The 57,671-nt window shown below is 67.1% G+C and carries 39 protein-coding genes and 1 pseudogene (1 of these 40 running past the window's edge); 18 read left to right on the top strand and 22 right to left on the bottom strand.

What is annotated here, in order from left to right; translation table 11 throughout:
* The 4 genes from ACFW01_RS11960 to ACFW01_RS11945 form a co-directional block, all read right to left on the bottom strand.
* Window positions 1-2,340 carry the 5' portion of an ATP-binding protein gene (locus tag ACFW01_RS11960; protein ID WP_384503246.1) on the bottom strand. Its footprint begins 408 nt before the window's first position, so the window shows 2,340 of its 2,748 coding nt (coding positions 1-2,340); it begins with the start codon at window positions 2,338-2,340; its stop codon lies beyond the left edge, outside the window.
* A 1,364-nt stretch (window positions 2,341-3,704) separates the two neighbouring features.
* Window positions 3,705-4,472 (bottom strand): SDR family oxidoreductase, encoded by a 768-nt coding sequence (locus ACFW01_RS11955; RefSeq protein ID WP_315902945.1) that lies wholly within the window; start codon window positions 4,470-4,472, stop codon window positions 3,705-3,707.
* Between the two features lie 788 nt (window positions 4,473-5,260).
* Window positions 5,261-5,998: a sigma factor gene (locus tag ACFW01_RS11950; RefSeq protein WP_384503244.1), complete on the bottom strand. Its 738-nt coding sequence runs from the start codon at window positions 5,996-5,998 to the stop codon at window positions 5,261-5,263.
* A 117-nt stretch (window positions 5,999-6,115) separates the two neighbouring features.
* Window positions 6,116-8,926 (bottom strand): AAA family ATPase, encoded by a 2,811-nt coding sequence (locus ACFW01_RS11945; protein ID WP_384503242.1) that lies wholly within the window; start codon window positions 8,924-8,926, stop codon window positions 6,116-6,118.
* A 1,875-nt stretch (window positions 8,927-10,801) separates the two neighbouring features.
* On the opposite strand from ACFW01_RS11945, the gene ACFW01_RS11940 reads away from it, so the two are divergent.
* Window positions 10,802-12,526, top strand: coding sequence for an FAD-binding protein (locus ACFW01_RS11940; protein WP_384503240.1), 1,725 nt, complete (start codon window positions 10,802-10,804; stop codon window positions 12,524-12,526).
* Between the two features lie 926 nt (window positions 12,527-13,452).
* Here the strand turns inward: ACFW01_RS11940 and ACFW01_RS11935 are convergent.
* The 3 genes from ACFW01_RS11935 to ACFW01_RS11925 form a co-directional block, all read right to left on the bottom strand.
* Window positions 13,453-13,884, bottom strand: a complete 432-nt coding sequence (locus tag ACFW01_RS11935) for a peptidase inhibitor family I36 protein (protein WP_384503238.1) — start codon at window positions 13,882-13,884, stop codon at window positions 13,453-13,455.
* A 1,220-nt stretch (window positions 13,885-15,104) separates the two neighbouring features.
* Window positions 15,105-15,734: a hypothetical protein gene (locus tag ACFW01_RS11930; protein ID WP_384503236.1), complete on the bottom strand. Its 630-nt coding sequence runs from the start codon at window positions 15,732-15,734 to the stop codon at window positions 15,105-15,107.
* Between the two features lie 172 nt (window positions 15,735-15,906).
* On the bottom strand, window positions 15,907-16,515 hold the full coding sequence (locus ACFW01_RS11925; protein WP_384503234.1) for a hypothetical protein: 609 nt from the start codon (window positions 16,513-16,515) through the stop codon (window positions 15,907-15,909).
* 640 nt (window positions 16,516-17,155) lie between these two features.
* Here ACFW01_RS11925 and ACFW01_RS11920 point away from each other — a divergent pair.
* The 3 genes and pseudogenes from ACFW01_RS11920 to ACFW01_RS11910 all read left to right on the top strand — a co-directional run bounded on the left by ACFW01_RS11920 (window position 17,156) and on the right by ACFW01_RS11910 (window position 19,803).
* Complete coding sequence (locus ACFW01_RS11920) at window positions 17,156-17,419, top strand: helix-turn-helix transcriptional regulator (RefSeq protein ID WP_186780227.1); 264 nt, start codon at window positions 17,156-17,158, stop codon at window positions 17,417-17,419.
* A 68-nt stretch (window positions 17,420-17,487) separates the two neighbouring features.
* Window positions 17,488-17,985 (top strand): annotated as a pseudogene (locus ACFW01_RS11915) (DUF6083 domain-containing protein); the annotation flags it as partial.
* A 339-nt stretch (window positions 17,986-18,324) separates the two neighbouring features.
* A complete protein-coding gene (locus tag ACFW01_RS11910; protein WP_384503387.1) occupies window positions 18,325-19,803 on the top strand; it encodes a UvrD-helicase domain-containing protein in 1,479 nt (492 codons plus the stop codon).
* A 49-nt stretch (window positions 19,804-19,852) separates the two neighbouring features.
* Here the strand turns inward: ACFW01_RS11910 and ACFW01_RS11905 are convergent, their stop codons facing one another.
* The gene (locus ACFW01_RS11905; RefSeq protein ID WP_384503232.1) at window positions 19,853-20,326 is read right to left on the bottom strand and encodes an ATP-binding protein; all 474 of its coding nucleotides are present in this window, start codon (window positions 20,324-20,326) and stop codon (window positions 19,853-19,855) included.
* 272 nt (window positions 20,327-20,598) lie between these two features.
* Between ACFW01_RS11905 and ACFW01_RS11900 the strand changes: the two genes are divergently transcribed.
* Both ACFW01_RS11900 and ACFW01_RS11895 read left to right on the top strand, forming a co-directional pair.
* On the top strand, window positions 20,599-20,835 hold the full coding sequence (locus ACFW01_RS11900; protein WP_384503230.1) for a DUF397 domain-containing protein: 237 nt from the start codon (window positions 20,599-20,601) through the stop codon (window positions 20,833-20,835).
* Window positions 20,836-20,923: 88 nt separating this feature from the next.
* On the top strand, window positions 20,924-21,826 hold the full coding sequence (locus ACFW01_RS11895) for a helix-turn-helix domain-containing protein (protein ID WP_384503228.1): 903 nt from the start codon (window positions 20,924-20,926) through the stop codon (window positions 21,824-21,826).
* 18 nt (window positions 21,827-21,844) lie between these two features.
* Here the strand turns inward: ACFW01_RS11895 and ACFW01_RS11890 are convergent, their stop codons facing one another.
* The 12 genes from ACFW01_RS11890 to ACFW01_RS11835 all read right to left on the bottom strand — a co-directional run bounded on the left by ACFW01_RS11890 (window position 21,845) and on the right by ACFW01_RS11835 (window position 37,228).
* Entirely contained in the window at window positions 21,845-22,714 is an 870-nt protein-coding gene (locus tag ACFW01_RS11890; RefSeq protein WP_384503226.1) for an SAM-dependent methyltransferase, read from the bottom strand.
* Window positions 22,715-22,804: 90 nt separating this feature from the next.
* Window positions 22,805-23,341, bottom strand: a complete 537-nt coding sequence (locus ACFW01_RS11885) for a hypothetical protein (protein ID WP_384503224.1) — start codon at window positions 23,339-23,341, stop codon at window positions 22,805-22,807.
* Window positions 23,342-23,371: 30 nt separating this feature from the next.
* Window positions 23,372-24,448: a helix-turn-helix domain-containing protein gene (locus ACFW01_RS11880; protein ID WP_384503222.1), complete on the bottom strand. Its 1,077-nt coding sequence runs from the start codon at window positions 24,446-24,448 to the stop codon at window positions 23,372-23,374.
* 155 nt (window positions 24,449-24,603) lie between these two features.
* Entirely contained in the window at window positions 24,604-24,777 is a 174-nt protein-coding gene (locus tag ACFW01_RS11875; protein ID WP_384503220.1) for a hypothetical protein, read from the bottom strand.
* Window positions 24,778-25,553: 776 nt separating this feature from the next.
* On the bottom strand, window positions 25,554-26,732 hold the full coding sequence (locus tag ACFW01_RS11870; protein ID WP_384503218.1) for a Wadjet anti-phage system protein JetD domain-containing protein: 1,179 nt from the start codon (window positions 26,730-26,732) through the stop codon (window positions 25,554-25,556).
* Window positions 26,729-30,163, bottom strand: a complete 3,435-nt coding sequence (locus ACFW01_RS11865; protein WP_384503216.1) for an ATP-binding protein — start codon at window positions 30,161-30,163, stop codon at window positions 26,729-26,731. Before ACFW01_RS11865 ends, ACFW01_RS11870 begins: the two co-directional genes overlap by 4 nt.
* Window positions 30,160-30,756, bottom strand: a complete 597-nt coding sequence (locus tag ACFW01_RS11860; protein ID WP_384503214.1) for a DUF4194 domain-containing protein — start codon at window positions 30,754-30,756, stop codon at window positions 30,160-30,162. Before ACFW01_RS11860 ends, ACFW01_RS11865 begins: the two co-directional genes overlap by 4 nt.
* Complete coding sequence (locus tag ACFW01_RS11855; RefSeq protein WP_384503212.1) at window positions 30,753-32,219, bottom strand: DUF3375 domain-containing protein; 1,467 nt, start codon at window positions 32,217-32,219, stop codon at window positions 30,753-30,755. The genes ACFW01_RS11860 and ACFW01_RS11855 overlap by 4 nt, the downstream gene beginning before the upstream one ends.
* Window positions 32,220-32,337: 118 nt before the next feature.
* Window positions 32,338-33,699 (bottom strand): AAA domain-containing protein, encoded by a 1,362-nt coding sequence (locus ACFW01_RS11850; protein ID WP_384503210.1) that lies wholly within the window; start codon window positions 33,697-33,699, stop codon window positions 32,338-32,340.
* Complete coding sequence (locus ACFW01_RS11845) at window positions 33,689-35,197, bottom strand: hypothetical protein (RefSeq protein ID WP_384503208.1); 1,509 nt, start codon at window positions 35,195-35,197, stop codon at window positions 33,689-33,691. The genes ACFW01_RS11850 and ACFW01_RS11845 overlap by 11 nt, the downstream gene beginning before the upstream one ends.
* Window positions 35,194-36,333 carry a hypothetical protein gene (locus ACFW01_RS11840; protein WP_384503206.1) on the bottom strand — a complete coding sequence of 380 codons (1,140 nt, stop codon included), beginning with the start codon at window positions 36,331-36,333 and terminating at the stop codon, window positions 35,194-35,196. The genes ACFW01_RS11845 and ACFW01_RS11840 overlap by 4 nt, the downstream gene beginning before the upstream one ends.
* Window positions 36,334-36,382: 49 nt before the next feature.
* Complete coding sequence (locus ACFW01_RS11835) at window positions 36,383-37,228, bottom strand: hypothetical protein (RefSeq protein ID WP_384503204.1); 846 nt, start codon at window positions 37,226-37,228, stop codon at window positions 36,383-36,385.
* Window positions 37,229-37,360: 132 nt separating this feature from the next.
* Here ACFW01_RS11835 and ACFW01_RS11830 point away from each other — a divergent pair, with 132 nt between their 5' ends.
* The 12 genes from ACFW01_RS11830 to ACFW01_RS11775 all read left to right on the top strand — a co-directional run bounded on the left by ACFW01_RS11830 (window position 37,361) and on the right by ACFW01_RS11775 (window position 53,631).
* Window positions 37,361-38,683, top strand: a complete 1,323-nt coding sequence (locus tag ACFW01_RS11830) for an exonuclease SbcCD subunit D (protein ID WP_384503202.1) — start codon at window positions 37,361-37,363, stop codon at window positions 38,681-38,683.
* 5 nt (window positions 38,684-38,688) lie between these two features.
* Window positions 38,689-41,880: an AAA family ATPase gene (locus tag ACFW01_RS11825; protein ID WP_384503200.1), complete on the top strand. Its 3,192-nt coding sequence runs from the start codon at window positions 38,689-38,691 to the stop codon at window positions 41,878-41,880.
* A 236-nt stretch (window positions 41,881-42,116) separates the two neighbouring features.
* Complete coding sequence (locus ACFW01_RS11820; protein WP_384503198.1) at window positions 42,117-42,635, top strand: hypothetical protein; 519 nt, start codon at window positions 42,117-42,119, stop codon at window positions 42,633-42,635.
* A 162-nt stretch (window positions 42,636-42,797) separates the two neighbouring features.
* Window positions 42,798-44,912, top strand: a complete 2,115-nt coding sequence (gene tap / locus ACFW01_RS11815; protein WP_384503196.1) for a telomere-associated protein Tap — start codon at window positions 42,798-42,800, stop codon at window positions 44,910-44,912.
* A 168-nt stretch (window positions 44,913-45,080) separates the two neighbouring features.
* On the top strand, window positions 45,081-45,380 hold the full coding sequence (locus tag ACFW01_RS11810) for a hypothetical protein (protein WP_384503194.1): 300 nt from the start codon (window positions 45,081-45,083) through the stop codon (window positions 45,378-45,380).
* A gap of 3 nt (window positions 45,381-45,383) precedes the next feature.
* Entirely contained in the window at window positions 45,384-45,938 is a 555-nt protein-coding gene (gene tpg / locus ACFW01_RS11805) for a telomere-protecting terminal protein Tpg (protein WP_384503192.1), read from the top strand.
* Window positions 45,939-46,476: 538 nt separating this feature from the next.
* Window positions 46,477-46,968 (top strand): hypothetical protein, encoded by a 492-nt coding sequence (locus ACFW01_RS11800; RefSeq protein ID WP_384503190.1) that lies wholly within the window; start codon window positions 46,477-46,479, stop codon window positions 46,966-46,968.
* A gap of 104 nt (window positions 46,969-47,072) precedes the next feature.
* Complete coding sequence (locus ACFW01_RS11795; protein WP_384503188.1) at window positions 47,073-48,791, top strand: pentapeptide repeat-containing protein; 1,719 nt, start codon at window positions 47,073-47,075, stop codon at window positions 48,789-48,791.
* Between the two features lie 148 nt (window positions 48,792-48,939).
* Entirely contained in the window at window positions 48,940-49,164 is a 225-nt protein-coding gene (locus ACFW01_RS11790; protein WP_384503186.1) for a hypothetical protein, read from the top strand.
* 251 nt (window positions 49,165-49,415) lie between these two features.
* Window positions 49,416-50,567, top strand: a complete 1,152-nt coding sequence (locus tag ACFW01_RS11785; protein WP_384503184.1) for a tyrosine-type recombinase/integrase — start codon at window positions 49,416-49,418, stop codon at window positions 50,565-50,567.
* Window positions 50,564-53,068 carry a tyrosine-type recombinase/integrase gene (locus ACFW01_RS11780; protein ID WP_384503182.1) on the top strand — a complete coding sequence of 835 codons (2,505 nt, stop codon included), beginning with the start codon at window positions 50,564-50,566 and terminating at the stop codon, window positions 53,066-53,068. Before ACFW01_RS11785 ends, ACFW01_RS11780 begins: the two co-directional genes overlap by 4 nt.
* A complete protein-coding gene (locus ACFW01_RS11775) occupies window positions 53,065-53,631 on the top strand; it encodes a hypothetical protein (RefSeq protein ID WP_384503180.1) in 567 nt (188 codons plus the stop codon). The genes ACFW01_RS11780 and ACFW01_RS11775 overlap by 4 nt, the downstream gene beginning before the upstream one ends.
* A gap of 62 nt (window positions 53,632-53,693) precedes the next feature.
* On the opposite strand, the gene ACFW01_RS11770 is transcribed toward ACFW01_RS11775, so the two are convergent.
* Window positions 53,694-54,680 carry a hypothetical protein gene (locus ACFW01_RS11770; protein ID WP_384503178.1) on the bottom strand — a complete coding sequence of 329 codons (987 nt, stop codon included), beginning with the start codon at window positions 54,678-54,680 and terminating at the stop codon, window positions 53,694-53,696.
* Between the two features lie 33 nt (window positions 54,681-54,713).
* Entirely contained in the window at window positions 54,714-57,101 is a 2,388-nt protein-coding gene (locus tag ACFW01_RS11765; RefSeq protein ID WP_384503176.1) for a Helicase associated domain protein, read from the bottom strand.
* Window positions 57,102-57,671 lie beyond the last annotated feature (570 nt).

Below are 57,671 nucleotides of genomic sequence, written 5' to 3'. Positions count from 1 at the left end.
CAACCGAGCCCGCGCCAGCGACCAGCTGGCTGGCATCGTCTCAAGTGCCGAGGCGTACCGCTTCTCCGCCGTGTCCTCCGGCGCCAACACCGCAGTGGTATAGGCATGAGCCACGAGCATCATTTCCGAAGGCAATCGGCTTGCCAGCTCCGGTAGTTCAGCGAGCAGATTCCGGGCGTGCTCGACGGTTCCGGCGGCAACTGCGGCGTCGGCGAGATCCGGTGCCAGCAACCAGCGGCTCACTGAGTGGTAGTGCGGGTCGGCTGGATCGAAAGCCCGCACAAGAAGTTCGTACGCCTCGGACGCGCGACCATCGAAGAGAGCGAGCAGACTGTCGACCTGCTGTGCCATCACGGTGACGAAGGGAGCACCGGGGAAGAGGTTGTGGGAGCGCAACTCGCGGACTGCGGAGTCCGCCGTTTCCCTGTCACCACGCAATGCCGCCACCAGACCTGCAGTCGCCTTCAGGCCCAGCCAGACGAGCCACTCTCCGGTCTCCTCCGCCAGGCCGAGGCCCTCGTCGGATTCCTCGCGGGCACGGTCCAACTGACCGAGATAGACGCGAGGCCAACTGCCGGCCAGAGCGCGGGCGAGCAGCCCGAGCCTGCCTTGTGACCGCCACACGGCAGCAGTCACCGACAGATACCGGGCGGCGCGACTCATGTCGCCTACGACCATGGCTCCGCTGCCGAGGAAGTGCAGGATCCGACCGTCCCGAAGGTCCGGGCTGATCTCTCCGAGCCGAGCGATCACATCGGCACCGTGTTGGTAGGGCTGGGTGTATGCCCGGACGGCCAGCACATGCGGAGCGTCCGGGTCGGGGGTCCACCGGTCCAGTTCCGCGGCGGCCTCGGCGCGCACCTGTGCGTCACCGTCCTGGAAGAAGCACCGTGCAGCGGCACGCCATAGCAGGTCCTCTGCGACGTTTTTCGCATCCGCGTCCATCGCTCCGGCCGCGGCAGCGACCATGTCCCTGATACGTCGGTGGGGCTCGTCCGCTTCGAAGCCTGCTCTGTCGGACACAACCAGGAGGCGCGCTCGCTCAACCGGTCCGAGTACGTCCATGTCAGCGCGGTTCAGGAATTCCTGTGTGGCAATCCGGTCGTTGACCCCACCGGCCAGTTCAGCCGCCCGCACCAAGATGCCTGTTCGCCGACGCGGATCACGTACGAGGTCCGCCGCCTGTCGCAGGGCAGGAATGGCCGACGCCATCTTGCCCCGTGCCAGTGCCGCGTCGGCACTGTGCTCCAGTCGCTCAGCCAGTTCGTCGTCCGGGCCAATTGCGGCTGCGGCCTGATGAACGAGCTGGCGGTCCGGCATGTCGTCCAGCACCGCCGCAAGAGCAGCGTGTGTGGTGAGCCGGTCAGCGATCGGTGCGCGGGTGTAGACCGCCGAGCGCATCAGCGGATGTCGCCACTCCGGCGTGCGACCTGCAAAAACAATCAAGCCTGCATCGATCGCCTCCTGCAGAGCATCCAGGGTGACCGGGGCGTTACACATGCGGCCAGAAACGTCCAGTAGACGATTCAAGGGAGTCGTCGGCTCGGCGGCCAACGTCAGCAACAGCGCACGGCACTCGCGGCTCGCGGAGTCGGTACGCGCCGCGAAGGCGGCCTCCAGACGTTGCGTCAGAGGCAGTTCGTCCACTGGTCCTGAGATGTGCTGCACCGCTTTGGGCAGTTCGACCAGCGCCAGCGGGTTGCCCGCAGCGCGGTCCAGAACCAGCGAGCGTAGCGGGTTCGGCAAATCTGGGGCCTCCGAGTCGAGCAATGCGACGGAGGCTTCCGCGTCAAGGGGGGACAGACAGAGATCCGGGTGAACGCCCAGACTGTACTCCTCGGGGGAGTGGACCCGGGCAGCAGTGATGAGAACTATCTGCAGGTCACCGGTTCGCCGCGCGATGAACCTGAGTACATCCCGACTGGAGGAATCGACCCATTGCAGGTCGTCGATGAGGAGGAGGAGCGGCTGCCGGTCGGCTACTTCTGCCAGGAGTTCCAGTGCGGCGAGGCCGACTTTGTAGAGGGGTGGTTCGTTCTCCGCGGCACCGAAAGCACCGTTGAGCGTCTGCTGGTGCAGTGCTGAGAGGCTCTTGGGCCCTCGCATGATTGGTTGCAGCAACATCTGCAGTGCAGCGAACGGCAACCACTGTTCGGTCTCTACCCCAGAAGCAGACAGCACCCGGAACCCACGTTGGGTGGCATCTTCCCCGACTGTGCTCAGCAGAGCCGACTTGCCGACACCAGCTGCCCCATGAACAAGCACCGCTGTTCCACATCCGACCGCCGCCTTGTCCAAAAGCGTACTCATGGTGCGTTGTTCCACGTCTCGGCCGATCACGAGACATCTCCTGATACCGGCATGTATCGCCTGACACAGTCCACCCATCGTGGCTGTTCAGCGCAGAGGCATGGGGTGCCGCTGATCATGCGAACAGGGTTCTTGGAGACGCGGAGAGGCTCCTGCGTCCTGAGGTAGTCATGGCCACCCATGCTCAACTTCTCCCGGTATCAGATCACAACGCCGGCGGAGGGAGACGAGATGGTGGGGATTCTCCTGGCCCCGCACGCTACCACAGCTGCATCAGTCAAACGACTCTCAAATGACTAGCTGTGACCAGTTGCGCCCGTATGACGGCCCCGCAGGTGAAGCGCTCCGCGTGCAAGGAAGCCCGACTTGTGAAGCCACGGAGATCAAGCGGATCAGGGTGGGGAACGCCGAGCTGCGAAGGACGCCGAGACCTGCAAGGCGGCCTCGGCGTCCTTCGCGCCGGAGCCCGTCCGGTCGCCGAAGCGCTAGTGGTGCACATCGAGGAGCGCCGGAAGGTGTCCGAATGCGATCCGATCTGCAGTAATACGACCAGCCGTCACGACATGGAGAACGACTCAGGCGCACCTACCAGGCCACCCAGAACCGCCTCCAGGTCGGCGAGCCCGTTCGGAGCGCCGATCCGCCGGCGCGCAACAGCCGCATTCACACCAACACCTTCAGCATCTACGGAACACGGAGGCTCTGGCGGCAGCTGCACTGCGTTTATCCGCTGCCCGCTGCCCGTCGCTGGCTGATGCGTGTCCTCGGTGTCCAGAGCATCCGACGGGCCTTAAGACCGCACGATCATCCACACGATGGCTACGAAGAGCCCACTGACCTGCTGGGGCGTGGACTTCACCGCGCTCCGTCGGAAGGTGCGGTGGGTCGCCGACATCACCTACATGGCGACTGGGCCCAGGTCCGCCTGCGCCGCCTTCATCGATCTAGGCTCCCGGGCCGACCGTCGGCTGGTCCGCTGCCGTCAGCAAACAGCCCCAGCTCGTCCTTCACGACCTCGACGTCGCCATGTCGAGCGGTGGCCAGGCACCCCAACGGAGCCCGGCCTCGCGCAGCCCTCGGACGCGGGCCATGCACGTTCTCGCGTCAGTCACCACCCACCTCCCTGAGGCGGGCATCGATGCCTTGATCGGCACCTCGGCGATGCACGCCCCAACGCCCTCACGCAGTTCCGGACCAGCTTCGCCAAAATGCAGCCGATCAATCCTTGCAGGCCCTGGCACGGCTTCACCGACGTCCGAATCTGCCACTGCAGACCGGTTGACTGGTTCTCTAATCAGCACCTCACCGGTACCGGAGCTGTCCCGCCCCACGAGCAGAGCGTCCACCGATTCCGGATGGCCTCGGCGCGTCCAAATCGGTCGACGCTCGTGGCATCAGATGAGTTCCAGACCTCCATCAACGGTGATGACCTGGCCGGTAGCATGCCGCCCTGCCGGCTCAGCCATCCGGAGGATCCAGTGGGCCATCTCATCAGCCGTCGCAATGCGATGGGTAGGGATGCGGTCGCGCTCGTAGGCGTACATGTCGTTGGCGGCCTCTGGGGTGAGACCGGCGTGCAGCATGACGTCGGTCCGGGTGGGACCCGGGGCAACAGAGTTCACACGGACGCCTTCGCCGGCGAGTTCCAGGGCCCAGCTTCTCGTCATCTGTTCGATAGCTGCCTTGGTGGCCGAGTAGTGGGCGCCTCCGGCCATGGGCCGATGGCCATAGGTGCTGGAAAGGTTGATGATCGTGCCGAACGTCCTGCGCAGGTGCGGCAAGGCTTCGTGGGCCAGGAGGCTCGGAGCGACAACGTTCAGTGCCAGAAGGTCGAGGATCACTTCCTTGTCCGTCTCGGCCAGAGGCATGACTGCCGTCGCGCCAGCATTGTTGACCAAGTAGTCGAGACGCCCCCATCGCTGCACAGCAGCATCGATGACGCTCGCAGGTGCCCCGTCCCCACAGACATCGATGGCCAGGACTTCAATGTTGTCGCTGGCTGCAGCTGTCTCCTTCAACGGCTCCTCTCGGCGTCCCACCCCGAGTACATGTGCGCCCGCATTGGCGAAGGCGACGGCCGTAGCCCGCCCGATACCGGACCCTGCGCCGGTCACAATCGCTACCTGCCCGGCGAAGGCGGGATTGATCGAGTTCTCGGTCACGAACACTCCTCGTTCGAAGTTCGTTGTACATAGAACACTATGTGTAGTCCGTAGGCTCGCGTCAAATGCACACGTGCATGTGTGGCGGCGAAGCACAAGGTGCACTGGTCGGGCAAGCTCGACCTTGACTACACAAGCCAGACAGGGTGGGCTGGCGACATGTGACACCTACAGGCACTCTGATGAACGCACAGCCTATGAAGACTGGCGGGGGAGACTGCGTAGTGCCAGACAGGCCAGACCGCCGTTGCGGCCACCTCAGCACTCATCGTGGCCACTTCCGCTCCCGCTGGCGGCCCCTTCGTGGCACGCAGCGTAGGGCCCTCGGCGGCGCGCGGTTGAGCCGCAGGCTGGCCGCGCGAGCGTCGGCGGCTCCGCCCCTTCCCCGCGGGTGTGCGTGCCGGTCGGGGAGGTTGCTTCCAGCCTCAGTAGAGAACCGGGGGCGGGTCGGCCTCTCCGAGTTTGTCGAAGACATAGCGAACTGATTGCCGGCGTGCGGCCTCGTGAGCTTGGTTGCATGACCATCCGCAGTGCCGTCTGTGGCCGCCTCGCCCACGGGCTGGCGCGGGTGTCATCGGACAACGTGAGCAGGTGCAGACAGGCCAGGGTCCCAAAGCCCGAAGCCGAGATCGATGGCCGTGACGAACTGGGCAGAAGGTTGCGAAGGCGCGGCAGCGAAGCGGGTTTGGCTAGGCGGAACTTTCGTTGCTGTAGGTGACCAGACGCTTCCTACGGGTGCTGGGCCCCGTGTGCTCACTGAGCCGTTCCATTCGCCGCGTGGCCTGCTCTCACGCAGCGTGCCGGGCTGATCTGAGAATCTGACGGGACAATCCAGGAGCCGGGGACGACGAGGACTGGCTCTGCCCTTGGGGGACAAGCACCCGTGTGAGACTCTCAAGATCACCTGTGTTGGCCGCGATCTGGAACGCATCGACCAGGCGGCGGTGCGCCTCAGCAGGGACTGGCCGTTGGCGACCAACTTTGACGAGGCGGGTCTGCGCACGGCGGACCAGTTGCCGCGCATTCGTGACGCTGATGCGAAGCAACTCCGCAAGATCGGCATAGCCGTAGCCGAACCCCTTCCGGAGCACGTAGGCAGCCAATCCATCCGGCGTGAGCCTCGCCATGAGCAGAGCCAGGGCTTCCTCGATCGACACCGTCTGCTCGGCGCGCAGGACGGGATCCTGGACGGTCAGATCGACGAGGTTGACCAACTGCGACTCGCTCGGGATCTCGTGGCGGTGCCGCGCGGACTGGATGACATTGAGAGCCAGACGAGTCGTCGTCGTCGTGAGGAACGCGGCCGGATTCTCAATCCGTGCGCGGTCTGCGCGTTGCCAGCGCAGCCATGTTTCCTGAACTGCGTCTTCGGCTCTCGCGACGTCGCCGAGAATCTGATGGGCGATGCGGAACAATCGTGTCCGCTGGGCCAGGAAGACGTCGAGGGCTAGGTCCAAGTGGTCCTGGGGCGACCACCGGGGCTCAGGGACTCCGGCCGTCGTCGTCTCCAGGCTGGGCGCGGACATCGGGAACTCCTCGTGGTGGACGGCGCCCGTCGAGGGCGATGGCACCACCCTCGGTCCGTGGCCGTGTTCACCGCGCCCTGGAAGTCCGTGGTGTCGTCCGTGGGGTCCCGCGCCGGTTCAGCCGGATTGCACCATGCCCACGTTCCTCGTGTCCGTGGTTGCAGCACTCGCGAGCGCACCCGGTAGCGCACGACGAGAGTTGATCCCGAGCTTCGTGTACACCTTCCGCAGGTGCCACTCCACGGTGTGAGGGCTGATGAATAGCTCCGCACCGATTTTTGGATTCGTCATGCCGCTGGCGGCGAGAACCGCAATCTGAGACTCCTGCGGGGTCAGGGCGGTCGCAAGCTCGGTTCTCCGTATCCGTACATGCTCGCCAGTGGCGAGCAGCTCCCGGCGAGCACGTTCGGCAAACGCGTTTGCTCCCATCCCTTCAAACATTTCGTGGGCCGTACGAAGGTGCTCTCGCGCCAGGGAACGGCGGCGGCCTCGGCGCAGCCACTCGCCGTACAGGAGGTGAGCACGTGCTACCTCTACGGCTACCCGGCCGCGGGTGAGCTCATCGATCGCGAGCCGGTACAGGTCGTCAGCTGCGTCATCTTCGGTGAGGAGAGCCTGACTGCGTGCCGTGACGCCCCCCGCCCATCCAGAATCGGTAGCGCGGGTGAATTCGACCAGCCGGGCGAGCGAGGCCTGGGCCTGGCCGTGCTCGCCGCAACGGGTTGCGGCCTCGATGTGTTCGACCAGCGACAGGCCGGCGAAGTTGAAGCCGTCGTGCTCAATGCCCGAGCGAGCAGCCGCAAGAGCGTCGTCGTAGCGTGCCAGTCCGTTGAACAGCACGCCTTGGATGTAACTCGTCGCACCCAGGAGGGATACCTCGCCACGTTGCGCGGCGCTGGCCCTGGCGTCCTCGATGAAGCCGGCGGCGATCTCCTCATCGCCTCGCCAGGCGGCAAGGACCAGCGTGGCGTACTTGTGCGGGGCATGGCCGGTCGCGGCCGCGATCGCGTCGGCCTCATCAATCATCCGAGCTGCACCAGCGAAGTCGCCGGTGTGGATGTGTACCCCGCTGGCGTAGATCAGTGCCGGTGGCAGCGTGCCGAGTGCTCCGATGTCGCGGGCAAGACGTACCGCACGAGTCGACAGCGTGTCCCACGCTGTCAGGTCCCAGGCATAGTGAATGATCGCTTCCAAGGCGACCGGAGCCAGGAGAAGCCAACGCATCGTAGCCTCCCGGGTGGCGAAGTTCTCGCGTGCGAAAAGCTCCAACGCGCGGCGCAGGGCTGGGCCGCCCATCTCGTAATCGCCCGCGAGGAGTGTAGCCACACCATCCAGCAAGAGGTCGGCGGCCTCGGATCCCGAAGGGGGCGCTCCTGAACTGCGGGCCGCGATCGCTGCAGCACGGGCGCCTGTCGGCCCGTGAACCCTGCCGGCGAATATGGTTGCGCTGATTGCTTCTAGGTAGGTTTCGCGCGCCAATGACGACCTGGCAGCAGCAAACTTTGCAGCGGCACCGAGCAATAGAGGCGCCGCCTCGTCGCTGCGGCTGCGGGCGAAGAGGATCCTGGCACGCAGGCGCGCCAGGCGGGCGCGATCCAGCGGACTGAGCGGACACAATTCCGCCAGCGTCGCCTGCTCCGTGGCCCGTTCCGGAGAGGCAGCCGAGAAGTGTGCTTCCGCGGCTGCGAGAGCTCGGCGCCCCCTCAGCCAAAGGTCCGGTGTCAACTCCGCTGCCCGCTGCAGTAGTACTGCCTCGGCGGCCACGCCGCCGCGCTGGCGAGCTCGGCCGGCCGCCTGCTCCAGCCCGATTGCAACCTCTTCATCGGCCTCATCGACAGCCTGCGCGGCATGCCAAGCGCGCCGGTCGGGGTCCAAGGACGGGTCCGTGGCTTCGGCAAGCGCCCGGTGCACCATTCGACGTTCTTCGGGCTCGGCCTGGTGGTAGACCGCCGAACGCACCAGAGGGTGTCGAAACCGAACGGACTCGCCGAACTCGATCAGACCGGCTGCTTTAGCGGGTGCGGCGTTGGGAGTGACCTGCAGAGAGGCTGCTGCGTGGAACAGCAGACGGGGGTCACCGACTGGTTCCGCCGCGGCGATCAGCAGCAGAGTCCGGGTCGACGCCGGCAGCGAGGCCAAACGGCTGGCGAAGTCCCGTTCGACACGGCTCGACACCGTCCCCTCGACAGTCGGGGAACCCGGATGCAGGCCGTACGCCAACTCGGCGGCGCTACGGCCGCGGGAGAACTCGAGCAACGCGAGGGGGTTGCCGTGCATCTCGGCGACGAACCGATCACGGACCCGCTTCTCCAGCCGTCCACCGACGGCAGTCATAAGAAGTTCCTCGGCCGCGCCGGCGTCGAGGCCGCCGATCAGCAGTTCCGGCAGGCCGGCGAGTGCGGCTTGCCCCTCAGGGTCCCGGACTGCGAACGCCATCGCGACCGCCTCAGCCAGTAGTCGCCGAGCCACGAACTCCAGCGTCTGCAGAGACACCCGGTCGAGCCATTGGGCGTCGTCGACCACGACGAGCACCGGTCGGGTTTCCGAGGCCCGGGTGAGCAGAGTCAGCACCGCGAGGCCGACGAGGAAGCGGTCGGGCGGCTCTCCGGCCGCCATTCCGAATGCGACGCGGAGGGCATCACGCTGGGGGGCGGGCAACGTCTCGATGTCGGCCAGAAACGGAGCGCACAACTGATGCAGACTGGCATAGGGCAGTTCCATGTCTGCTTCGATGCCCTGTGCTCTCGTCACGGTCACCCGTGACGCCTGCTGGGCCACATAGTCCAGCAGCACCGACTTTCCGATGCCTGCTTCGCCGCGGATCACGCATACACGAGACTCCCCCTTGCGCAGGCCGGCCAGCAAGTCGTCGAGCGCCGAGCACTCGAACTGTCGGCCAACCAGGATGGGAAGCGTGTTGGCGGCCATATGACATTGCTCCTAAGGTCTGTCGCCAATGGTTTCCGATCAGGGACCACGGCAGGGCTACTGCCATGAAACGTCCGATACGCAGTGGGTTTCGGCCAGCCGTCTGCTACCCCGTCCCACCTCGAGGCAGTAGACGGCTGGATAACCAGACAGACCTCAACGAGATCGTGTGGCTGGACACGTCCGATCGGGCCGGATCCTGGGTCAGACCTTGCCGCGCGGGCGAAGACCGATGCGACCGGTGAGACTGAGCGGCCGGCGCCAGGCGCCTCCACGTCACGCAGGCCCATCCGCATGCGGCCGGAGATCGAGAAACGGGCTTTGCACCGACTGGTCCAGCGGAGGCCGGACCCGCAAGGTTCACTTGGCCCGCGACCTCCTGGTGCATCCGTTCGGCTCTACTGTCGCCTGTGGGCACATTGATGCCGTCATGCGGTTCACCATTGGCTGCAAGGACCATAGCTCCCAGGCAACACGCAGTTGACTGTGCCGAGTGAACGTCCGACACAGCATGCCGGCACGGCTCAACCGAACATGTAGCCGGCGCCGGCGCGGCAGCCTGGGCCAGACTCCATCGGCCTTCGACAGGCAGGTGCACAAGCGGCACAGCATCGTCGAACGCTGCTTCGACAGCCTCCAACGACGCGGCACCGTCATCCGCTACGACAAGGCCACCGAGGTCGACCAAGCAGCCGTCATCCTCGAACCACTCCCGGTACTGGCGGTGCATGCGGCAACTCCTAGAGATCCCAGGGGCCTCCCAGGATGTGGGGACTTTCCCTAGACGATACTAAGAGGTCACAACATGTGCTGTTAAAGATGTGGTCACTTGCTCGAGTGTGAGTGGGCACACGCTCGTGATGGTGGCCGTTACTCTCGAACCCGAACCGTGCAGGCAGCACGACCCCTCCATGCTGTGATGGACATCACATTCAGGAGAGTGCTTCGAAACTGTCACAGACGGCGTCGCTGTCCGGTCAAGCACTGCCTATCGGCCGTCTGCCGTCTGCCGTCTGCCGTCTGCCGTCTGCCGTCTGCCGTCTGCCGTCTGCCGTCTGCCGTCTGCCGTCTCAGCCGTCGGGTCGGGATCTCCCTATATGTCAGTGCACTTCAGTGAATCGGAGGGACGCTTGGTGGCCGAGCGTGTTGAGCTGGCTGACGAGGCGGCTAGCCTGCCGGGCTCCGCCGATCCGTTGGACGAGGTAGTCGCCTTCGAATTCGCAGTAGCCGAAGTCAACGGGGAGTATGTGCCCGGCAGATGCCGACCTGATGTGGCTGACGCTCGTCTGGTTCCGCTTCCTGATGTGGCGGACGGTGACGGGTGCGTAGCAAGGAATGGGGGAGGCGCCCTTGCTGCGGGCCACCGCGGCGAATCAGCCCGAGTCCTTCATCCGGCTGCGAATTACTCGCACAGAATTTGCCGAGAGTCAATCTTCCAGCGGACTCGTGGGCGCGCGGAAATATCGTGGACCATGAGGTCGGACGGGGATGCTGGAGAAAATGCTCGTTCAACCGGGACCGCCAATGGCCTGTCGGCATCCGCCGCTAGTAGCGCCTCCTGGAGGATGGCAGGAGACCCAGGGGTATTCACTGCCAAGGGGAGGCCGGATCGCGCTAGAGCTATATCTACGCCGAGGACAGTTGAAGCCTCCGGCTTCGTATTGTCGGTCTCTTCGACCAGAGCGTGGCGGCGATTGTCTACCACCGCTACACAAAGGGAACCGTATGGGCGACGATACAGGCCCTAGTTTGGGTCCTCGGCTCGCTCGCTTGTCTTGCGCCGGGCGCCTGAAAAGGCGGTACCCCGAGAGCGCGACGGGGAGTCGAGTAATCCACTGACCAGAAGACCGGATGCCCTAAACCATCGGAGAGATCATGTCATTTCTTGGACACCAACTCGCCACATCCGTCCTCGTGGTGGGAGCCGGCCGGGCAGGCCTACGCGCAGCCATTGAGATCGCCGAGACAGGTATGTCGGTCATCGCGGTAGGCAGTCGAGCGAACGACCGCGCTCGAACAGCTATGGAACCGGCCGGTATCGAGGAGATGCTAGCCACCACTGAATTCGCAGGGGGTTGGCAGGAACGTGTGGCGGACCTGTTGCAGGACAATCACTTGCCAGCCGACACGAGCAGCGTTCATAGTACAGCTCGAAAAGCTCTGCAGGCAGTATATGATCTGGAGCGCTACGTAATGCGATTCGACTGTCAATGCCACAGTCGGAACAATTCGCGCTACGTCGCTGAGTCCACTTATGTCCGTAATGATGCATTCGATGGCGACTGTACTGGACGTGAGGTGCAAAGAATACTGCGAGAGCGTGCTGACAGGCTCGCTATTCCAATTTTGTCGGATGTATACATTACCCGACTATTGGTCGATGATGGGACAGTTTTCGGCGCCTACGGAATCGACCTTATCGATGGCTCCCGTTACATCATTCGCGCCGACGCTGTGATTATCGCGACAGGAGGACATACGCGTATCTGGCAACGTACGTCCTCGCGTCGTGGTGAGAACACTGGCGATTCTTTCCGCCTTGCCGTTGAAGCAGGTGCCCGGTTGCGTAGCGCCGAACTGGTCCAGTTCCATCCTTTTGGACTGATCAAGCCGGAAAATGCGGCTGGCGCGCTTGTCAGTGACACTGTACGCAGTGAAGGGGGAATTCTGCTCAATAACCTAGGTGAACGTTTCATGGCGCGCTATGATTCCGAGCGAATGGAATTCTCTAACCGAGATAACGTCTCGCTGGCGTCCTACAGCGAGATCAAGGAAGGTCGCGGCACCCAGGATGGAGGTGTCTGGCTCGACCTGTCTCACCTGCCCCGAGAGACCGTCATAACCAGGTTGCCGCGTGTGCACCAGATGCTGTTGGACCTGCAGATGCTCGATGTCACCCGCGATCCGATCGAAGTGGCACCGACTGCTCACTACTCCACGGGCGGAGTCTGGGTCCGGCCTGAGGATCACAGCACAGACGTCAATGGGCTATTTGCGATAGGAGAGGCCGCCAGCGGTCTCCACGGTGCGAATCGCTGGGAGCAAGATTCGCTGGTCGAACTACTGCGGCACAGCAAAATTGCTGGCAGGGCCGCGGCGGAGTACTCGGCCAAGCTCACGGGCCAGCAACGGTCGCTAGCAGCGATTCGCGCAGCAGAAACGGACGTGAACCGACTTCTTGCTGCTGACGGGGACCAGAACGTACGCGCTCTGCAAAGGTCAGTTCGCCGCCTGATGACAGAGCACGCGGGCATCCTGCGCAGCGAAGCAGGGCTCATTGCCGGGATCACCGCACTTGATGAGATCGAGACCCGCATGGTGGACGTCGGTGTGCACATCGACATCAGCGGATTCCAGGACCTTGCGTACGCCTTCAACCTCAGATCTACCGTTCTCGCCGCTCGAGCGACGCTTGAGTCCGCGCTAGAACGGCGGGAGACCCGAGGCTGTCATATCCGCTCAGACTACCCGGATCCCAACCCGGCCCTGGCAGTCAACTTGGTGTGGTCGCCAGACACCGGGGTGCGCCGCGAACCGGTTCAGGCTGACGTCATCAAATTGACGCGTGGTGTGTCGCCCGACAGCGGGCTGACCGAGTAGGGGACAAGTGGCACACATAGCCTCGAGCTGGGCATTACCCGGGGGCGACTGGGGACATTGCGGGCTGAATGAGTGTGCGGGCGGAGACGTTCACACGGCTGCGGTTGGAGCAGTTCGAGCGGCTGCTGAAGGCGATCGATGACACAGCGGTGTATTCAGTTGGATGAACGGGACTTGTGTGGCCGTGTACCACCGCACGGACCTGACTACGCGGCAGCTCGGGCCGCTGTTGGGGCTCTCGTCCCCGACGCGGTGTGCCGGGCAATCCAGCGGCTCGATCTGCTGCTCGCGCTGGACGGTCGCCCGACCAGGCGATGCGGCCGACTGAGTGTGGACCGCGGACGGCACCCTCATCCCGGTCCACGAAAGGAACGTCTGCAGTACGGTGACCTCTTGGGCGGCGGAACGGGTCCGGTGAGCGCCGAATGCTGCTGGACCGATACCCGCCAGCAATCGCCATGTGGTGGGAGAGGACGCGACCCCGGGCAACATTTTGGTCTGGTCCCACAGCAGAGCCAGGTCAGCGATCGCCTCCCCACCGTCGGCGAGCATCACTGCCAATTCGCTGGGATCCCGCCGGCGACGTAACTCGTGCCGCGCAGCCGTCTGTGGTGCGGCACGTTTCTGAAGGCGTGGTCAGGTCAGTGGTATCGGCGATATCAGACAGCAGACGGGCCCGGCATGACTGACAGCCCACAACCGGCAGCTGATACGGCGAGCCTGGGAAGCGACCCGTTAGTGTTCACGCAGAGAGTGCTTTGCTGCTGGGGTGACAGGATCCCAGACAAGCCTCATCATTCCAGCTCGAAAGGAGCTTCCGCGTTCCCACTCAAGAACCGACGCTTCCGAAGGTGAAAGCGGAGGTTAGCGCAACGGGCGCAGTACTCCTCCTGAGAAGGCCCTCGGGAGGAGTACTGCCATCCCTTTCAGCAGGCGGAGCCCGGAGGAGGCTGGGGGCCGCCGCCACCAAGAGGCGCCCAGGAAGAGATTACGTCGTTCATGCTGGAGGCACCCACATAAGTGCTGGCGAGGTTGGCAAGGCTACCGCCGGGTGGCACTGCAACACCGCGGCCCGTGTAGTTGTTGTGCTCGTAGAAGCAGATCGTCGCAGCACCGTTGTTGCGGATGGAAGAGATGCTGTCCTGCAGGCCGGGGCTGACCTGTTTCAGAACGTCGCCCACGTAGCCGGGAACGTTTGTTGTGCAGTTCCTCCCGTAGGCGTCTTTGCAGACGGTGATACCGGTGGCCGCTGCTCCCGCGGTGGAGGCAGATGCAGTACCGGCAAGAGCGCTCATCGTGCCAATCGTCAGCACGAGACTTGCGGTGGCGCTGGCAAGTCTTGTCTTGCGTACACTCATAAGGGGCTCCTCTGTGCTGAGTTCAACCGTGTGTAGCCGTTTGTCGAGCGTCTGTTTGTGTGCCTATGCCGAGGTGCCCTAGAGGGCCCGGGCCCTCGTCTGACGACGGGTCGTCAACCTTTTGACCGGGTAGGGACTTTCGATGTGACAGGGACACCTCTACGAGGTCCGCATACAGGGATGTGGCCGTACCGCCTGCTCTGGCGGCGCAGTTCTTCGCCCGGACGCGCTGCTGGCTGGGACTCGGTTGTCTCTCTTCCGCCGCAGATCAGGTGTGTGGGCGAACCGAGCCCGGTTCCGACAGTGGAGCGGCGGACCGGGTGCCACTACGGGGCTGTGGTGGCGGCGGTTGACCGCAGTCGGGCATGGCGTGTTGAGGCCGTGTGCTGCCGCTCCTGCCGAGTACGCGTCCAATACGTTCGTTGCCACTCCGCGGACGCCGATGCGGCGGGGTTCGAGTGCCTGACGGCTGTGGGCATTGGTGGTGGAGATCTCGATCGAGAGCGGTAGACACTGTTGTGTTTGTCACGGCCGGTTGGATTGGCTTCGACAACTACCTACTTCAGTCGGCGGTGCTGATTGAGCCGACGCGCACGACTCCGGTCCAGCTCACTCAGGGCAAGGAGTCCGTCCGGGATAGGACGGTAGGGTTTGCCCAGACCCGGGCCCGACATGGTCGCGTCCGCCTGGTATTGCCCAGGAAGTGGTCAGGCAATGCACGGGGATGTGGGCTGCTGGATGAACGCTCAGTCGAAGTCGCGGCGCTCCGGTCGTTCGCAGACAACACGCTTTGTCGGCTCGGTGGACACCTGAGCACATCACACCTGAGCGCCTGTCTAGCCGCGGCAAGGCGTTCGAACCGATAACGGAGCCCCTCGTCGGCCGCCCCATCTCAGAACTTGATCGCTACAACCGGCCCATCACGGGATAATCCGGCTCCTGGGCCACTCTGCATCCGGCTTGTCTGTGTGCGTCCTCATCGCTGAAGCAGCCTTGCGCGCTCTGTCGGACCCGCTGTGGCATCGCCCGGCGTGTGACGGTTGACGTCACGGCGGCGTGCACCAGCAGTCCGGAAGGATCGGCCACAGTGGTCAGTATGCGCGTCCCGCAGCCCGCGGACGGAACGCACCTGGCGCATCAGCTGTCCACTCTCGGGACGAGATGACCGCAGCCGGGCCCGGGGGCGTGCCGGGTTGCGGGCGGACTACGTGCTTCAAACTCTACTTGGCCTCAGTGCTGGACTCCGGCGCCACCGACGGCTCGGACGCGCTAATCGTGGTGTAGTAGACAGAGGAGCCCTGCTTGGTGCGTTGTGCCTGCTGCTTGGCCACGAGGCCTTCGAGTGTGTTGCGTACCACGGTGGTCTGGGCGGCGCGTTCGGGGTAGGCCTGGTTCAGCGCGGCAGAGATCTGTGCGGCGGACCGCGGCTCGTTCTGCGCGGTGAGGTGGCGCCGGACGAGTTCGACGAGGGTGGGAGCGGAGCTCTTCACGGCTGTGGTCCTGGGCGCAGCGTTGGCGGCAGGTGTCTTCTTGGCCGCCTTGCGGCTCCGGGGGCCCGTAGCGCCATTCTTGGCCCGCGTGCGTTTGCCCTCGGCCGGCTCAGCGGCCGCCTTCTTGCGAGGCGTAGGCACGATGTTGCTCTGGGCAGGTGGCGCGGGCATGGCTCCGGCCAGCGCCTGCTGGATGTTCATCAGTACGTTGTGGTCGTGCTGCAGGACGGTGAGCTGTTCCTGCAGTGCGGCAATTTCCGTCCCGACACGTTCCTGTTCCTTGGCATTGCGCTCGAGATCGGCGGTCACCTGGGCGGCGTACTGCGAGGCCACTTCGGTGGTGGTCGGGGTCTCAGACATGGCGCTGGTTCTCCTTGGCTAGGCGAGGCGTGCGTTGGGAGGCGGCGGCTGCGGGACAGCGGATGCCGGGCTGTGCCTGAGACGAAGACAGCAGCCGTCGTGCGTTACCCCGGTCTAGAGATAATACGGGCCGGGAGATGAGGATAGGTCTTGTCTCCTGTCCTGCTCTGGCTCACTGCCTGTCCGAAGGCGGTGAGTTGCATGGTGCCCTGCCCTGGCCTGGCGAGGACGCTGGTCGTCGCCGCGGGAATCGCCACAGCACTTGATCGGTGTCCCGGTGGTACTGCCAGGACACCAGTGTGTGGACGGCCACCAGCCGGTCGAGTAACTCCTTGGTCTGCTGTGGGTAGTGTCCGCATAGACGGGAGACGTTGGCCAGGTCTTCCGTGCCGTCGAGAGAGCTGGCGGACTGCGAGGCGAGGACGAGCGCGGTCAGCTGCAGTGCCGCGGGCGCAGATGCCGGCAGGACCAGCGGTGCCGGGTGCAGCGCCCAATGTGCGGCACGGCGTCTCGCGCAGCGGCCGGGTACCTGGTCCAGCACGGTGGTATCCAGCAGGCGTGCGCTCATGGTCCCCGACTGCATGCCGGACGCTTGCAACCATCCGGCCTGGGTCAGCTCCAGCCACAGCTCCCAGCGTCGTTGCAGACGCATGCTGCGCAGCAGCCCGTCTGGCAAGGTGACATGCCCCCGGCTGTTCGAGCGCAGGGCGCACTGCAGAGCGAGCATGCGAGCTGCGGGCGAGGTGAACTGGGGGAGTGCGACGGACAGATAAGTGAGCATCTCCCGTACCCGCGTCCGTTCGTCGGGCCCCGGTGTGACACCGTGCCGGGCAGGCCGTACGGCGTGGCCGATAGAACGGCGCCGGGGTGATCCGAGCAAGGTGTCCGGCACGAGGGCGGTACCGCTGGTCGCTGCCGCGCAGGCGGCGCAGGTGTCGGCCAGTCGCCAGGAGCGCCCGCCGGCGCGACGGGTGAGTGCCAGGAGTACCGGACCGCTGCAGCCACGGCTGCGGGGGTGCCAGGAGCAGCCCAGAGCCCGGCACTGGCACGTGCGCAGGTGTCCGGGCAGCGCGTCGGCGAGGGCGTGGCTGGCCAGATGTGTCAGCGCCGTGGACCGGGCTGAGGATGCATCCACCGGGTGTGTGTGGGCTTGGCACTGGAGGCAGAACAGCCTCGGTCCTCCCGCCTGCGGGCGCAGCTCGACTGTCCAGACGCGCCGCACCGCGGTTTGTGCACCGGCCAGCCTCATCGGCTCGTCGTCCTCCCGTTAACACAACTGATGGCGCAGGTGTCTTGGCAACAGGTGCCAGAACGCCCGCACGATAGTGCAGATTCCCGCACCGCGAGTGTCACCCGCATGAGCTCAGATAGTGCAGAAACCCGCACTGACAGGGCAGTGTTCTGCACCGTCGGATGGTGGAGTGACGATCTTGCCGCCCGACCCCGACTTCAGCGCACTGCGCGAGGAATTCGCACGCCTGCGGGGCGAACGCGGCTGGACCTTCGACGAACTCGCCAGCCGCAGTGGCCTGGCTCGCCGCACCCTCATCGACCTCGAGCACGGCCGCACTCCGGGCAACCTCACCACCTGGCACGTCCTCGCCCACACCTTCGACGTGCCCATCGAGCACCTGCTCGCGGTCCTCTGCACCAACCACACACCACCGGGCGACAAGGGCACCTGACAGGCCGGCCGTATCCTGCACCCCGCGCCGCGGCGAACCACCCGAAAGGACGAGACGATGGCGCATCTATGTGCGATCTCTCGTGTCTTCGTTCGCACATGTTGGGCCGTTCGCGGGATACCCGGCAGCCACTGCGTGGACTGAGGCGCGCCGTCTGGCACGGTCCGCGCATGCGTTCCCAACCCATCTGCCCCCGCCATCACGGGGACGGCAGCGCTCGTCTCCCGTACACGCGGCCACCCCTGTGGGTATTCGCCGCCAGCCCACGCCAGCCCCAAGGGGCCAGACAGACCCGACGCTGCAACGCCTGCGGCAACCGAATCGAGCACCACCCGCCCGCCGACCGCCAGCTCGTCGTTCTGTACCCCGCAGAACCAGCCGCAGACACATTCCCTGAAGACTGCCGCTGGCACTCCAGAGGCGTCGCCCACCCTCACGGTGACGGCATGGCAGTGCCTGGTGCTGTCACAACACCGCCCCGCCAGCCAATTTCCCCCCACCGAGCAGCCGCCCCACAGGACGAGCCCCGTCTGGACTCCCTGCGCCTCGGGCACACACCGCAAACCCATCACCTGATCGACATCAGCCTGTTCGCCCTCAGACCTCGCTCAGCACAGCCCGTCCGACTCTGTCCACCTGGTCGTCCGCACCCTGATGAACCACCACTCGGCCAGCGCCTCGGCAGGAGACTTCTGCTGCGCCGCCCAGCCCTCTCGCGGCGCCTGACCGGCCACACTCCCCAACAGGTGGTGGAACAAGCACCGCACCGAGCGCTGGCCCAGCACGACCGAATCGAAACCGACCGTCTCAGCCGAACGCTGTCCCACCATCTGCGGAACGACACCCGCCCGTCTTCTGGCAGCCTTCGGACAAGTCCTGGCCCGCACTCCCGGAGCAGCACCATGGTGTACGCCACCCACGAACAGACTGCCGCAGCCGACGCCTTCCGCAACGGCGACCACCTGTCTCTGCAAGCTGGCGCAGGAACCGGCAAGACCAGCACCCTGAACCTTCTCGCCCGCACCACCAGCCGCCGCGGCCGCTACCTCGCCTACAACCGCGCCATCGCCCAGGACGCTGCCGCCCGCTTCCCCGCACACGTCCGTTGCAAGACCGCCCACGCCCTGGCCTACGCCGCCCTCGGCCATCGCTACTCCCGCCGCCTGAACGCACCCCGCCGCCCCGCCTGGCAGACCGGCCAAGCCCTCGGCATCACCAAAGCCCTTCACATCGCAGACCGCGAACTCACCCAAAGAACCCTCTCCAACGCCGCGCTCCGCACCGTCACCCGCTTCTGCCACACCGCCGACGAGACCATCACCAGCCACCACGTACCGCACCTGCGCGGCCTGGAAGACCCCGACCATCACACCGAACTCGCCCACCACATCGTGCCTTTCGCCCGCAAAGCATGGGCCGACCTGCAACACCCCGACGACGGCGCCGTCCGCTTCGACCACGACCACTACCTGAAAATCTGGGCACTCACCCGCCCTCGGCTCGACACCGATTTCCTCCTGCTGGACGAAGCGCAGGACACCAATCCGGTCGTCGAAGACGTCTTCCTCGCCCAGCGCGACCACGCCCAGCTCGTCATGGTCGGTGACTCTGCACAGGCCATCTACCACTGGCGCGGAGCCAAGGACATCATGGCCGGCTTCGACGGAACCCGCCTGGCCTTGTCGCAGTCCTTCCGTTTCGGCCCCGCCCTTGCCGCAGAGGCCAACCGCTGGCTCCACCTCGCCGACGCTCCGCTCCGCCTCACCGGCACCCCCGACATCCCCACAGAACTCGGGACCGTCACCCAGCCAGATGCCGTTTTGTGCCGCACCAACGTCGGTGCCATGGCGCAGGTGATGGCACTCATGGCCGCCGGCAGCCGAGTAGCTCTGGCCGGCGGAGGAGAGAGCCTGCAGACCCTTGCCCTGGCAGCCCGGGACCTCAAGGAAGGTCGGCGTACCCACCACCCGGAGCTGACCCTCTTCACTCACTGGGGCGAACTCCAGGACTACGCAGCCTATGACCCGGCGGGACGTGATCTGCAGCCGCTGGTCAACCTCGTCGACAGCCACGGCACAGATGCCATTCTCGACGCCGTAGCTCGGCTCGTCTCCGAGCCACAGGCGCAGGCGACTGTCTCCACCGCACACAAAGCAAAGGGACGGGAGTGGTCCCGCGTACTCATTGCCGACGACTTTACCCCAGAGGACAACGGCCCAGCCGACAGCGATGACGGAGCTCCGACGCCTCCTGAACCGATCGACGAGGCAGAAGCTCGTCTGGCGTACGTGGCCGTCACACGGGCACGCCAGTGTCTCGACCTCGGCGGACTGTCATGGGTCCGTGACCACCCCGACGGTGCTGCGGCGCAGGACGCGTCATGAATGCCCGCGTACGTGTGAGGGTGCGGACGGGGCGACCGTCATCGCCAAGTCAGTGCGTGTGCGCGTTCAGCCGTGCCCAGACGGTCTTTCCGGGTGCTGCCTCGGCGTAACCCCATTGGCTGGTCAGGGCGTCCACGACGAGCAGGCCCCGGCCTGCGACGGCCATACCCCGAGGCGAGTGGGGCAGTGGGGGAGCCGGACTGGGGTCGGAGACAGCGCACAGCACCGTGCCCGCAGTCCGGGCGATACCCAGCCATGCCTTGGCTTCCCGCGGAGCGCTCGACCGCAGCGCATGCCGAACCGCGTTGGTGGTCAGCTCGTTGACCACGAGAGTCAGGTCTTCGGCCACAGCGCCGATGCCCCACGCCACGGCGGTGTCGCGGACGAAGCAGCGGATGCTTTTCAGACTACTCGGGTCCCGCGTGAATGCCCGAGCGGCAAAGTCGGAGGTGCTGATGCCCAGGGCAAGTCCCCAGTCCGGTGCCGTGGGCGGCGTCAGCGGTGAACGGGAGGGGCAGCTCACGCTCCGAAGTGGCAAGAGCGCCTCCGCATTCGGCCCTTGGCTCGGCGCCGTCGCCGCGTGAGCTGTCACTGTTCATCCCCCCGGAAGACGTCCAGTTGTATGGGCCGCGGTCCTCTGCCCTGACTGCTAAGTATCCGCGTCGCCCCACTCCGGATGCAATTGCATCCGTGACTTGCATCCAAATGAGGAGGAGAGGGAAAGCATGTCCCCAGCAACCAGAGCAGCGTCACCCAAAAATGAAAGAAGTCGGAAACGATCGAAAGAGGTCGGACATGACCCGTGCCTTCAACGGTGTCCCGGCGGACTCTCTTCCAGGAGTGACATGGGTCAAGAGCCGTCACAGCACAGCAGACGGCAACTGCGTCGAAGTGGCGCTACTCATAGGAGGTGAGGTGGCACTGCGCAACTCCCGGCACCCTGACGGACCGGCGCTGGTCTACACGAGGGTAGAGATCGCGGCCTTCATCGCGGGGGTGAAGGACGGCGAGTTCGACCCGATCGCCAGTTAACGCCAGCCTGAGACAGTCCAATTGACGCGCCCGCCGCCCCGTCTCCTGGAAGACTGACGCTCGTCGTCCGGCCACTACAGGAGACATCATGCCCGTGCCCGCCCCTCCGGTCGATGCACCGACCCTGGAGTACTACCTCGACGCCTCCGCGCGCAGCCCCATCGCGCTGCGGCTGGTCCTCGGGTACTACCTGCGTCACCTGCGCAAGGCGGCACACATCGACGTGGAGCCGGCGGGCAAGTCCATCAGAAGCTCGGAAGCCAAGATCTCCCGGATGGAACGAGCCCAGGTCACCTGCAAGCACGACGACGTAATGGAGCTGCTCACCCTCTACGGTGTCGATGACCAGCGCGTCCGCGCCTGCTTCGCCGAGATCGTACGCATCTCCCGCCAGCCCGGCTGGTGGCACCGATTCGACGGAGTCCTGCCGGACTGGTGCGGCAAGCTGATCGGACTGCAGGAGGCAGCATCTGTCATCCGCACCTACGAAGTGCAGCTTGTTCCGGGACTGCTGCAGACACCCGCCTACACAGAAGCCCTGGTACACCAGGCCTACCCCGCCGCTCCTGCGGAAGAGGTCAAAGACCGGCTGGAACTCAGGGCCCTGCGCCAGAACGTCCTGATCCGCCAGGACCCGCCCCGCCTTTGGGCCGTCCTCGACGAAGCCGTGCTGCGCCGGCCCATGGGTGGCGATCTGGTCATGCGAGAGCAACTGCGCTATCTGATCAGCATGTCTCGCCTCAGCCACGTGACGATACAGATCGCGCCCTTCAACCGGCCGGGGTGCATCGCCGGAGGCTTCCCGATTACCCACCTGCGCTTCGACCTTCCGGCCTTGCCCGACGTCGTCTACCTGGAGCAACTGCAGGACGCGGAGTATTTGGACAAGCCAGACGAGACTCAGCATTACCGAAGCGTCCTGGACGGCTTGGCCCAGGCTGCTCTGTCCCCGCAGGAGAGTGTGGAGCTCCTGGACAGCATGATCAGCTGAACCCGGCCAGTCCGCACCTCAGTGCACCACGGCCACCGCTCCGCGCTCGGCCCACCTCAGACTGCCGCCACCCGCAGCACGGTCACCGCCCGGCCGCCACTGGTGCACGTCCACCAGCCCTGGAGTCAACTGCTGCAAGCCGCCGAAGAATGCGTCGACGTCCGCGCGCGGGCGCACGCGTCCCCACCGGCCCGCAGCGGCTTCCCGCAGCAATGCACCAGCCTTCCGGCGCACCTCGGCATCCTCACTCACGAGATGGCTTGCTGCGATGAAACTTCCCGATGCCAGTATTCTCGCTGCCTGCTGCAGCACGGTCGAAGGACCAGCCTCTTCGGGAACGCTGTGCAGTCCTGAGACAAGAAGCACGGCCACCGGCGACGAAAAGTCGATCATCTGGCGCACCGCTGCACTTTTCAGCAGAGCCAGTGATTCAGCCGGAGCAGCCCGCATGACCAGCGTGTACCGGTCCTCCCACAAAGCGCGGCCATGAACCAGAGCCAGCGGATCGTGATCGGCATAAACGGTGCGCGCACCCGCCTGGATACGCCGCGCAACGTGGTGTACTCCGACAGAGGTCGGCAGTCCGGCGCCGAAAACCACGTATTGGCGCACCTGGTGATCACGGGCCAGATGGCTGGTTGCCCTCAAGAGGAACCGATGTGCAGCCTGAGCCACCCGAGGTGCTTCGGGAACGATCTGCGTCAGCCGCTCGCACGCCTCACGGTCGGCGCCGTAGTGGTCCTTGCCGCCCAACAGGTAGTTGGTCATCCGGGCAAGGTTCGGTGATTTGGAGTCGATTACATCCAGCCGCGGCGTCTGCCCGCGCTCCAAGGTGGCACCCCGCCCCGTGTTGGTACCCGCAGCACGCTGCGTGCTGCGGGTACCCATGGTAGGGAGGCCGCTTTCACCGCGGGTAGTTCTTCGCTGAATCAGCACGCGCGGGTCGAAGCGCGCTGCAGAACCCCTTCCGGAACCCTCTCACCGGCGCACGCGACCGGCCGGCGGATGCGCGGCCGCGGCGGAGGCCGTCAGCTTCCCGGGCAAGGCCCGCTGAGCCATCCGTAACCGGGTAGCGACCACCGGCGGCTCGACCCCCATCAGTTCCGCCGCCTGAGCCTCACTCAAATGCATCCGGCATCGCAGGACGACCGCGTCTGCCTGCGCGGGCGGCAGCACCTGGTGCACCGGATCCGGCCCCGTGACACCTGCATCACCGTTGCGCAGCACGGAGGAGATCAGGGCGTCCAGCAGCCGCCACGCCACCGCAGCAGGCCGCGGACTGCTGATGACCGTCGGCCAGATCGTGGCAAGGTTGCCCAGGAGCGCCCTGACCACCTGCTGGCTCATCAACGGGTCCCGTACCCGCTCCCGCGTGTAGTGCAGGTACCGCTCCTGATGCAGGAGGCAGAAGGCGGTGTACTCCAGCGGCAGAACCAGCTCGATAGACGGCGCAGTGGTCTCCACCGCGCCGTCTGCCTGCACCAGCCGGTCCGTCCGACGCAAACGCATGAACATGGCATCCCACTTCCTGCAGCACACAGGGCATCAGGCGGATTCGGACGGGTCAGCAGACTGCGACTGCGGATCCTTGGGCGGATCCATGCAGAGCAGGAAGGTGTAGTGGACCGCCTGCCACAGCGGCCGCACGTCGGCCGGCCAGCCGCCCAGCGCGGTCACCAGCGCCGACGTCTGCTCCCAGCCTGGAACCAAGACGCCCTCGAGGATGTCGTCGATCTCCTGGACACTCAGTGCGCCGTGTGAAGCGCTGCGGACCACGCCGACACTGGGACGTCCTGCCGCCAGGTGCAGACCGCGCAGTGCGGCGTGCAGCCGGTCCACCGCATCAGTGATCGCGTACTGCGCTGGCGGCACCTTCCCGTGTGCGCTTTCGAACAGCACGCTCAGCTCGGCCGGGTCGCCTCCGAACAACTCGGTCAGCGCACCCACCACGGCCCAGGCCGGGGTTCGCTCTCCGGAAAGGATGCGCGAGACATACGAGGGAGACAAGGACGTCCGCTCGCCCACGTCCCTGATCGTCAAACCACTGGATCGGTGGAGATGCGACAGCGCCGAGGCCAGCTTCGCCGACGCCCGCTCGGCCACCTTGGACAGCTGGCCGTCTGCCGCGGCGTTCGGTCCCTCCATCATCGGGGCAAGAGGCTCCTGCACCTCGGCACGCTCGGCAGCCCGCCTTCTCAGGCGTTCCCGCACCCGGTTCTCCGGCCACCGAGTACGGGCCGTGGTCACACTCAGCTGCGCCGCCTCGGCCACCTGCTCCCAACTCGAGCCCTGGGACCGCGCGTCCTGAACGGCGGCCGCCGTGTAGTAGTCCACTTCCCGGGCCACGCTGCTGGCGCAACGCAGGAGCTCCTGAAGAGGCCGCCCGTCGTACTCGGCCTCGAGGAGCGCGGCCGACAACGCCTGCAGGTCCTCTGCGATGCGTCGGCCCAAGGGGAGCGCCGTGGGCGCCTTGTGCTGGCCTGTCTTGCCGGACCGGTCGCGCTGTGCCTTGCTGCGGCAGCCGACGCTGCAGTACTCCCGCTTGCGGCCCGGACCGATCGTCTGAGCGAATCGCTCCTGGCAGTAGCGGCAGATGCCATAGCGGGGGCTTGAACCCGCCATCCTTTCCTCCCACGTGCTGTGACCGTTTCTCTCCCGTGCGCGCGGAGTTCTGCGCAAGCTGAAGAGGAATGGACTCTTCCCGTGTCCGTCCCGGCGGCAACCGCCGGGACCGCGGGTGGCGCGCTGTGCAGCGCGCCACCACGATCGAGCACGGCTCAGATCAGTCGAATTCGCTGGTAGCGGAGTTGCGACTGGCGCATCATCACCGAGAGGCCGGCCACCAGCGCTGTGGTGGCAGGTCCCGTCCACTGGTCTCGGATCAGGAGCACGGGGAGCACGGCCACTGCCAGGAACGCGCTCGCCTGCACCGTGACAGTCCAGGCACTCATGCCACGGGTTTCAGGCTGGGAGCGACGCGGAATGCTAGCGTCGTCGCGAGTTGCCGCTCTGGTTGCGGCAGCGGCGAAGTACGGGACAAGCATAGGTGGTTACCTGCCTTCCTTGGTCTCGTTGAGGAGGGGCCCCGGAGTCGGTAGCGAGCCTGCCCGGGGTTCCCTCGCGTCAACGGACGGTAGTCCCTCCGTCACAAGCGGCGCCATATAAACCGTTCATCGCGCAAAGTTCGAATCTCCTTGCGGTGAGCAATTGCAGTCTGTGGCCTGCGAAGGCGTCGAACATCGTCGCCTTCAGCCCATCCTTGATCGGTCTCGACCGCGAATGACAATCCCTCGCTGTGCTGCATAAATGCGACTGACCCAGACGGGTGGACCGTCTTGCCTCCCTGGCGTACGCCGGGGCGCACTCCGCCGCCACAACGTTTGCGGACATGATGCGCCCTGCTCTTACCGATACATTCGCGCAAATTTGCATATCCCGCCCTCGCGTGAGTGAATCCAGTCCTTCCAGAGAGCTGCCGCAAGCGGGGTGTGTTGTGACGGCTATGGACGAGATCAACGACGCTCACGCGTTCGCCCGCGCTGCTCGTGATCGACGTCGACTTTCGACGGTTCCGACTCTGTCGGTGACCGCGATGGGCGCCCCGATGCTGTCGAGGCTTTTGGCGTTCGCTCGCCGTCCAGGTGCCGGCGCCGGAGCTACCGTCGTATTCCGGCAATGGCCCGGGGTGCGGCCTCCGGTGGCTGACCAGTGTCCAGAGCCTGCACTGTCACCCCTGCTGCCGCATCAGAGTTTCTCGCACGGTGGCGAAAGCGATGCGTTCCTGCTCCAGGCGCAGGTGTGGCCCGTAGGTGGCGTTCCGCAGGTCCTGGTCGAGGTGTGCTTCCTCGGGGGTGAGGCGTGTCAGGTTGCCGTGCGCCTGTGTCTTCTCCTGGCTCCAGTGGGCCTCGTGGGCGAGGAGGGTGGTGCGGTCCATGAGGATTGACGTGGTATGCGGGAAGCGTCCCCGGACCTGGTCGAGGATGGCGAAGCCGTGGGTGTCGATGTCGCCCCAGTAGTAGAGGGCGACGTTGTCCAGCCAGGGGAGGTGACGCAGCAGGGCCGCGGCGTATCCGGAGCCGAGGATGGCGATGGCGTCGGCAACTGGTGGCAGTGAGAGGTAGGTGATCTCGTTCTCAAGGACGAAGACGGTGCGCACTGCAGGGGACCAGCGCGCCAGTTCATCGGCTCGGACGGTGAGTTCGCTGAAGGGCAGAGGAGAGGCACCAAGGTAGCGCAGGCGGATGTAGATGGGCTTGGTGCGGAAGCCGTAGCGGGTGGCGAGATCGCTTTTCGGGGCGTCCGTGTCAATACGGTCCTTGGGAAGAGTGTGGTCGAGGAGCTCGGCGAGGATCGCCTTGTGGCTCTCGATGAACTTGGTGTCCACGCCGGGGACGTCGATCTCGCGCAGGTAGACCTGCTTGGTTGTGTGGTCGCGTATCCAGCAGACCGTACGCACCAGCTGATGCCAGAGCTCAGCGTGGGGGAGGACCTTCATGGGGTGGTCGGCCATCCAGTCGACAAGTCCGGAGCCGTGGAGTGCGGTGCGTTCACACAGACTGTGGAAGTGGTCGACCTGGGCGGTGACGCCCAGCAGCGCCCACAGGGCGGGGCGGGTCTCGACCCAGGCTCGAGCCGGCACGGTGTGGGAGGGAAGGCCGTTGCGGCCGCCGATGCTCTTGGTCTGCAGGCGCAGCTGAGGGTGAAGACTGGGTGCCCAGGACTGCGACCAGGCGAGTGCCTGCTCGTAGTGGTGCAGGGCATCGGATGCGGTCGGGCCCTTGAGCGACACCGCGATGGGTTCGAAGGGGTAGCCGTGGGCGGCGTCGGTGAGGTAGCGGCCGCCAGCCCACTTGCGGCGCAGGGTCTCGACGACATCCTCAGGGCGGCTCCATGCGTCCGGTGTCATGACTGCTCCGCCGGCCGCTGGTGGGCCTTCCGGGCCGTCTGCTTGTGGGCGCGGAACTCCTCGATGGTGAGGTTGACCAGGCGGGAGCGGTTCCCGTCGGGTTTGTCGACGTAACCGACGCGGGTGACATGGGGCTCGATGACGTGCAGCTTCTGGAGTGGGGTGATCACGAGGAGTTGCAGGCCCAGCCGTTGGAACAGGTCGAGGGCGAAGTGGGCCGAGGAGTCGTCTCCGCGTCCGAAGGCCTCGTCGATGGTGACGAAGTGGAAGGTCTTGGCCTTGGCGGCAGTTGGGTCGATGCGGAACTGGTAGGCGAGGGAGGCCGCGAGGACGGTGTAGGCGAGCTTCTCCTTCTGGCCACCTGACTTGCCGCCGGAGTCGGGGTGGACCTCGTGCTCGGTTCCGGTGTCGCGGTCGAGTTCGCTGGCGGAGAAGGCGAACCAGCGGCGCACATCGGTGACCCGGGCGGTCCACCCGGCGTCGGCGCGGGTGTGGTCGGCGCGTCCCTTGAACCGGTCGAGGAGCGCTTTCACCTCGAGGAACTTCTCCTCGGTGTAGGCGTCGCCGGTGTCGTGGGAGAGCGCTTCGCTGCTGCAGGCCCGCAGGTCGTGCTGGAACTCGCGGATTTCCCTGCTCAGCGTGGGGGCGGCGTTCAGCCGGATGTAGCGGCCCGGGTTGTAGTCGATGCTGGCCAGCGAGTCGTTGATCACGTCGATGCGTTCGCGGATCTGATGCTCCTGCGCGGTGAGCCGGCCCTGGAAGGAGGCAATGTCGCGGATGACATTGGTCCGCAGGTAGAGGAGGAACTGCTCCTCGAAACGCGGCAGGTCCTCGTCAATGAGGTGGCCGTGCAGCGACCTGTAGCCGGCGGCGGACTCGATGGAGTTGTCCAGGTCGGTGGTGTGGGCCGGGTACCTGCCGCGGAAGGCGGTCATCAGTTCGGTTGCCTGGTTGCTTGCCTGGCGCAGGGTGTCGTTGCGCCGGCCGATCGTGCGCCGCAGCTGTGCTTCGGCTTCGCGCTCGGCAGTCTCCAGTTCTTCCAGGCGTCTGTCGTCTCTGGTGATCGCAGGCAGGAATTTGCTCAGGGCCGTCTCGTGGTCCGCCAGGGCGTCGAGGTCGCACTCTTCCAGCAGACTCGTGGTCTTCTCCAGCAGTGTGGTGGTGCCCTCGGTGTCTCGGCGCAAGGCTCCCAGGTCTTCCTGCCCCTGGCCGAAGGCCTCTTCGCTCTGCTTGATGTCGTTCCTGGCCTGCTGGAGCTGCTCGGTGAGCGTGTCCAGGCCTGCTGCGGCCTCAAGGGCGCGCTTTTGCTGCTCGAGCTGTTCGATGTCCGCGACGGTGGCCGGCCAGTCGAGCTCCGTGTAGGTGGTGACGCTGGCCAGAAGGGTGAGGGCGCCGTTCATGCCGACGCGTGTCCTTCGCCGTTCTTCGAGCGCGCGGGCGGCGGCAGTGAGGGCGGCGCTCTCGCGGGTGAGGCGGTCGGCGTCGGCGAGGAGGGCGTCGAGCTTGGCCTGATTGCTCCAGCCCAGCACCCAGTTGCGCCGGTCGTCGATGCGGTGGGTGTCGTTCTTCTCGTGGCGGCCTCCACCGGCCTTGACCAGGCCCTGCCGGGTGACGGCGGGCCGGGTGGCGCGAGTGAAGGCGTCCAGGTCTTCGGCGCACAGGTAGTCGGCGTGCGAACGCAGTCGTGTGGCGAGCCAGTCATGGGCCCAGCTGTCGGTTTTGAGGTCGAGTTTGCCGGCCAGCAGGGTGGGGTCGTCGGGCAGGGCGGCGGGTGGTGTGTGGGCGGGAACCTGGAAATAGACGAGCCTGAGGCCCAGGTGACGGCCGTTGACCCAGGACGAGACCGCGTCGTAGTAGGTGTGCGGGACCAGAAGGGACAGGGCGAGCCCGCGCAGGACGCGTTCGGCGGCACCGGCCCAGCCGACCTCGTCGTCGCGGACCTGGATCAGTTCGCCGGCGAACGGCAGTACATCGTCACTGACGCCTGCGGCTGCGGCGAGTTCGCGGCGCAGGGCCAGCAGCTTGGCGGGGATGCTGGAGCGTTGTTGCTGCAGACTGGTGATCTCGCGCCGCATCGCCTCGGTCGCGGCGGTGTTGTCACGGCGTGCGACGGCGAGACCGTCGAGTTCCTCACGGTCCTGCTGTTCCTGTTCTCCTGCCAGGGCGCGGGCGGCGTTGATCTGCTCCGTGCGTTCGCGGAAGGAGACGGAGTCGGTGACCGGGTCCATGCCCGCTTGCGCGAGCCAGCCGTTGTACTCGGTGGCGCGGGTGCGGCGCCGCTGGCGTTCACGGCCCAGTTCGTCGATGCGTCCGCTCAGCGCGACGAGCTGCTCGCCGCCGATGCCGTCGATGCGGCGCTGCAGGCCGTCGGCCGCGCCACGCAGCTGTTCCAGTCGTCGCGCGCGGGCGGACTGCTGCTCTTCCAGTTCGGTCGTGCGTGTACGCAGGTCGGCGTGGCGTGCGGTCAGAAGCTGGTGGCGGTGCCGGGCGAAGAATGCAGCGACGGCGTTGTGGCGTTCTTCCAGGACGGTGAGGTCCTCCTGGACGGTGTCGTACCGCGCGCACGCCTCCACGATCGGTGTCAGGCCCTCGATCATCTGGCGGGCCCGGACCACTTCGTTGTGGCTGGCGGTGAGCGCATCGAAGTGGGCGACGATCTTGTCGACGGCCGTCTGTGCGTCGAATGGCTCCAGCATCCGCTCGCGGACGAACTCGTCCAGGCTGCCCACGGCCTTCATCGACACCGTCTGGTGGAACAGGTCCAAGGCCTGCTGGCCGGGGATGCCCAGACCGCGGCGCAGTGCTTTGCCGTACTGGGTGTAGGTGCTGCCGTGGAGGGTGGCGCCCCGCTGTTTGAGCTGTCGGCGCAGGTCGGTGATGTCGGTGCCGAAGCCCGTGAAGTCGGTGTCGATGGACAGCGGGGTATCGGCAGTGAGGTAGAAACGCTCCGGCTGTCCCGTGCTGGTCGGGGAGGTCCAGTAGAAGACCTGCGCGAGCGTGAGGTGGACACCCAGGACGTGGTTGGTGAAAACGCCCAGGATCACGCTGTAGGAGGTGTGGTCGCGCAACCCCACGGGGCGGGTGCTGCCCGTTGCTTCGACCCGTTCGTTCCTGTAGTGGCCCAGGACGTAGGAGCGCAGGTCGCGTTCCTTGGCGTCGGCGCCCGCCGCCTTGTTGTAGTCGATCTTGTGGGCGGGCAGGAGCAGTGTCGTGATCGCGTCCACCAGGGTGGACTTGCCCGAGCCCACGCCGCCGGTGAGCAGCGCACTGTGTCCGTCGACCGTGAACGTGCGGGTGGTGCGGTGAAAGGTGCCCCAGTTCAGTACCTCAAGCCGGGCGAGCCGGAATCCGGGGCCGGCGCTGACGGTGGGTGTGGGGCCGGGAGGGGCTTGGCGGGGGAGGAGCGCCGCCGGGCCGGTGGTGAGAGTCATACGTCGTCCTTGGCCGCGGGGGAGGCGGCGCTTCGATAGGTGGCGAGGAGGTCGTTGAAGTCGTTCAGGACTTGGGCGTCGACCAGGGCCTTGAGGTGCCGCCGCACCTCGTAGGCTGCCGTGGTCTGCTTCGTCGGGCGTAGCACCTTGAGGTCGACGAGCTTCTTGATGTGGGCGTCGATCTGGTCGATGAGCTGTGCTTCGTTGCCGCGTGGGGGCAGGAAGCCGCGGACCATCTCGACCAGGTCCTCGCGGGTCAGCACCTGGCGCGGATCCCCGGAGCCGGCGTCGCTGTCGGCCAGCCGCCCGCGCAGCAGGACGAGCATCAGGCTGACGGGGAAGGAGAGCCGGTGGCGGGTGACCAGTCTCGGCACGGCGGTCCCGTCGTCCCGGTCCTCGGTGTCCTGCTGCCGTACGTAGGCGTAGCCCTCGGCACGGTCGACGACGACGTCGAGGCCTATGACGCCGAGGTAGTCTCCGATCGCCGCCTGCTGGGCGAGGATCTGTTCCCAAATCAGCGGGGTGTCGCCCTGGTAGAGCACGCCCGCCTTCAGCAGGTGGACCACGGGGGTGGTGAGGGCATCGCTCATCATGGTTCGGCCTTCCCGGCGGCCGTGCCGCCCTCGTTGCGTACGAATGTCACGTGCGGCACTTCGGCCCGGGCGCGGCCCGGTGTCGCCACACGCGGGTAGACCAGGACGTCGGTGCGCTCGGGGTCCACACTCATGTCCAGGCTGTGGTGCTGGATGCGGAAGTAGCCGAGCAGTTCGGCCAGTCCCAGGGTCAGCGGGTGGTCGTCGACGACGGCGGCCAGGGCCGCCTGGCCGTTCGGACTCGCGGCTACTGCGTCCAGGACGTGGCCGGTCAGCACCTCGGTGTCGACGTGGATGCCGGTGAACAGTTCCGTGAGGTCCGCCGTGGTGTCGTCAGACGGTTCCTGCGCGGTGGTGTCCAGTTCGACGCGTTCGACCGGCATATACAGTCGGCGCTCCATCGGCAGTGCGATGCCCGCCCGGGGTATCTCCAGCTCCATGCCGGGCAGGTCCGCCGTGTCGCCCAGGGCGGTCACATGGCGCTGGAGGGAACGCACCAGCGTCAGCACGCGCTGGTCCTCCGCCCGGCTCCGGTCGGCGAGGAACCGGCGCAGTTGTTCGGTCAGTTGCCGGACCGTGTCCTGAGTGTTCTCGGCCGCCTCCAGCCAGGCGAACGGGATCTTCAGCAGTCTCCGGTCGGTTCTGCCTTCCAGCTGTGGCAGCTGGGTGACCTGCTGCAGCAGTTCCCGCAGCTCCTGCTGGCGGCGAGGGGAGAGGAGGTAGTCGAAGAACGCCTGGAAGCTCTGCCCCTGGTCGGACTGGGCTATCTCGTCGCGCTCCAGCAGAAAGGCGGCCAGCTGCTCGCCCTTCCCGCCTTCCGCGGTGGCCACTTGCCGGCGCAGCCGCCGGTCCAGTTCCCGCAGGTTCGCCTCCACCTCGCGGAAGTCCCGCAGGAGCTCGACTGCGGTGCTCTCCACCTGCTGGTAGCGGTCCAGCAGCGCGAGCGGGGAGAGGAGTTCCACCTCTCCGGTCAGCAACCGGGCGATCTGCGCGTCGAGCGCGTCACGTTCCCGGCGCAGCTCGTCGATCCGCGCCTGCGGGTCGGTCTGCGTGCCGAAGGCCATCTGACGCAGGAGCGTGACGACGGTATTCAGGCGGGACTCTGTCCCGATGAACGAGCGTGCCGGCAGGTCCCGCACCCACGCCGTGGCCTTCTCCAAGGCGGTGGTCGCATCGAAATGCGCCTCGTCCTCACCGGGCGGGTAGTACTTGCGCAGCCAGCCGTTCTTCGTCCACTCCGCCAGGTAGGCGGCCGCGGTCCGCGGAAAGGAGCCGGAGTCGAGCTCGTTGAGGAGGTAGAGCTGGTCGTCCAGCCGGGACTCCAGCACGCTCTCGGGCACGCCCCGCGCGTTCTCCTCGACGAACACCGTGCCGCAGAAGGACAGCACCAAGGCGGCGTTGTCCGCGCGCAGCAGTACCCATGCCGGGTGGCTGGTAAGAGCCGTGACCTGATCGAATTGCATGCAACCCCCCGATCGCACACCTGCAGTTTGTGCGCCCGCCTGAAGGAGGCGGACGCGGAATCTCTATGGACGAGCACTGACAAAAGCGGAAAGGCAAAACAAGGAAGCGTCGTGTGGATCAGGCGGCGACGCGGTGCTGGGCGAGCTTGTCCAGCATGATCTGGTTGGCTTCCCAGCCGTCCGGGAATTTGGCGCGCACGGACAGGTGCACCGGGTCGGTCGAGGGATGGCTGTCCAGGAGGTCGGCGATGCCCTCACGGGCGACGACGATGCACGCCTGCCGGTGGCGGGAGGCCAGCACGCACAGCCGTCCGGCCTCGAGGTGGAATGCGGTGGCGTCGCGGCGGCCGGACAACGGGTGCACGACGATGACGACTTCGAACTCGCGGCCTTGCAGCCGGTTCGCGGTGTCCACGGCCACCCCCGGCGCGTTGGGGTTGCCTGTGCGGGCGAGTGCGGCCCGGACCAGGTCGGCCTGGTCGCGGTGGGCGACGCCGATGGCGATGTCGTCCGGGCCCAGGGCGCGGCCGTTGTGGTGGCGCTCGCAGGTGGCGACCGCTCCGCGCTCCAGCAGTCGGCCGGCGAGGTCGGCGGCGGTCTGGAGGGTCTGGGTGTCGGTGCGCGGGACATGGCGGCGGGGCAGTTCGTGCAGGGCCCAGCCGGTGGTGAACGCCTGCACGAGGGTCTCGTCCAGGTCGGTTCGGGCGAGTCCGGCGGTGCGGAACTCGAGGGAGCGGGTGTCCTTTTCGGTTCCGGCGGTGAAGCGGGTGAACGGGTAGAAGGCCTGGGCGATGGTGGGGGCGGCCGAGGGTGGCAGGCGCCAGGAGACCGGCAGCCGGTGCACGGGAATGTTCCGGTTGTGCTCCAGCATCACGCTGACGCCGTTCTGGGTGGGGTCGTGCGGCAGTCCGATCCAGCGCTCGGTGCCGACAATCGTGAACGGGTCCAGCTGGCCGGGGTCGCCGACGAACAGGCCCTTCTCGAAGCGTTCGACAATCTGGAGCAGCATGTCCGAACGCATCTGGTAGGCCTCGTCCAGGATCGCCCAGCCGAATGTGGTGTCGCGGACGGTGGCCCACTTGGCGGCGGTGGCGACGATGATCCGGCAGCCGGACAGGTCGGCCAGGGTGCGGCCGACGGTGGCGTTCGTCAGGGCTCCCAGGGCCGGGGGAGGGGTGTAGCCGGTGGCGCTCAGTCGCCCGACGGAGCTGCCGGGGTGTTCCCTGGCCAGGCGAAGGACCAGGTCGTCGACCTGGTTGTTGGTCTGGGCGACGATGATCGGGCGTTCGCCGCCGTCGGTGAGCTCCTGGGCGGCGCGGGCCACCAGGGTGCTTTTGCCGGCGCCGGGTGGGGAGTCGACGACCACGGCCCTGTGGCGCCCATCGGCCATGTCCGCGAGGACCGCCTGGGTGGCAGCGGCGGCAGCCGTTGCCGGATCGGGCGCGGGCGGGTCGGGTGTCGTGCTGGCATCAGTCGTCATTGCCCCACTCCTCTGCGGCGGCGTCCTGGGGTACGGCGGGGTCGGCGTCGGCCCCGTCGGCGGCACTGTGCGTCCATGGGGTGGCATCGGAGGCCGGGAACTGCGGTGCCGGGCGCCATCCGGGATCGGGCAGGTAGGCGAGTCGCTGGCCCGGTTCCGGCACGCTGCCCTGCTTCGGGGTGCGGCCGCGTCCCATTCCGCCGGTGACCTCCACCATGACCCGTGTGAAGTCGCCGTCGGGGGCGACGGAGACGATTACGGCTTTGTGGCCGGCCGGCAGAGACGGGCTGATCAGCTTCGTGTCGGCGGCCAACCGCACGGGGTCTTCGGTGCGGACGGTGATGCGCGGTCGCGGCACCCGCCTGTTCTTGTCCGTGGTGATCGTCCGGCCGGGGTCGGCTTCCACGACCGTCCCAGCGAACGCCTCCCCGGCACTGCGCCGGTCGGCCAGTACGAAGCGATCGTCGAAGGCCATGTCGGACTCGAAATCGGCCAGCGCGCGCTCCAGCCAGCCCAGCCGCCGGGCCGCACCGATCGCGTTGTCCCGTCTGCGCTGAGGGAGGCCGTCGGCGTCACGGTAGTCGGAGTAGTCCGTGAAGGCCCTGCAGTCGCCCTCGAAGCGCTTGGCGGTCCGCGGAGCCTCGGGCACGGAGCGCAGCAGCGATATGGCGTCCCACACCATGCGCCAGGTGGGCTGGATCTGGCCCGCGATCAGCTCCCGCAACTCGGCCTCGGCGGCGGCCAGCATGCGCGGGTCGCCGAGTGCGCGCGCCGTGTCGAACCTCCTGATCGCCGGGGCCAGGTCGCGGTTGTCGAACTCGGGGGAGGTTGCCGGGCCCGCCGGCGGGCACACGTCCGGGTTCTCCGCCTCGGCCATGGCTTGCTCGACACTCAAGCCCGGCGGGGGAGCGATCCAGGCCATGAGGGAGGCGAGGTTCTGGTTCTCCAGCGTGCTCTGGCCGGTCGCCCAGTGCTCGGAGAGCAAGCCGGTGACGGGCAGCAGCGTGGAGGTGCCGGCCTGCTCGGCCCTGTCGATCAGGAAGGTCAGCCACATGCCGAGCTCCGGTACGACGTCCGGGACTGCGTAGGGGCCGGACGTTTCACGGAAGCGGCACATGCGGCCCAGGTCGGCCAGGGCCTTGATTCCGCCGGGGTTGGGCACCAGGATCTGCGGCGCGTCGGTGTACCGGGAGCGCTCGCCTTCACCGCGGCGGTCCTGGCGGAAGGAGCCGATGTAGTCCATCACGATCCGGCCGAGGCCCGCGGCGAACTCGAACCGTTGGTCCCGGTTGCGGGGCTGGGCGACGACGAGCAGGGTCCCGTTCCTCTTGGCGGAGCCGGCCATCGCGGCCAGGGGAGCACCGGCCTCTCCGGCCATGGCCAGCGGGACGATCACCAGCGGCCGGGCGGACAGGTGTCGGTGCCGGAACTCGGTCAGGGGCACCGCCTGCATCGACTCCATCGCCTGCACATGCGCCAGTGCCGACAGCGTGCTCATGCCGCACCCCCGAGGTCTTCCAGTTCTGCGCGCAGCTGGGCGGCGTGCCGCAGGGCCGCGGCCATCTCCACCTGATCCTCGCTCGGCGTCAGCTCCCCGCGGGCGAGCCCCATGACCATGGTTGTGGTGTCGATGCCGCCGAACTGCTCGCGCACGACCGGCCCGAGGACATCCAGTGAGGCCTCCGCGCGGGCGCGGGAGCGGCAGTAGAAGGCCATCTCGCAGTGGTTGAGGCAGTCCGGGCGGTAGGTCACGAGGACCTGGTCCAGCGCCTCGGTCAGCTCCCCGGCCGGGCGCCGGGGGCGGTCGTCCGCATCCGGTGCCAGGTCGAACGTGAGGTCCTCGGGCAGCAGGTCCACCAGGTCCCCGATGCGCTCGATCCGGGACAGCTGCCGGCTCAGGGCCGCCACCTGCTTGCGTGCGTCGACAAATGCTCCGGTCGGGCGGTTGGTGAAGTCCTTCGGCGCGACCAGCACGATCGTGTCGGAGACGGTCTCCGCGCCGATACCGGCCCGCCCGAGCAGGTCACGCAGCGCGATGATGTATGCACACGCCTGTGTGGTCGCTGCCCGGACCTGTGCGGAGTCCGCCTGCTCGTCGATGATCGGGAAGCTCTTGATCTCCACGACGTGGAAGCGTCCGTCGATACGGAAGGCCACCAGGTCCGGCTCCAGGAACGCGGTGTGCCCACCGATCTGCAGGCGCAGCATCGGGTGGTCGAACAAGGTGCCCTCGCTCTCGCCGCGGGCTGCCCGCAGCAGGACCTCCTCGGTGCGTTCGTGGCGCTGCTTGGACCGGCCGTCGCCACCGACGTCGTTCAGGTCCTCGTAGCCCACCTCCGGCAGTGTCAGCCCCAAGGTTTCGCGCAGGACGCGCAGGAGCTCCGCGCAGCCGTGCTCCTTCACCATCGCCTCGAAGGCGTTGCCGCGGGCGAGAGCGAAGGAGGACTGGCCGAAGGACGGAGGATGGCCGACGTGTGTGGCGATCGCGGCCTTGTCGGATCCGGAGGCGTCCAGCAGGGCGCGCAGCGTGCAGCGCGGGTTGTTCTCCAGGGCCGCCAGCGACCGGGCGTTGTAGTCCAGGCGCTTCGCGGAGCCGCGCAGTGCGGTGAGTCGGTCGTCGACTGGTTCTTTCACGGTCTCGTAGATCCTTGCGGGGAAGAAAAGGATGCAGGGAAGAGGAGAATCAGGCGCGGGCCGACCGAAGGTGCGTCACACCCCGCAGGGGCGCGCCGAACAACTGCTCGTCGTCTCCGAGGGATTTGCGTGCCCGCCGCGCGGCCGCCACTCGAGTGGCACGGTCGGCGTCCGTATGCACTTCCAGCTCGGCCACGGCCGCACCGATCACCCGCTGCGTATCCAGAGCACCCTCGTGACCGGAGGCGGTCTTCGGCATGGCGTCGGGGATGTTGGCGGCGAAGCGCCACAGCAGCCGCTGGGCTTGGGGAGTAGGACCGTCTGCCGTGGACTCGGAGGAGGTCTGTACCGCTTCGGCGATGCCGATCGCGCTGGTGAGGAAGTCCACGCGCGGTGACAGCGGGCCGATGATGCGTTGCTCCAGAGTCCAGGTGCTGATGCTGATCAGTGCCCGCACGGGTGTCAGTAGATCGTGTGCCAGTGCGGGGCACAGGTAGTAGGGCCGGGCTCCCGGACTGGAGCGGTAGGAACGCTCCTCGTCCCGGCGCAGGCTGGACAGCTTGGACGCGGACAGCTCGCCCGGGAAGAACGCCTCGTGGACCCCCACGATCAGCTTGGGCGCGGCCGGGGCCCGGAGAAGCATGAGGGCACGGTGGACGTGTTCACGTGCCGGGAGCTGCGATCCCCGGGCGGCGGGAGCTGCCTGCGGTGCGGAGGGAGGCGGGGCGGCTGCCGGTCCATCGGTGTCGAGGAGGGCGTCCCAGGCCCGCTCGGCGCGGCGCAGCTGCATCCGCAGCTCGCCGGCGCGTTCGGTGTCACCGGCAGCGGTGGCGTCGCGGATTGCGCGGCGCAGGGTGCCGATGCTCTTCTCCAGGGCGTCCAGCGGATCACTCATGCGCCAGACGCTACCAGAGTTCCAGAGTTTTCCAGACTCTTCCTGTGATTCGAGGTACAGTCGCGTCAATCGAACCTCCGGCCGCAGCGGCGCAACCCGCGCTGCCCGCAGGCCGTTTCTCTGGAGGCACCCGTGACGGGACGCGTATTCCACACCTCCGACTGGCACCTGGGCCGCCAGATCGGCCGCCACCGACGTGACAGCGAAGTCGACGCCGTCCTGGCCGAAATCATCGCCATCGCCGAGGACTATGCCCCCGACCTGATCGTCCACAGCGGCGACCTCTTCGACAGCCCCCGCCCGAGCCTGGACGACATGCGCCGCGCGGCACAGGCACTGCGCCGCCTCGGCACGATCGCGCCCGTGGTCGTCGTCGCAGGCAACCACGACACCACGCACGTCCTGACGTTCCTGGAGTACGTCCTCAACGACATGGGCGCCCGCGAAGGAGACCAGACCCGGGTCCGCTTCGCCACCGACGCCCGCCCCGACAGACTGCTCCTGGCCGAATACCCGACCAGGAACGGGGAGCTCACCCTGCGCATCGGTGCACTGCCCTATCTGCACCCCAACCGCTTCACCTACGACTTCGCCGACCCCGCCCTGACCACCGCGACCTACGCCGAACGGATGCGCACCGTCCAAGCCGAGGTCTACCGCCGCCTGACCGCCGACCGCGGCCCCCGGGACGTCCTCGTCTACGCCGCCCACCTGTTCATCGAAGGAGCCCTTCCGTCCTACTCGGAGCGGCGGATCTCCCTGAGCACCGAGTACGCCGCCCCAGCCGCGGACCTGCCCGAGGTCGCCTACGGCGCCCTCGGCCACATCCACAAACCCCAGCCCGTCGGCCGTGCCGGATTCCCCGCCTACTACGCTGGCAGCCCGCTGCAGATGGACTTCGGCGAGACCGGCGACACCAAGAGCGTCGTACTCGCCGAGATCGGGCCGGACACCAATCCCCGCATCGAACTCGAACCGCTCACCGCAGGCCGCCGTCTGGTGCGCCTTGAAGGAACCCTGGAACAGATCGCCCACCGCGCCGCCCGCGTGGGCGACGCCTGGGTGAAGGCAGTGGTGAACGTCGACACCTTCGACCCGTCCTTGCCGACCACCCTCGCCAAGATGCTGCCCCAGGCGACGCTCGTCGACATCGACGAGCGCCGTACCGGCGCGGCCCACCGCGTGCTGGACCGGCAGACCTCCACCACCGAGCTGCCCGACATCGACGACCTGCTGCACGACTACCTCGCCGACCGCGGCACCGGCGGCCCGGCCCTGGACCGCGCCATGGCCGCCTTTGCCCACCTGCGTGCCGAACCCGACCCCGAGGACCCCGCACCGTGCTGCGAGGAGACGCTGCTGACCGCGGCCCTCTCCGGCCAACCCCTCGACAACCTTGACCGCTCCAGCATCCTGACCGCCATCGACACCACCGACGCGGAGACCACGCGATGAAACCGATGACACTCACCCTCACCGGATTCCGCAGCTACCCCGCCCAGGCCACCGTCGACTTCACCGGCAAGAGCCTGGTCGCGGTCCTCGGCGACACCGGCGCCGGGAAGAGCAGCCTGCTCGACGCCATCGCCTTCGCCCTGTTCCGCAAAAGCTCCTGGGACGCCAAGGAACCCCGCCAGCTCATCGCTGACGGCGCACAGGCCATGAGCGTCGAACTCACCTTCGTACACGACGGGCAGAACTGGCGTGTCCACCGCACCATGCACGCCACCAACCCGAACGCGGGCCGGCACCACCTGAAAAACCTGGACACCGGTGAGGAGACCGACGGCGCCACAGCTGTCGACAGCCGCATCAAGACGGTGCTGCAGATTGGTTACGAGACCTTCCTGCGGGTCGGGCTGCTCCCACAGGGCAAGTTCGACCAGCTCCTCACTGCCGCTCCCAAAGAGCGCAGCGAACGGCTCCGCGAACTGTTCGGGGCCGAATCACTGGAAGCAGTGCGGAACCTGGCCGCCTGCCACGGCCGCACGCTCCAGCAACTCCTGAGTGATGCGAAAGCCAAACGGGCCCCTATGCCGGACAATCCGCGGGAGACGGCCGCCGCCGCCGGAGCCGCCGCCGATGCGGCCACAGCCCAGGCCGAACGCCTGAACACCGCCGTCGTCCGCATCACGGCACTGCAGGAAGAGATCTCGCAAGCCCGGGACACCGCGGCGGCCGCCACCAGCGCTTGTCAGAGCCTGGCAGCGCGGCAGGTGGCCGACGTCGGCACCGTCCTCGACACGCTCGAGTGCGCTGCCACCGACCTCACCACCCGGCGCGAACTCCTCGACCGGCGTGCCGAGCAGGCTGAGGCCAGGGAAGAGGAAATGACCGGAGCGATCACCGAGGCCGAGAGACAAGGAGAAGGCCGGGACGCCCTCGCCCAGTCCGCACTGCTCCTGAAGACCCTGGCAGAAACCGCCGAGGAACACCGAGGCGAACGCGACCGACTGGTCTCCCTCACCACACAACTCGACGACGAACGCGATGCCATCGCCACGGCGGAAGCAGAACTTGCCGAACGGGTCGCACACATCGAAGCGGCGGCAGAGGAAGCCCGTGCCGCCGCCGAGACCAGCGGGCAGATCCGTACGCACAGCACAGCTGTCCGCACCGCGTTGGACGCGGCCCTCTCGGCGGCCCGGCGCGTCGCTGACACCACGCGCGCCCACGCCACCGCACTGGGCCGGCAGGAATCCGCCCACAAAGATCTCGGCCCGGTGGAGGCCGATGCATCCGCGGCCCACAAAGATCTCATCGCGGCCGAGACCCACCTGGAGACGCTGCGGTTGCGGAAAAAGGCAGCCGCGATCGCCGCCGAACTTCACCCCGGCGACGACTGCCCTGTATGCCGCCGGCACCTACCCGTCGACTTCCACCCCGCACCGACCGACGCGGATGAGCTGGCCGAGGCGAACACACAACGAGAGCAGGCCAAGAGCGCACACGACAGGGCCGTCGACCTGCGCGCCGAAGCCCGCGCCACCGTGACCGCAGCCGATAACGCGGTGCTCGAACGTAACCACGAGCACCAGAGCGCACAGCAGACGGCGCAGGAGATGACCCAGGCAGCGGAACGAGCCTTCCGAAGCCTGGAGGCCCTGGCCACCGAGGCAGGCACGGACTTCGACGCCCGGTCAGCCTCAGCAAGGCTGACCGCCGCTACCACTGCCCTGGCCGCCCCCGCCGCCAGCACCACCGCATCACCGCACCAGCACCACCCCGAGCAGGACACCGCAGTGATCACCCACGCCATCGCCGCATGCGAACACGCGGCCGCCGCACACGCCGAAAAGCTGCAGGCCGAGGAGCACCGCCGCACCGCTGGAATCGAAGCGGACCGCAAAACGCTGACAGAACGCAAGAAAGCACATGATCGCGGCAAAAGAAATGCATCCGCAGCTCAAGAGCGGCATGCCCGGGCCCTGACAAGGACCTCCACCGACATCGGCATCCTTCCCCCGCGGATCCAGGCGATGCTGTCGCACAATCCGATCGACATTGTCGTCGGACAGACGGACGCCGCCACCACAGCCGTCAACGCCCGGCAGGCCGAGCTCCAAGAGCTGCTCGACCAGAGGGAAGCAGCCCGAGCGCAGAAGACCGCGGTGCTCGCCGATCAGCGCATGCTCGACCACGACACCCACGCCCGCCTGGAACGTCCCCTCGGCAAATTGCGTGACAACCTCGACGCGTGGGCCCAGGCCGCAGACCAAGCTCGCACCCGACTCGAGGAGGCCGACCGGCCAGCGCTGCCAGAATCTCCCACCCAACCGACGATCCCCGAGGTCCGCCACTACGCCGCCGCCCTGTCGGCGATGACCTCAGTACTCGGCGACAAGCTCATTGAGCGAGCCACCACGGCAACAGAACGCGCATCCGCCGCCGAAAGCCGCCTCGGCGAGCATGCAGCCGTGCTCGCCGACATCGACGACTTCGACGCCTCAGCCGACCTGACGACACCCACATCACTTCACCCCCTCGTTGCCGCAGCCGCGCAGGCAACCAAGGAAGCCCAAGACCAGCGCTGCAGACAGCGAGAAGCACAGGACCTGATCAAGCCGGCCGCTGACCTGGACTTCGCCATCACCGCAGGCGAAGCCCGCTATGAAGCCCTCGAAGTACTACGCCGCGAACTGGTCGACGCCAAGTTTCTGGGCCACCTCACCACACTACGAACCCGCGCACTGCTCGGCGTCGCCAGCGACCTGCTCGGGCAGATGTCCGACGGCCGATTCGGTTTCGCAGACGACTTCGACATCATCAGCCGAAGCTCCGGGGTCGCCCACCACCCGAATCGCTTGTCAGGAGGGGAGAAGTTCATGGCGTCCCTCGCCCTGGCCCTGGCACTTGCCGAACTGCATTCCCGCAGTGGGCCGGCTCTCGGCTCCCTCTTCCTCGACGAGGGCTTTGCCGCCCTCGACACCACCGCCTTGGACCTGGCACTGGAGGTACTGCGCGACCAGGCCGGCGGCGACCGCCTTGTAATGGTGATCAGCCACCTGCACGCCGTCGCCGAGGCCGTCGATGATGTGCTGTGGGTGGAGCGGACCGCCGTCGGCTCGTCCGCCCGGTGGCTCACGCCAGCTGAGCGAGACGACATGGTCCAGGACGACCTCACCAGCGGACTGCACTCCCAGGCGCGATAACCACTACAGGGCACGCTATCCATCGCCGTTCCCGGAACCGGGCTTCACCCACTCCCGCTGGACACAGTGAGCGTCGTTGTGTCAGCGAAGGCTGAGTGCGTGGTCGGTGTGGTCGCTGGACTGTCGCCGGCAGCTCTGGCAGCGGTGCATGGGCTGACATGCTAAAAGCTGGCGCCGAATGAATCGGCGACAACCAAATGGTCGAAGAGGGGTTGGGGATGACAGAAGACCCAGGCATGTTTGCTTTGGAGTGGATACAGGCAGTCGGTCGCGATGATGTCGAGCCGGTGTGGCCGAGGATGACGCCGGACTTCAGGCTGGCCATGGCGCAGGCATGGCTGTCCAGGAATCCGACGGCCCTAAAAGATCCGCAGGCATCTGGCCTGGACCGCGACTCACTGGTTCGGGCCTTGGCGGTCGACAGCCCGGAGCACCCGCTCTTCCGACATCTCTCTCGAGTGTCTCTAAGGGAGATCAGGAACAGCTACGACAACCTGAGCACCGACCAGCTGGGGATCGCGTCGCGCCCCAGGCCCGTCGGTCCAGACATGGAGTTGATGCGCCTCTTCCACCTACCCGACCTCGACGTGGACGGCAGCGGCAACTACTCATTGGCACCAGGTGCTTCTGCCAGGACGGCGAACGTCATCCTCCGGCGAGACGGGCAAGCGTGGGCGGTCGCCGGAGTGGGCGACTACCTTCTTCACCCGGGCTGGCCTCCAGTACTTGAGCGGGTCGTGCAGCCGGAGGACTGAACTCTGACCAGCCTTCGGTGAGAATCACTCAGCCTCCGCTGCAACAGGTCAGTCGTGAACATTCCTCTCCCGCTCGGTTTCATCCCAGCAGGCCAGATGGGTAAAAAAAGAGGTTAAATACTGGGGTAAGTCTGCTAGCGTTCGGGGCGGAGGTGGAGCCGTATGGCGACCGAGGAAGAGCTGTTCGCATCGGTTGACGCTCTGCTGGAGGAGGAGCCTCAGCTTCCGCCCCCGGCAGAGCGGGCCCGGCTGCGTGAGGCCGCTGGTATCACCCAGGCCCGTCTGGCAACAGCGATGAAGACGACGCCGCAGACGGTGAAGAACTGGGAGAACGGGCGGTCCGAGCCGCGGGAGCCCCGCCTGTCGGCGTACCAGCGGCTGCTGCAGGGCTGGGCGGCGAAGTACCCCGCACACGGCGCCCCCGCCGCCTCGGTTCCGGCCGGCGCGCCGCAGCCGAAGGTGCGGGAGACCTTCACAGGTGCCGCCCTCGAGCCGGAGACTGCCGCGCCTGTGGAGGCCCCGGCCGTCCAGGCCGCGCCGGAGCGTCCCGCCCGTCCGGCCGCGACGTCGTCCAGGCGCCCGGCGGCGAAGAAGGCCGTGAAGCCTGCGACCGATCCGCGGTTCCCGCACGGTCCACTCGCTGTGCTGGACAGCGACGGCTCCGCGTACGGCACGGGCGGCATCGTGCTGGACTGCCCGGCGACCACGGTGGTGGAGCTGGTGGAGTGGACGCTGCACGAGTCCGGGCTCGGTGCACCGAAGCTGAACCGCTACGGCAAGGACTCCGACCCGCTAATCGTGCTTACCGCCGTGGCCGCTGTAAAGCTGGGTCTGCCGGAGCGCCTGGAGGGTCACGAGCAGCGCCGTTCCCTGCGCCTGCCGGAGGACCACCCGGTCGTCAAGCAAGTGGCGAAGGCGAAGTGGCAGCTCACGCAGCGCGGGTTCGGGCCGTGGGCTCGGATCTACCGTAAGGCCCAGGGGCGCGAGCGGCAGTGCGTGCAACTGGCGATCCTGTCCTGGGACGCCCTCGATGAGCGGTCCTGGCCCGGCGTGGCCGAGATGGAGCCGGCCGACATCGCCCGCGTCCTTGGCGTCTACGCCCAGCGGGTCATCACCCCGCGCGGCTCCACCGCCGTCTCCGGCCTGGAGCTGATGACGGCGCTGCGCCCGCCCACGCGCGCCGTGCGGGACGAAACGACCGGGAACTGGGTGTCCGCCTACAACCCGGGCAGCCTCGGCACGGAGCCGATTGACCCGGCACCGCCCGAGGCCACCCCGGAACACCCGGTCGTCGTGAACAGCGGCTGGACCGGCGGCTTCCTCAACGAAGAGGCGTACCAGTGGGTGCGGTCGGTGGACCTGCTCACCGATGAGGAGTGCATGCTGCCCTTCGCGGTCGGCCTGGACCTCAACACCGCCTTCCTCGCTGCTGCGGCCCGCCTGGTCGTCGGCCTGTCCGGACCGGACCACTTTCACGCCCCGACGTTCAACCCGAAGATCCCCGGCTCCTGGCTGGTCGACCTCTCCCACATTGAGCTGGACCCGCGCCTGCCCTCGCCGTTCACACCGGACGGCACCCGCCCGACGGGCCCGGCCTGGTATCAGACACACACGGTCGCCTACGCCCAGGAGCTCGGCCATGACGTGCACCCGATCGAGGCGTACCTGCGCCGCGAGACCGGCGCGTACCTGGACCCGTGGCACGATCGGCTCAAGAACGCGTACGTCGACACCCTCGCCGACCTCGGCGTCACCCGGGACCTGGACGACCGTCAGTTCCTTGCCGCGATGGAGCAGCACAAGCAGGCAGACCCGGCCCTGGCCGCCGTCCTGGCCGCGATCAAGGCGACCGTGAAGGGCGGCGTCGGTAAGCTCCGCGAACGCCCGCAGGGCAAGCACTACAAGGACGGCGAGCGCTGGCCGGCCCTGGAACGGCCGACCTGGCGCCCCGACATCCGCGCCGCCGTCATCAGCAAGGCCCGGATCAACATGCACCGCAAGCTAGGCAACATGGCGAAGATGACGGGCCTGTACCCGCTCGCCGTGCTGTCCGACTGCGTCGTCTACCCGAGCCCCGGCGACAGCCCTCTCGACTTCCTGCCGTACGCGGCCTCCGGGAAGCCGCAGCCTGGCGGCTTCCGGCTCGGTCCCACCCCGGGCCTGGCGAAGCTCGAGGGCGTCCAGTCGATGCTGTGGGCGGTCGATCTGATGGAGCAGGGCCTCAACCCGGCCCGGCACATCAAGGGCGGCGACGCCGTCTTCGACGAAGGCGAGTAAGGCCGTGACCACCGACACTGGCATGATGCCGTCCCAGCTTGAGGCAGGCACGGACACAAATCGGAGTCGTACCTGATGAACACCCCCGACGGCCTGCCCCCACAGTGGCCCGTTCCCACAGCCCCGCCCACCCATAACCCGGCGCTGCCCTCGCGGACGATGCGGGACATGCGCTTGACCTGGCGCGCCCGCGGCACCCCGGCCGAACTCGCCACCGGCTACACCCCCGGCCAGGAGCCCACGGTCAGCGAACTGGTCTCCCTCACGCGCGACGAGCGCCTGGTCACCGAGGGCCGCGACGCCGTCCATAAAGCGGTTGGCGAGCTACGCAGCCTAGGCTGCCTCTCAACCGACGCCGCCACGGCCTCCGGCGTGAGCGAGCGCCTGGTCGTGGGCCTCGCCCCGGCTGCAGGCGCCCGCCTGATCCCCCAGCGGTACGGCCACGGCCCGTTCACGGACGGGAGCTGACCAGTGGGGGAGATCGAGGACGCTATCGAGCGGGCCGACCAGGAGGCGTTCACCCGTCAGCCTCCCAAGGGCCTCAGAGCCCGCATCAACTTTCTGGTGGGGAAGTTGAAGACCACCAAGGCTGTCGCGGAGGAGATCGGGGTCAGCCAGCGGTCCGTGGAGCGCTACCGCACCGGCGAGCGCAAACACCCGCCCAAGGACATCGCCGACCGGATCGACGCGGCCGTACGGGCCCGCTGGCAGCCCCGCATCCGGGGACACCGCAGGAAGCAGGCCACTATCAGCACCGGGATCACCGTCGAGACCCGGGCCCGCTTCGGCTATACCGCGCCGATCGGCACCACCGACGACGGCCGGGTACGGCGGCTGACCGTCCACCTCCCCCCGGCCTACGCCCGCCGTCTGTTCGACGCCCAGCAACAGGGCGCCAGCGACCAGCAGATGCGTGACATCGTCGCCGAAGGGCTGCAGGAGGTCTACTTCAGGGACGGCGGACGCCGTGCCGCGGGCCTCGAGGTCGCCTTCACCGACATCGACTATTTCGATGTTTCCTTCTGAGAAGGACATGCGCTGCCTGCGTGCCGAAGGCCGGGCCGACTGACACAGCCCAACTCAGGAATCGACGTCGCCAGATTCCTGAGTTCCCGCTTCAGTCGGCACCTCCTACGAGGCGTACCACTCGTCCGCCTGGATCGCGGCTGCCCATCTCCAGCTTGAGCATGTGGTGTTCCCACGACTCGTTCGACAACTCACACGACGGCGGCCGCCCTGGGGCGTGACAGAAGAACCCGCGCCGGGCGGCGAAAATGTCACCTGACGAACTTGGCCCAGGACGACGGGTGAGACTGCGCAGTACTGGATCGGCGGGCAGCACGATCCTGGACTGGCACTCGCTCGGGTCCGGCAGATCGGTCGGACGGTGTCGTCACAGCCTCCACCGTCGACGGGCCTCGCGGACGGCAGACGGAACCGACGGGTGGCCGATGAACGCCTTGTTCACCGCGAACCCCAGGCGAAAAGATCAGAGGTCAGTGATCTACAACCAAAGGGGATAAGCACGGTGGGCAACGCGCTGCTATCACCAGTGGGATGGCTCGTGCTGGGGCTGCCCTGGCCGACCGAGACCCGCGACGGCTGGGGAGAGTGCGCAGTCGCCATCGCGCCGACGATGATCCCCCGCTCTCTCGTCAGCAAGGGCGCCGGCATCGCGCTCGACCTCGCCACCGGCCTGGCCCGAGACCCGGGCGACGGTCCGGGCAAGGCCGTGTTCCTCTCCGACGTCACCCTGTGGCTCGACAAGCAGGGCAAGACCTGGCCTGATCTCGGCATCGACTACGAGGCCATCATCGATGAACTCCTGAACGCGCAGGTCCCGCAGCTCTACCTCACGCTCACCCAGAAGGCCCACGCCACCCTGTGTGACGCCAGCCGCGAAGGGCTGCGCCTGCACTACCCGAACGGCGACGTCGAACACATCACTCCGCAGCTGCGCCAGGACGTCCACGACGGCATCACCCAGAGCCTCACCCGCGACTGGCCGTCCTACATCCAGGGACTCATCGACAGCGGCGCCCTGCAGACCCGGTGAACCTGATCCATGCGGGCCGCCCCATCCTGGCCTTCCAAAGTGATGACCCCCGGCTTCGGTGGCCTGCCTGCGGTTTCCCGGGCGAGCGCGGCGCCTGCTTCGGTGTGCCGTGGGAGTCGTACGACCGGTGCCTGGCCCACCTGGAGCCGGAGGAGCGGCGCCAGGCGCTCGCGGCGTTATCGCCCGGCTCCGCCGTGGACTGCCGCGGCGTGCCCTTCACCCGCGAACTGCTGGAAGAGCTCAAAGCGACGGTCGGCAACACCTTCGGCGAGGCAGACTTCGGCCGCGCCCGCTTCCTGGACCGGGCCGACTTCACGGGCGTCACATTCAACGGCGAGGCATTCTTCTGGTGTGTCCAGTTCTCGGACGACGCCCTGTTCTACGAGGTCACCTTCAACGGTGAGGCTGTCTTCGAGGAAGCCGTTTTCGAACAGGACGGCGCTTTCGAGCACGCGGACTTCCTGAGCTCCGCCTGGTTCCAGGACACCCTCTTCGCCGGGGATGCTGACTTCGAGCACGCCAGGTTCGCCAGCGGGGCCTTGTTCTCCCGTGCCCAGATGTTCGGCGGAGCGGTCTTCAACGGAGTGACGTTCACTGACGGGATCGTCTTCGTCTCGGTACAGGTCGAAGAGACAGCATGGTTCACCGAGGCGACGTTCGGCCGTGACGCCGTCTTCGCCGGAGCCCGCTTCAAAGACAGCGCCCACCTGCCCGACACGACGTTCACCGGGCCCCTGGTGGGCCCCATCGTTTGCGGCGGGATACTGGACCTGAGCCGGGCCGTCCTGACCTGCCCGATCCGTATACGGATCGCCGCAGCGCAAGTTCTCCTGGAGGCGGCGCAGATCAACACGGCGCTCACCCTCGACGTCCGCTACGCCGACATCAACCTGCTGGACGCCGTGCTCTCCCAGCCCGTCGCCATCAACTTCCACCCACGGCCGTTCCCCTTCAACGACACCCTGGTCCCCGAAGACCCGCTGACCGGACGAGATCCTCAGCCGTCGGTTGCCATGCTGGCGGGCGTGGACGTCGCCTTCCTGGCGGTGTCCAGAGTAGACCTGTCCGCCTGCCTGTTCACCGGCGCCCATCACCTCGACCAGCTGCGCTTCGAAGGTCACATTCCGTTCGACGAACCGCCAGCTCCCTGGACCCGTCGCCGGACCATCGCTGAGGAACACCACTGGCGCGCCCTGCCCCTCCCCGGCCGCCGCCCCGCCCACACCCGAGGCTGGCAGCCCGGCCCCGACCACCCCGACCCGGTCACGACCCCAGGGCCCAAGGAGTTGGCCGCCACCTACCGGCAGCTGCGCAAGGCCCTGGAGGACGGCAAAAACGAGCCCGGTGCCGCGGACTTCTACTACGGCGAGATGGAGATGCGCCGCCTGGACCATGACACTCCCTTCGGCGAACGCATCCTGCTGAACGCCTACTGGCTCGTCTCCGGCTACGGCCTGCGCGCCTCCCGCGCCATGGTCGCGCTGGGGGTTGCGATGGCCCTGACCGTGCTGCTGATGATGCTGTGGGGCCTGCCCAACCCGAAGCCGCAACAGACCGCGAGCGGCACCATGCCCGCCCCCGGCAGTCGGATCCATCTGGTGATCGACAAGAGCGACCCCACCCTCTCCGGACCGCTCAGCCAGCGCTGGACCGCTGACCGGGCGAAGAAGGCCGGGCGCGTCGTGCTGAACTCCGTCGTCTTCCGCTCCAGCGACCAGGAGCTCACCACCGCCGGCACGTGGATCGAGATGTTCAGCCGCTTCAGCGAACCAGTCCTTCTCGGACTTGCCGCGCTGGCGGCACGCGGCCGGATCAAACGCTGACGACCTGGGACTGTCGGCGGTCAGGCAGTTCCCCATGATTTGCATGATCAACGTCAGGCAATTGCCCACCCCCGTGGTCACGATTCCCCACCGGGACGCTGAACCGCTCCGGGTCTGATGGAGGCTCGATCCCTGAGAGGATCGAGTCATGGCGCGTCCGTCCCTCTACCCTGCCGAGCATCGCCGGCCCCAGACTTCGCGACCGCCGCTGCTGCTCGAGATCACGCCGGAACTCGTCAATCCCCTCGATAAGACCAGCCAGCACGTTCGTCCCGAACTGGACAGGACGCTTCCCGCCCTCCAGGGCTGCCTGTACGTCGAACTGCTTGGAAAACGACGGATCCATATGCCCCCTATGCCGCCAGCATTATGACGCGACACCACGTACTGCCGGGCGCTGAGCAGCAGCCAAGAGCGTGGCCGCCGGTGGCTCCTGGCGCAGGCCGAGATGCGCTGGCCGGGCCGATGCGTATCTGACCGGCGCGAAGGAGCTGGCTGCAGGGTCTCTGTTTATCTAGGGTCGCCCAGGCTGTGGGGGACGTAGGGTACGCGCTCCGACCTGCAGGGGAGGGGTGTTCGGGGAAGGCCAACGCCAGTGTTCGGGCTGGTAGTTACGTTCGGCACGTGTCTCACTTCCTTGCGGAGCGGTCGGTCTCTCCGGCTACCGGTGGCGAGCGGTGGGTGGTGGTCGATGCCGGCACCTACGCTCTGCACCCGCAGGCCTGCGCCTATCTGGCGTCGTTGCGGTCCCGGGGCTGTTCGGCGAACACCGAGCGCGCGTATGCGGGCCGGGTGGCGCTGTATCTGTCCTACTGCCAGGACCGGCACATCGACTGGGCTGCGCCGTCCTTCATGGACTTGTCGGGTCTGCAGCGGTGGCTGATCACCGAGCCTCTTCCGGTGCGGGGCCGGCGGCCGTCGCTGGAGCCGCGGTTCCGTTCGCCGGGGACGGCGAACGCGGTGATGACCGTGGTGAGCGGCTTCCTCAGGTTCGGTGCTGTGCATGGCTGGGTCACGGCCGAGACGGTGGCGGTGTTGTCGGAGCCGAAGCAACTGTTCCATCTGCCGCCGGGCTTCGACCCGGGCGAGATGGGCCGGTCGCGGACTGTGGAGGCGGCCGCGTTCCGGTTCGCGTTCACCGATCCGGGCTACCAGGACCTCAGCTCCGGGCAGATCGCTGCGATGATCGCTCTGGCGGGGCGGGCGAGGGACCGGTTCCTGATCGCGCTGCTGGCCTGTACCGGTCTGCGGATCGGGGAGGCTTTGGGGCTGCGCCGCGAGGATCTGCATCTGCTGGCCTCCTCCCGGGTGCTGGGCTGCGGCACCGCGGGGCCCCATCTCCACGTCCGCCGCCGCACGGATAACCCCAACGGCGCGCTGGCCAAGTCCCGGCGTTCGCGTATCGTCCCGGTCACCGCCGACCTGGTCGCCCTCTACACCGACTACCAGCACGAACGCGACATTGCGGGCCCGGCGGCCGACGCTGAGATGGTCTTCGTCAATCTGTTTCGCCCGCCGGTGGGCCGGCCGATGTCGTACCCCAATGCCAAGGACCTCTTCGACCGCCTGGCCCGGGCCACCGACCATGCTTTCCGCCCGCACATGCTGCGCCACTCCGCGGCTACGGCCTGGCTGCGCGATGGTGTGGACCGGGACGTCGTGCAGCGTCTGCTCGGGCACCTCTCCCCGTTGTCGATGGAGCGCTACCGGCACGTCACCGATGCCGAGACACGCCAGGCCGTCGAGCGAGTCCAGGCCCTGCGGGAGCACCAATGAGCCGCATCCTGCGCCTGCCCGCACCCGACGCCGCCGTACCGGGACGGAGTGACTGGGACAGCCGGGCCTGGCTCGTCTGGCTCCACGACCGCTTCGACGGCAGCTGGCGGCCGGGGGAGTGGGATGGCCTGCGCTGGCTGTTCACCGGTGACCTGACCAACCCCCGCACCTCCTCCTCCACCTGCCGGACGCGGGCCTGCGACACCATCGTCAACACCAAGAAAACCTTCTGCTCTCCCTGCGCCGAACAGCTGAGAGCCTCACACCAGGATCCCGACGCCTTCGCCGCCGCCTACCGTCCGGTCCGCCAGCGCAGCTTTCCCGGCATGGTCACCGTCCGGTGCTCCATCACCCGCGACGGTGTGCAATGCGTCCGCCCCCGTCACTGCAAGGGCATGTGCGTCACGCACTATGGCGCATGGAAGTACCACGCGACCAAAGGCACAGAGGAAGCCTGGCTGCGCGACCGCTCCCAGCCCTTCACCGACGACCTCCCCTGTCAGGTTTCCGCCTGCCCCAGCCCGTCCTACAACTCCCGTGGCCTGTGCAATTACCACGCCCGGCAATGGAGTAAGGACAATCGCCGAAACCCCCTCGACGCCGAGCAGTGGGCCGTGCAGCAGTCCCCCTACCTGGCCACGCACCAGTTCAGCCTTCTCCCTCTGCCCGAGCTGTTGCGCCACGAGATGCTCTATGGACTGCAGCAGACCGACCTGTGGATCCGCGCCCTGGAGCCGCACCGCATCCGCAACCTCGTACGCGATCTGTCCGGCGCCGCCACCCTCCTTGCGGAAGACACCGGGCCGGACCGCCTGGCCAGCGCACACGCCGGCGCCGTCAGAACACTGCAGCGGCTGCGCACCGCTGTCCGCAGCGGGTTTGAGGAATTCTCCTGCCAGCCCCTCGCCGAACCGGACGTCCTGGACCTGCGGACCATCGGCCTGCGCACCACCGCGGGGGGCGCGCCCCGCCGCATGCCCGGCACCGCAGACCTGCGCCCCATCCACCAGCCCTGGCTACGCGACCTGATACGCCACTGGGCCACCACCAGCACGCCACGCACCGAGGTCTTCTCCAACACTCTGCGGGCCGTCACCATCGCCTCCCGGACCCTGGCCCAGCGACCAGGACAGGGCCTGGACCCAGCGGCGCTGCACTTCACCGACGCCTCCGCGATCGTCGACGCCTTCCGCGTCGCCCTGCGGCGCGACGGGACCCTCTACCGCTCCTCACAGCGCCGCACGCTCGTCGGCTGCTTCTTCCAGCTGATCGACTACGGCCGCCGCTCCGGACAGCTGAACACCCTCGCCGGAGCCTTCACCCGCCACCCGGTCGAGCACCGCATCCGCATCGAGGAAACCGACGAAGACGGCATCGGCAAGGCTGTTCCCGAAACGGTCATCCGCCAGCTCGACACCCACCTGGACACCCTCGGCCTTGGAGAAGTCCAAGGCCGCCGCGACCTCCCACCCGCCGACCGGCAACTGCTCTACCAGACCGTGTACATCCTGCTCCGCGATACCGGCCGTCGCCCCCTGGAGATCGCCGCGCTGCCCCACCACTGCCTGGAGACCACCCACGGCCAGACCTCACTGATCTGGAACAACCACAAACGACACCGCCACCGCCGGCGCCTGCCCATCACCGAATCGACCGCCCAGGCCATCCGCACCTGGCAAGCCCGCCGCCCCCACCTCCCACTGCCCGCCACCAACGACGCCTACCTCTTCCCCGCCCTCAGCTCCCACAGCAGCGCCGGCCACCTCAACGCCAACTACATCAGCGAAACCCTGCGCGCCTGGGTCGACTCCCTGCCCGCTCTGCACGCCGAAGGAGTCGACGCCTCCGGCAACCCCCTGCCCTTCGACCGGACCCTGATCTACCCCTACGCCTTCCGCCACTCCTACGCCCAACGCCACGCCAACGCCGGAACCCCCGTGGACGTCCTGAGAGAACTGATGGACCACCGCTCCATCGCCATGACCCAGCGCTACTACCAGGTCTCCCTCACACGCAAACGCGCGGCCGTCGCCACCCTCAGCACCCACGTCGTCGACCGCCTCGGCCAGCCCGCCCCCAGCACCACAGCCAGCTACGAGCTGCGCTCGGTCGCCGTCCCCTACGGCGGATGCACCGAACCCAGCAACGTCAAAGCCGGCGGAGCCTCCTGCCCGATCCGCTTCCAATGCGCCGGCTGCGGCTTCTACCGCCCCGACCCCTCCTACCTCCCCGCCATCGAGCAGCACATCAACGAACTGCGCGCCGACCGCGAAACCGCCCAGGCCATGGACGCCGCCACGTTCGTCATCACCGCCCTGTCCGACCAGATCACCGCCTTCGAACAGGCCGTCACCAGGATGAAAACCCGCCTCGCCGCCATGCCCGCACACGAACGTCAGGAGATCGAGCACGCCAGCACCCTCCTGCGCAGGGCACGAGCAGCCAGCCACCACACCCTCCTGCCGCTCACCACGACCGACCCACCTCAGAGCCCTTCATGAACCGACAAGGCAACCCCGCCGTACTCGCCCAAGCCCGCCGCCGCGACAGCCTCGACAAACGCCAGCGCGTCCTGACCACCCTCGCCGTACTCGAACGCGACGGCACAAAGATCACCCACGCCGCCGTCGCCCGCACCGCTCGCGTGTCCACCTGGCTCACCTACACCGACGGAATCCGCGAACACATCCAGGCCGCCCGCCACCGCCAAGCCAGCACATCACCGCCCCCACCCACCCAAGGAAGCCTCCCCACCCCCGCGGGACTGCGCGCGGAACTCCACCTCGCCCGCCAAGAGATCAAAGAGCTCCGCCAGGAACGCGACCGCCTACGTGACGCCCTGCGCCATCAGCTAGGACAGCAGCTCGACGCCCTCCACGCCCCCGACCTGGCCCACCGCATCGACGAACTCACCCGCCACAACCACCAGCTCGCCGACCAACTCCAGCACGCCACCGACGAAAACGCCGCCCTCTGCCACCACACCGCCTCACTCGAAGAGGACCTCGCCGCCGCCCGCACCAGCCTGCGCCGCATGATCCGCGACGAGAACCTCAACCCGTAAGCCCAGCGTCGCAGCCGCAGAGCGAAGTGCTGACCCGTCCGGGCCGCTGAGGGCCGAGCGGCTCAGAGGGTGCTCAGCGTGGCCTCAATCGCCTCCACGATGCCGTCGTGGGCCGCTGGAGCAACTCGATAGGCCCGTCCCACGGGGGCCGGGGCCTGCTCCGCGATGCGGTCCAGCACCCGCACGAAGTTCTTGTCGGCGGTGAGGAACACGTCGCAGTCCGGCAGGTAGGAGGCGTGTTGAGCGTCAATGGGGTTGCCGTCGGTGACCTTCATATCCTCCTGGACGGTGTCTGCCGCCCATCGGAGCCAGTTGCGCGGCATATAAGCGGCTTCCACCTCGTACAGCCAGAACCGGTTGAACGCCTCCCGCGAGGCGCACATGGCGCGGAGGTCTACCCGGGCGCCGACCCAGTCGGCGTAGGTGGTGTCCTCGTGCGTGATCATCGCGCGGCGGCCCGTCGCGAAGGCACTCCAGTACACCTCCTGGTTGTACGGCCGCCATGCCGCAATTTCCTCGCCAGTTGCCCACCCAGCGCGCTGTTCCACTGTGGTCTCCTCACTCGGGGACATGGTGATCCGAGAGAGGTCACGGAGGTTGAAGCCAGTGTCGCGGACACGTTCCCGCTGCTCCTTCTGGACGTCCACAATGAGCCGCACCTTGCGCGCGGTCTGCCGTGCCGGTTCCGTCTTGCGCAATCGGTCGTGGTGCTCCATCGCCTCCCGCCAAAACCTCTTGGTCCAGTACGTACGCCATGTCGCCTCGCGCCCGGTGTCAGGCACCGCCCGTATCCACTCCGGGTGCAGACGGCGCACCTCGGAGATGACCTCGGCGCTTTCCCGGTCGGCCTCGCTGCGCAGCCGTTCGTCCGTCGCGGTCGTGATGGCCTCGATGATGGCCGCCCGGATGTCCGAGCGGGGGTGCTGCAACACCTCCAGCAGGACGCTCGGCGCGGTTACTACACGATGGCCGAGAGCATGAGCGACTGTCTTGAACCGGTTCCCGGCCCGCTCATCCCCCAAATAGGACCAGATGTTGTTGTCGAGCATGATCCTCATGCTGTAGATCCCCCCTCGAATGCCCTACTCCCTGGCCCAGTTGAGCCCGAGGTCGGCGAGTGCGGCGAGTTTGTCGGTGGTGAGTTTGGTGCGGCGGGTCTTCTGGTTCATGATCCAGACTCCGAGCTTGACTTCTGTGCCGTCTTCCAGCCGCTCTGTGTGGCCTCTTGGGACGGTCACGGAGCCCGTGCGGGTCTTGTACTGCGCGAGGGCCGCTACGCCCTTCTCGAAGGCGCTCAGGGGCATGGTGGTGGGCTTCGCGGGTGCCACCGGCTCCGGGGCGATGCCGAGCTGTTCCAGGCGCTCGCGCTGCCCGTCGTGAAGGGCCTGCCAGACCTTCGGTGTCCGCTGCTTGGCCAGCCATTTGCCGATGTCCATGCCGTGGACGGTGACGCCGGGCAGGACCTCGGTTCCTCCGGCCTGGCCGTCTTCGTCGCGTACGAGCTCGCGCAGGGCGGCGTAGTGGCGCTGCCAGTCGGCCGGCCATGGCGGGTTCCAGTCCTCGTCCACGGCTTCCAGTGCCGTCTTCCAATCGGGGTGTCCGTCGAGGGCGCCGGGGCGACGGAGGTTGGACAGCCACTGCCCCACGGGCCTGTCCACCATGGTGGCGGAGCGGGGTGCGCAGAGGGTCCAGTGCTGGTCGTAGTACGCCTTGGCGGCTTCGAGGTTTTCCTGGAAGCGTTCATCTGCCAGGGACCAGACCATGCCGAGTTGTTCGAGTCGCCTCGCGCGTTGGCCGGTCATCTGTCCGGCTGCGTAGGCACGTCGTTGTTCCGCGACCCATTGTCCAAGCGGTGTCGCGCCCTCGCAGTGTCCGTAGGGCACGCGGGCGTTCCCGACCCGCTCGACGTACGTCTTCAGTTTCGCCCAGCCGCGGGCCCAGTCCTGGCGTTCGGTGTCGATCACGTTGAAGGAGACCCAGTCCGCGACCATCACCGGATCCCTAGGGGCGGCAAAACGCAGCAGCAACCGGGATTCTTCCTCACCCTCTTCTGGCGCGCCACCGATGTTCACGGACGGCTGCACCACGTCCTTCTGTAGCTCTTGGGGAATCGCGAGCAATTCCACGGCCTCTTCATCGTGAGCCCGCAGCCCTTCCAGGACTTTCACCAGGGGCCGGTAGGACCCGGATGTGAACATGTCCTCGGGCTGCTCTCCGGGCTGGAGAAATACCGGCACGATCAAAGAGGCGAGCTTGCCTTCTCCGGGCTTCTGGCGGAGTGCCCGGCCGATGGCCTGGACGATGTCGTGCGGCGCGCCCTTCGGGTCCAGGAGGGCAGCTGAATCCACGCTTCGAATATCGACACCCTCGCCCAGGACACGACAATTCGAGAGCACGGCCCGCCGCGCAGTGGACCCGAACGAACCAAGAACCGTCCGCCGGCGTTCGGGGACGTGCTCGCCGCACAGCCAGTCCGCCCAAATCCGCTTCGGGTAGGTCTCCGGCTGGTCGGCGTGCAGCTTAGCCGCGACGTGCTGAAGGCCCTCCGCGTACGCCTGTGCCTCGATGGTCCGGTGGTGGAAGGTGATGCAGGTCTGGAGCCCGTGCTGCGCCATGGTGTGCAGCAGCGCGGCCTGGAGGGCTCCGAGGCGCTGTCCGCGGACCTGTTCGGTGTGCCGGTCCTCGCCCATCAGCCGCTCGGGCGTGACGACCGGGTCCTTCAGCTCCAGGACGATGATCTGGTACCGCGCCAACAGGCCCCGGGAGACGGCAGAGGCGAGCGAGAGCTTGTACAGGACGGGCCCGAACACCTTCTCGTCATCCATGCTCGCCGCCATCTCCCTCGGTAGCTGGTCCCGCACCCCCTCGGCAACCTCGCGGTTGAGCCGCTCCTCCCAGATCCGCGGCGTCGCCGTCAGATACAGCCGCCGGCACGCCGGGATGACGCTCTGGTCATGGATGTCCGCCCACGCCTTACCCATCGAGCCACTTGTCCGGTGCGCCTCATCAACCACCGCGAGGTCTACTGGATCAAGCTTCTGGCCGTAGACACCCTCGAACGCCTCCGCCAGGACACCCAGGCTGGCGTACGTCGCGTAGATGGTGACCGGCCCCTGCCCGTGCCACAGCGCCAACTGGATCGGGTTCGTCGTGGCGCGCACCTTCAACGACCACAGCTCCGGGTCATCCTGGAGCGAACACACCGCCACCGCCGGCCCCTTGTGCCCGGCCTCGTGCCACGCCCTCACCGTCTGCGCCAGCAGATCCAGCGTCGGCACCAGCACGAGCACACGCCCCCTGGGCACAAGCCGCCTCGCCGACGCGGCAGCCATGATGGTCTTCCCCGTCCCACACGCCGCGTGCACCTGCCCACGAAGACCATTCCAGGGAATACCACCTGGCGGGACATCGAAACCGCGCACAATGGCGGCAACGGCCTCGATCTGGTGATCACGCAGCTTCACGGACATGCCCCGTGTTCTCCTTTTCGCGGAATGCAGCGCGTAATAACAAATGGAATCCAGGCGCAAGGTGCGCGCGCGGTAGGGGTGTAGCATCTGATCCCAGACTTTACACAGCCACAACTCGTGATGCATCACCCACACACAAACTTCGTTCCCGAGAGTGGCACATGACTCAATCCCACCCACGAACGGTCGGTTGTCCCTGTATGCTGACAGGCCATTGGTGAACATGTCGGGACAGGTAGACGGTGGGGGGAGTAGTTCAGGGTGGAGCGCAGCGGGAACCCGTCACTACAACGAGGCTGGCACCCCGTCAGGCCGACGGTTCGTCACATCCGTTCAGGAGTGGTAGCGGGGAACCCCAAGCCCTACACAGACCCGCGCGTGATGCACCCACCCCTTGCTGCCAGCCTCGGCACCCGCGCTTGCGCGGGTGCTCGCAATTCGCGCTTGCGCGAATTGACCCGCTTTTAGAATTCCGCTTGCGGAATTCAATTCCCGCGCTTGCGCGGGAATTCGCAGCGCGCTTGCGCGCTGCGCGCTCTATGCCCCGGCTTGCCGGGGCATATCCCGCTC

This window comes from Streptomyces sp. NPDC058985, from assembly GCF_042740985.1.
Lineage (GTDB): Bacteria > Actinomycetota > Actinomycetes > Streptomycetales > Streptomycetaceae > Streptomyces.
The sequence above is the reverse complement of the archived record's forward strand: the minus strand, read 5'-3'. Positions and strand labels throughout refer to the sequence as shown.

Excerpts from the sequence above, each read along its gene's own strand:
- ACFW01_RS11865 (WP_384503216.1), bottom strand. The coding sequence starts at position 30,163 with ATGACTCTCACCACCGGCCCGGCGGCGCTCCTCCCCCGCCAAGCCCCT.
- ACFW01_RS11895 (WP_384503228.1), top strand. The coding sequence starts at position 20,924 with ATGCCCGTGCCCGCCCCTCCGGTCGATGCACCGACCCTGGAGTACTAC.
- ACFW01_RS11950 (WP_384503244.1), bottom strand. The coding sequence starts at position 5,998 with ATGTCCGCGCCCAGCCTGGAGACGACGACGGCCGGAGTCCCTGAGCCC.
- ACFW01_RS11825 (WP_384503200.1), top strand. The coding sequence starts at position 38,689 with ATGACACTCACCCTCACCGGATTCCGCAGCTACCCCGCCCAGGCCACC.
- ACFW01_RS11900 (WP_384503230.1), top strand. The coding sequence starts at position 20,599 with ATGACCCGTGCCTTCAACGGTGTCCCGGCGGACTCTCTTCCAGGAGTG.
- tap (WP_384503196.1), top strand. The coding sequence starts at position 42,798 with ATGGCGACCGAGGAAGAGCTGTTCGCATCGGTTGACGCTCTGCTGGAG.
- ACFW01_RS11935 (WP_384503238.1), bottom strand. The coding sequence starts at position 13,884 with ATGAGTGTACGCAAGACAAGACTTGCCAGCGCCACCGCAAGTCTCGTG.
- ACFW01_RS11880 (WP_384503222.1), bottom strand. The coding sequence starts at position 24,448 with ATGGCGGGTTCAAGCCCCCGCTATGGCATCTGCCGCTACTGCCAGGAG.
- ACFW01_RS11870 (WP_384503218.1), bottom strand. The coding sequence starts at position 26,732 with ATGACACCGGACGCATGGAGCCGCCCTGAGGATGTCGTCGAGACCCTG.
- ACFW01_RS11845 (WP_384503208.1), bottom strand. The coding sequence starts at position 35,197 with ATGAGCACGCTGTCGGCACTGGCGCATGTGCAGGCGATGGAGTCGATG.
- ACFW01_RS11780 (WP_384503182.1), top strand. The coding sequence starts at position 50,564 with ATGAGCCGCATCCTGCGCCTGCCCGCACCCGACGCCGCCGTACCGGGA.
- ACFW01_RS11875 (WP_384503220.1), bottom strand. The coding sequence starts at position 24,777 with ATGAGTGCCTGGACTGTCACGGTGCAGGCGAGCGCGTTCCTGGCAGTG.
- ACFW01_RS11820 (WP_384503198.1), top strand. The coding sequence starts at position 42,117 with ATGTTTGCTTTGGAGTGGATACAGGCAGTCGGTCGCGATGATGTCGAG.
- ACFW01_RS11855 (WP_384503212.1), bottom strand. The coding sequence starts at position 32,219 with ATGCAATTCGATCAGGTCACGGCTCTTACCAGCCACCCGGCATGGGTA.
- ACFW01_RS11850 (WP_384503210.1), bottom strand. The coding sequence starts at position 33,699 with ATGACGACTGATGCCAGCACGACACCCGACCCGCCCGCGCCCGATCCG.
- ACFW01_RS11860 (WP_384503214.1), bottom strand. The coding sequence starts at position 30,756 with ATGATGAGCGATGCCCTCACCACCCCCGTGGTCCACCTGCTGAAGGCG.
- ACFW01_RS11930 (WP_384503236.1), bottom strand. The coding sequence starts at position 15,734 with ATGTCTGAGACCCCGACCACCACCGAAGTGGCCTCGCAGTACGCCGCC.
- ACFW01_RS11810 (WP_384503194.1), top strand. The coding sequence starts at position 45,081 with ATGCGCTTGACCTGGCGCGCCCGCGGCACCCCGGCCGAACTCGCCACC.
- ACFW01_RS11765 (WP_384503176.1), bottom strand. The coding sequence starts at position 57,101 with ATGTCCGTGAAGCTGCGTGATCACCAGATCGAGGCCGTTGCCGCCATT.
- ACFW01_RS11940 (WP_384503240.1), top strand. The coding sequence starts at position 10,802 with ATGTCATTTCTTGGACACCAACTCGCCACATCCGTCCTCGTGGTGGGA.
- ACFW01_RS11775 (WP_384503180.1), top strand. The coding sequence starts at position 53,065 with ATGAACCGACAAGGCAACCCCGCCGTACTCGCCCAAGCCCGCCGCCGC.
- ACFW01_RS11945 (WP_384503242.1), bottom strand. The coding sequence starts at position 8,926 with ATGGCCGCCAACACGCTTCCCATCCTGGTTGGCCGACAGTTCGAGTGC.
- ACFW01_RS11835 (WP_384503204.1), bottom strand. The coding sequence starts at position 37,228 with ATGAGTGATCCGCTGGACGCCCTGGAGAAGAGCATCGGCACCCTGCGC.
- ACFW01_RS11890 (WP_384503226.1), bottom strand. The coding sequence starts at position 22,714 with ATGGGTACCCGCAGCACGCAGCGTGCTGCGGGTACCAACACGGGGCGG.
- ACFW01_RS11790 (WP_384503186.1), top strand. The coding sequence starts at position 48,940 with ATGGCGCGTCCGTCCCTCTACCCTGCCGAGCATCGCCGGCCCCAGACT.
- ACFW01_RS11770 (WP_384503178.1), bottom strand. The coding sequence starts at position 54,680 with ATGCTCGACAACAACATCTGGTCCTATTTGGGGGATGAGCGGGCCGGG.
- ACFW01_RS11925 (WP_384503234.1), bottom strand. The coding sequence starts at position 16,515 with ATGCTCACTTATCTGTCCGTCGCACTCCCCCAGTTCACCTCGCCCGCA.
- ACFW01_RS11885 (WP_384503224.1), bottom strand. The coding sequence starts at position 23,341 with ATGTTCATGCGTTTGCGTCGGACGGACCGGCTGGTGCAGGCAGACGGC.